This is a genomic window from Streptomyces cadmiisoli, from assembly GCF_003261055.1.
In the GTDB taxonomy this organism is placed as follows: Bacteria; Actinomycetota; Actinomycetes; order Streptomycetales; family Streptomycetaceae; genus Streptomyces; species Streptomyces cadmiisoli.
The window spans coordinates 6874142-6931812 of the sequence record NZ_CP030073.1; the positions used below are offsets into that span (position 1 = coordinate 6874142).

General features: G+C 71.4%; 50 protein-coding genes and 1 tRNA gene (1 of these 51 cut by a window edge). 25 read left to right on the top strand and 26 right to left on the bottom strand.

Annotation, left to right across the window (positions count from 1 at the left end; all coding sequences use genetic code 11):
* Positions 1–90, top strand: partial view of a TetR/AcrR family transcriptional regulator gene (locus DN051_RS30165; protein WP_053758060.1) — the final stretch only. 504 nt of this gene lie to the left of the window's left edge; the window shows 90 of its 594 coding nt (coding positions 505–594); its start codon lies off the left edge, out of view; its stop codon occupies positions 88–90.
* 60 nt (positions 91–150) lie between these two features.
* Here DN051_RS30165 and DN051_RS30170 read toward each other — a convergent pair whose 3' ends face one another.
* From DN051_RS30170 to DN051_RS30200, 7 genes are all read right to left on the bottom strand, one after another.
* Entirely contained in the window at positions 151–1365 is a 1215-nt protein-coding gene (locus DN051_RS30170; RefSeq protein ID WP_053758059.1) for an acyl-CoA dehydrogenase family protein, read from the bottom strand.
* 6 nt (positions 1366–1371) lie between these two features.
* Positions 1372–2394 carry a phosphotransferase family protein gene (locus DN051_RS30175; RefSeq protein WP_112439945.1) on the bottom strand — a complete coding sequence of 341 codons (1023 nt, stop codon included), beginning with the start codon at positions 2392–2394 and terminating at the stop codon, positions 1372–1374.
* Between the two features lie 177 nt (positions 2395–2571).
* The gene (locus DN051_RS30180; RefSeq protein ID WP_053758157.1) at positions 2572–2868 is read right to left on the bottom strand and encodes a hypothetical protein; all 297 of its coding nucleotides are present in this window, start codon (positions 2866–2868) and stop codon (positions 2572–2574) included.
* A gap of 153 nt (positions 2869–3021) precedes the next feature.
* On the bottom strand, positions 3022–3345 hold the full coding sequence (locus DN051_RS30185) for a DUF202 domain-containing protein (protein ID WP_053758057.1): 324 nt from the start codon (positions 3343–3345) through the stop codon (positions 3022–3024).
* The gene (locus DN051_RS30190) at positions 3342–3734 is read right to left on the bottom strand and encodes a YidH family protein (RefSeq protein ID WP_053758056.1); all 393 of its coding nucleotides are present in this window, start codon (positions 3732–3734) and stop codon (positions 3342–3344) included. Before DN051_RS30190 ends, DN051_RS30185 begins: the two co-directional genes overlap by 4 nt.
* 112 nt (positions 3735–3846) lie before the next feature.
* Complete coding sequence (locus tag DN051_RS30195; protein ID WP_053758055.1) at positions 3847–4362, bottom strand: NUDIX hydrolase; 516 nt, start codon at positions 4360–4362, stop codon at positions 3847–3849.
* Between the two features lie 116 nt (positions 4363–4478).
* Positions 4479–5372: a DMT family transporter gene (locus DN051_RS30200; RefSeq protein WP_112439947.1), complete on the bottom strand. Its 894-nt coding sequence runs from the start codon at positions 5370–5372 to the stop codon at positions 4479–4481.
* A 410-nt stretch (positions 5373–5782) separates the two neighbouring features.
* Between DN051_RS30200 and DN051_RS30205 the strand changes: the two genes are divergently transcribed.
* The 3 genes from DN051_RS30205 (at position 5783) to DN051_RS30215 (ending at position 8258) form a co-directional block, all read left to right on the top strand.
* On the top strand, positions 5783–6724 hold the full coding sequence (locus DN051_RS30205) for a hypothetical protein (protein ID WP_112439949.1): 942 nt from the start codon (positions 5783–5785) through the stop codon (positions 6722–6724).
* 204 nt (positions 6725–6928) lie between these two features.
* Entirely contained in the window at positions 6929–7654 is a 726-nt protein-coding gene (locus DN051_RS30210) for a molybdopterin-dependent oxidoreductase (RefSeq protein ID WP_053758052.1), read from the top strand.
* Complete coding sequence (locus DN051_RS30215; protein ID WP_053758051.1) at positions 7638–8258, top strand: cytochrome b/b6 domain-containing protein; 621 nt, start codon at positions 7638–7640, stop codon at positions 8256–8258. Before DN051_RS30210 ends, DN051_RS30215 begins: the two co-directional genes overlap by 17 nt.
* 133 nt (positions 8259–8391) lie before the next feature.
* Here DN051_RS30215 and DN051_RS30220 read toward each other — a convergent pair whose 3' ends face one another.
* A complete protein-coding gene (locus DN051_RS30220) occupies positions 8392–9789 on the bottom strand; it encodes a GntT/GntP/DsdX family permease (RefSeq protein WP_053758050.1) in 1398 nt (465 codons plus the stop codon).
* A gap of 61 nt (positions 9790–9850) precedes the next feature.
* The gene (locus DN051_RS30225) at positions 9851–10378 is read right to left on the bottom strand and encodes a gluconokinase (protein ID WP_112439951.1); all 528 of its coding nucleotides are present in this window, start codon (positions 10376–10378) and stop codon (positions 9851–9853) included.
* A gap of 150 nt (positions 10379–10528) precedes the next feature.
* Between DN051_RS30225 and DN051_RS30230 the strand changes: the two genes are divergently transcribed.
* Positions 10529–11230 carry a FadR/GntR family transcriptional regulator gene (locus DN051_RS30230; protein ID WP_053758048.1) on the top strand — a complete coding sequence of 234 codons (702 nt, stop codon included), beginning with the start codon at positions 10529–10531 and terminating at the stop codon, positions 11228–11230.
* 32 nt (positions 11231–11262) lie between these two features.
* On the opposite strand, the gene DN051_RS30235 is transcribed toward DN051_RS30230, so the two are convergent.
* The 4 genes from DN051_RS30235 to DN051_RS30250 form a co-directional block, all read right to left on the bottom strand.
* The gene (locus DN051_RS30235) at positions 11263–11688 is read right to left on the bottom strand and encodes a YchJ family protein (protein WP_112439953.1); all 426 of its coding nucleotides are present in this window, start codon (positions 11686–11688) and stop codon (positions 11263–11265) included.
* 96 nt (positions 11689–11784) lie between these two features.
* The gene (locus DN051_RS30240; protein ID WP_112439955.1) at positions 11785–13164 is read right to left on the bottom strand and encodes a M1 family metallopeptidase; all 1380 of its coding nucleotides are present in this window, start codon (positions 13162–13164) and stop codon (positions 11785–11787) included.
* A gap of 68 nt (positions 13165–13232) precedes the next feature.
* Positions 13233–17099, bottom strand: coding sequence for a Pls/PosA family non-ribosomal peptide synthetase (locus DN051_RS30245; protein ID WP_112439957.1), 3867 nt, complete (start codon positions 17097–17099; stop codon positions 13233–13235).
* 283 nt (positions 17100–17382) lie between these two features.
* Positions 17383–17467, bottom strand: a tRNA-Leu gene (locus tag DN051_RS30250).
* A 195-nt stretch (positions 17468–17662) separates the two neighbouring features.
* Here DN051_RS30250 and DN051_RS30255 point away from each other — a divergent pair.
* The 3 genes from DN051_RS30255 to DN051_RS30265 all read left to right on the top strand — a co-directional run bounded on the left by DN051_RS30255 (position 17663) and on the right by DN051_RS30265 (position 20369).
* Complete coding sequence (locus tag DN051_RS30255) at positions 17663–18988, top strand: M20/M25/M40 family metallo-hydrolase (protein ID WP_112439959.1); 1326 nt, start codon at positions 17663–17665, stop codon at positions 18986–18988.
* Positions 18989–19144: 156 nt separating this feature from the next.
* Positions 19145–19378, top strand: a complete 234-nt coding sequence (gene chpH, locus DN051_RS30260) for a chaplin ChpH (protein WP_053758044.1) — start codon at positions 19145–19147, stop codon at positions 19376–19378.
* A 112-nt stretch (positions 19379–19490) separates the two neighbouring features.
* Positions 19491–20369: a chaplin family protein gene (locus DN051_RS30265; protein ID WP_162624989.1), complete on the top strand. Its 879-nt coding sequence runs from the start codon at positions 19491–19493 to the stop codon at positions 20367–20369.
* Positions 20370–20437: 68 nt separating this feature from the next.
* Here the strand turns inward: DN051_RS30265 and DN051_RS30270 are convergent, their stop codons facing one another.
* Entirely contained in the window at positions 20438–20626 is a 189-nt protein-coding gene (locus DN051_RS30270; protein WP_053758043.1) for a DUF5703 family protein, read from the bottom strand.
* A gap of 47 nt (positions 20627–20673) precedes the next feature.
* Between DN051_RS30270 and DN051_RS30275 the strand changes: the two genes are divergently transcribed.
* Positions 20674–21387 carry a hypothetical protein gene (locus tag DN051_RS30275; protein WP_112439963.1) on the top strand — a complete coding sequence of 238 codons (714 nt, stop codon included), beginning with the start codon at positions 20674–20676 and terminating at the stop codon, positions 21385–21387.
* A gap of 86 nt (positions 21388–21473) precedes the next feature.
* Here the strand turns inward: DN051_RS30275 and DN051_RS30280 are convergent, their stop codons facing one another.
* Both DN051_RS30280 and DN051_RS30285 read right to left on the bottom strand, forming a co-directional pair.
* A complete protein-coding gene (locus DN051_RS30280; protein ID WP_425471792.1) occupies positions 21474–23597 on the bottom strand; it encodes a helix-hairpin-helix domain-containing protein in 2124 nt (707 codons plus the stop codon).
* Positions 23582–24568: an aldo/keto reductase gene (locus DN051_RS30285; RefSeq protein ID WP_053758156.1), complete on the bottom strand. Its 987-nt coding sequence runs from the start codon at positions 24566–24568 to the stop codon at positions 23582–23584. Before DN051_RS30285 ends, DN051_RS30280 begins: the two co-directional genes overlap by 16 nt.
* 239 nt (positions 24569–24807) lie before the next feature.
* On the opposite strand from DN051_RS30285, the gene DN051_RS30290 reads away from it, so the two are divergent.
* Entirely contained in the window at positions 24808–25863 is a 1056-nt protein-coding gene (locus DN051_RS30290) for an LLM class F420-dependent oxidoreductase (RefSeq protein ID WP_112439967.1), read from the top strand.
* A gap of 479 nt (positions 25864–26342) precedes the next feature.
* Positions 26343–27128 (top strand): ferritin-like domain-containing protein, encoded by a 786-nt coding sequence (locus tag DN051_RS30295; protein WP_112439969.1) that lies wholly within the window; start codon positions 26343–26345, stop codon positions 27126–27128.
* A gap of 54 nt (positions 27129–27182) precedes the next feature.
* Here the strand turns inward: DN051_RS30295 and corA are convergent, their stop codons facing one another.
* Positions 27183–28178: a magnesium/cobalt transporter CorA gene (gene corA, locus DN051_RS30300; RefSeq protein ID WP_053758038.1), complete on the bottom strand. Its 996-nt coding sequence runs from the start codon at positions 28176–28178 to the stop codon at positions 27183–27185.
* A gap of 62 nt (positions 28179–28240) precedes the next feature.
* Here corA and DN051_RS30305 point away from each other — a divergent pair, with 62 nt between their 5' ends.
* The 4 genes from DN051_RS30305 to mshC all read left to right on the top strand — a co-directional run bounded on the left by DN051_RS30305 (position 28241) and on the right by mshC (position 31879).
* Positions 28241–28927, top strand: a complete 687-nt coding sequence (locus DN051_RS30305) for a histidine phosphatase family protein (RefSeq protein WP_112439971.1) — start codon at positions 28241–28243, stop codon at positions 28925–28927.
* A 149-nt stretch (positions 28928–29076) separates the two neighbouring features.
* The gene (locus tag DN051_RS30310) at positions 29077–29667 is read left to right on the top strand and encodes a DUF3090 domain-containing protein (RefSeq protein WP_053758036.1); all 591 of its coding nucleotides are present in this window, start codon (positions 29077–29079) and stop codon (positions 29665–29667) included.
* The gene (locus DN051_RS30315) at positions 29631–30536 is read left to right on the top strand and encodes an SCO1664 family protein (protein WP_199314711.1); all 906 of its coding nucleotides are present in this window, start codon (positions 29631–29633) and stop codon (positions 30534–30536) included. The genes DN051_RS30310 and DN051_RS30315 overlap by 37 nt, the downstream gene beginning before the upstream one ends.
* 113 nt (positions 30537–30649) lie before the next feature.
* Positions 30650–31879 carry a cysteine--1-D-myo-inosityl 2-amino-2-deoxy-alpha-D-glucopyranoside ligase gene (gene mshC, locus DN051_RS30320; protein ID WP_112439974.1) on the top strand — a complete coding sequence of 410 codons (1230 nt, stop codon included), beginning with the start codon at positions 30650–30652 and terminating at the stop codon, positions 31877–31879.
* Between the two features lie 187 nt (positions 31880–32066).
* Here mshC and DN051_RS30325 read toward each other — a convergent pair whose 3' ends face one another.
* From DN051_RS30325 to DN051_RS30350, 6 genes are all read right to left on the bottom strand, one after another.
* The gene (locus DN051_RS30325) at positions 32067–33032 is read right to left on the bottom strand and encodes a PAC2 family protein (RefSeq protein WP_053758034.1); all 966 of its coding nucleotides are present in this window, start codon (positions 33030–33032) and stop codon (positions 32067–32069) included.
* A 167-nt stretch (positions 33033–33199) separates the two neighbouring features.
* Complete coding sequence (locus DN051_RS30330; RefSeq protein ID WP_053758033.1) at positions 33200–33871, bottom strand: FadR/GntR family transcriptional regulator; 672 nt, start codon at positions 33869–33871, stop codon at positions 33200–33202.
* Between the two features lie 179 nt (positions 33872–34050).
* The gene (locus DN051_RS30335; protein WP_112439976.1) at positions 34051–35667 is read right to left on the bottom strand and encodes a glycerol-3-phosphate dehydrogenase/oxidase; all 1617 of its coding nucleotides are present in this window, start codon (positions 35665–35667) and stop codon (positions 34051–34053) included.
* Between the two features lie 58 nt (positions 35668–35725).
* The gene (gene glpK / locus DN051_RS30340; RefSeq protein WP_112439978.1) at positions 35726–37264 is read right to left on the bottom strand and encodes a glycerol kinase GlpK; all 1539 of its coding nucleotides are present in this window, start codon (positions 37262–37264) and stop codon (positions 35726–35728) included.
* A 78-nt stretch (positions 37265–37342) separates the two neighbouring features.
* Positions 37343–38128 (bottom strand): MIP/aquaporin family protein, encoded by a 786-nt coding sequence (locus tag DN051_RS30345; protein ID WP_053758030.1) that lies wholly within the window; start codon positions 38126–38128, stop codon positions 37343–37345.
* 338 nt (positions 38129–38466) lie between these two features.
* On the bottom strand, positions 38467–39231 hold the full coding sequence (locus DN051_RS30350) for an IclR family transcriptional regulator (RefSeq protein ID WP_053758029.1): 765 nt from the start codon (positions 39229–39231) through the stop codon (positions 38467–38469).
* Positions 39232–39526: 295 nt separating this feature from the next.
* On the opposite strand from DN051_RS30350, the gene metH reads away from it, so the two are divergent.
* The 4 genes from metH (at position 39527) to DN051_RS30370 (ending at position 47501) form a co-directional block, all read left to right on the top strand.
* Positions 39527–43042: a methionine synthase gene (gene metH / locus DN051_RS30355; RefSeq protein WP_112439980.1), complete on the top strand. Its 3516-nt coding sequence runs from the start codon at positions 39527–39529 to the stop codon at positions 43040–43042.
* 86 nt (positions 43043–43128) lie between these two features.
* The gene (locus tag DN051_RS30360) at positions 43129–43830 is read left to right on the top strand and encodes an HAD family hydrolase (RefSeq protein ID WP_053758027.1); all 702 of its coding nucleotides are present in this window, start codon (positions 43129–43131) and stop codon (positions 43828–43830) included.
* Between the two features lie 421 nt (positions 43831–44251).
* Entirely contained in the window at positions 44252–45856 is a 1605-nt protein-coding gene (locus DN051_RS30365; protein WP_053758026.1) for an ABC transporter substrate-binding protein, read from the top strand.
* Between the two features lie 64 nt (positions 45857–45920).
* Positions 45921–47501: an ABC transporter substrate-binding protein gene (locus DN051_RS30370; RefSeq protein WP_053758025.1), complete on the top strand. Its 1581-nt coding sequence runs from the start codon at positions 45921–45923 to the stop codon at positions 47499–47501.
* A 75-nt stretch (positions 47502–47576) separates the two neighbouring features.
* Here the strand turns inward: DN051_RS30370 and DN051_RS30375 are convergent, their stop codons facing one another.
* Together DN051_RS30375 and DN051_RS30380 are read right to left on the bottom strand one after the other, a co-directional pair.
* Entirely contained in the window at positions 47577–48248 is a 672-nt protein-coding gene (locus tag DN051_RS30375) for a response regulator (protein WP_053758024.1), read from the bottom strand.
* A 14-nt stretch (positions 48249–48262) separates the two neighbouring features.
* Positions 48263–49258 carry a RecB family exonuclease gene (locus DN051_RS30380; RefSeq protein ID WP_112442511.1) on the bottom strand — a complete coding sequence of 332 codons (996 nt, stop codon included), beginning with the start codon at positions 49256–49258 and terminating at the stop codon, positions 48263–48265.
* 230 nt (positions 49259–49488) lie between these two features.
* Here DN051_RS30380 and DN051_RS30385 point away from each other — a divergent pair, with 230 nt between their 5' ends.
* The 3 genes from DN051_RS30385 (at position 49489) to DN051_RS30395 (ending at position 53017) form a co-directional block, all read left to right on the top strand.
* The gene (locus tag DN051_RS30385; RefSeq protein ID WP_425471681.1) at positions 49489–51267 is read left to right on the top strand and encodes a site-2 protease family protein; all 1779 of its coding nucleotides are present in this window, start codon (positions 49489–49491) and stop codon (positions 51265–51267) included.
* Between the two features lie 52 nt (positions 51268–51319).
* Positions 51320–52222 carry a tRNA (adenine-N1)-methyltransferase gene (locus DN051_RS30390; protein ID WP_053762361.1) on the top strand — a complete coding sequence of 301 codons (903 nt, stop codon included), beginning with the start codon at positions 51320–51322 and terminating at the stop codon, positions 52220–52222.
* Positions 52223–52435: 213 nt separating this feature from the next.
* On the top strand, positions 52436–53017 hold the full coding sequence (locus DN051_RS30395) for a hypothetical protein (RefSeq protein ID WP_053762362.1): 582 nt from the start codon (positions 52436–52438) through the stop codon (positions 53015–53017).
* Between the two features lie 58 nt (positions 53018–53075).
* Here the strand turns inward: DN051_RS30395 and DN051_RS30400 are convergent, their stop codons facing one another.
* Positions 53076–53381 (bottom strand): ferredoxin, encoded by a 306-nt coding sequence (locus DN051_RS30400; RefSeq protein WP_112439984.1) that lies wholly within the window; start codon positions 53379–53381, stop codon positions 53076–53078.
* Between the two features lie 244 nt (positions 53382–53625).
* Between DN051_RS30400 and arc the strand changes: the two genes are divergently transcribed.
* From arc to DN051_RS30420, 3 genes are all read left to right on the top strand, one after another.
* Positions 53626–55392, top strand: a complete 1767-nt coding sequence (arc, locus tag DN051_RS30410) for a proteasome ATPase (protein ID WP_053762364.1) — start codon at positions 53626–53628, stop codon at positions 55390–55392.
* Between the two features lie 236 nt (positions 55393–55628).
* Positions 55629–57140 carry a depupylase/deamidase Dop gene (dop, locus tag DN051_RS30415; RefSeq protein WP_342781481.1) on the top strand — a complete coding sequence of 504 codons (1512 nt, stop codon included), beginning with the start codon at positions 55629–55631 and terminating at the stop codon, positions 57138–57140.
* Between the two features lie 180 nt (positions 57141–57320).
* Positions 57321–57539 (top strand): ubiquitin-like protein Pup, encoded by a 219-nt coding sequence (locus DN051_RS30420; RefSeq protein ID WP_053762366.1) that lies wholly within the window; start codon positions 57321–57323, stop codon positions 57537–57539.
* Positions 57540–57671 lie beyond the last annotated feature (132 nt).

Below are 57671 nucleotides of genomic sequence, written 5' to 3' on the forward strand. Positions count from 1 at the left end.
TCGACCTGGTACCGGCCCGACGGCCCGCTCAGCCCGCAGGAGGTCGCCGACCAGCTGGCCGACCTGCTGCTGCGCGCGCTGCGGCCCTGAACGGCGCGAACGGTGCGGACGCGGTGCGGTCCCGGCCGGGACCGCACCGCGTCCGGCCGCTCACAGGTACTTCTTCAGTTCCCGCCGCGCCAGCGACCGCTGGTGCACCTCGTCCGGGCCGTCGGCGATCATCAGGGTCCGGGCTCCCGCGTACAGCTCCGCCAGCGGGAAGTCCTGGCTGACGCCGCCCGCGCCGTGCAACTGGATCGCCTTGTCGAGGATGCCGACGACGGTGCGGGGCGTGGCGATCTTGATCGCCTGGATCTCCGTGTGGGCGCCCCGGTTGCCGACCGTGTCCATCATCCACGCCGTCTTCAGCACCAGCAGCCGCAGTTGCTCGACGGCCACCCGCGCGTCCGCGATCCAGTTGTGCACCACGCCCTGCTGGGCCAGCGCCTTGCCGAAGGCCGTACGGTCCACGGCCCTGCGGCACATCAGTTCGATCGCCCGCTCGGCCATGCCGATCAGCCGCATGCAGTGGTGGATCCGGCCGGGACCGAGCCGCGCCTGGGCGATGGCGAAGCCGCCGCCCTCCTCGCCGATCAGATGGGACACCGGCACGCGCGCGTGGTCGAAGACCACCTCGGCGTGGCCGCCGTGGTAGTGGTCCTCGTAGCCGAAGACCTGCATCGCGCGCCGGATGGTGACGCCGGGCGTGTCGCGCGGCACCAGGACCATGGACTGCTGCCGGCGCGGGTCCGTCCCGTCCGGGTCGGTCTTGCCCATCACGATGAAGATCGCGCAGTCCGGGTTCATCGCGCCGGAGATGTACCACTTGCGGCCCGTGATGACGTACTCGTCGCCGTCCCGCTCGATGTGCGTCGTGATGTTCGTGGCGTCGGAGGACGCGACGTCCGGCTCCGTCATCGCGAACGCCGACCGGATCTCACCGGCGAGCAGCGGCTGGAGCCACTGCTTCTTCTGCCGCTCGTCGCCGAACTGCGCGAGCACCTCCATGTTCCCGGTGTCCGGCGCGGCGCAGTTCGTCGCGGTCGGCGCGAGCTGCGGGGACCGGCCGGTGATCTCGGCCAGCGGGGCGTACTGGAGGTTGGTGAGCCCCGCGCCGTACTCGGAGTCGGGCAGGAAGAGGTTCCACAGCCCCTGGCGGCGCGCCTCGGCCTTCAGCTCCTCGACGACCGGCGGGGTGTCCCACGGCGAGGCGAGCCGCTCGCGCTGCTCGTGCGCGACCCGTTCGGCCGGGTGGACGTACTCGTCCATGAAGGCGAGCAGCTTGGCGCGCAGCTCCTCGGTGCGTGCGTCGAACGCGAAGTCCATGACGGATCAGCCTTCCTGAAGAGTGGTCAGGCCGTGCTCGATGAAGACGGGGACCAGCTCGCCGATGCGGTCGAAGCCGCCGCCGACGGTCTGCCCGAGCGTGTAGCGGTAGTGGATGCCCTCGAGGATCACGGCGAGCTTGAACCAGGCGAACGCCGTGTACCAGGAGATCGCCGCGGCGTCCCGCCCGGAGCGGGCGGCGTACCGCTCGACGATCTCGGCCGGGGCCGGGTGCCCGGCGGCCTCGGCGGTGGTGGAGACCGGCGAGTGCGACGTGCCCAGCGGGGTGCTGTACATCACCAGCAGGCCGAGATCGGTCAGCGGGTCGCCGAGCGTGGACATCTCCCAGTCGAGGATCGCCGTGATCCGGTCGTCGGCGCCGATCAGGACGTTGTCCAGCCGGTAGTCGCCGTGCACCACGGTCGGCGCGGGGGAGCGGGGCAGCTCCCGGCCGAGCGCCGCGTGCAGCTCGTCGATGCCGGCCAGTTCACGGTTGCGGGAGGCGTCCAGCTGCTTGCCCCAGCGGCGCAGCTGCCGGTCCAGGAAGCCCTCGGGGCGGCCGAAGTCCGCGAGGCCCACCTCGGCGGGGTCCACCGCGTGCAGGTCGACGAGCGTGTCCACCAGCGACAGCACCGCGTCCCTGGTGCGCTCGGGGCCGAGCGGGGTGAGCTGGTCCGCGGTGCGGTACGGGGTGCCGGGCACGAACTCCATGACGTAGAACGGCGCTCCGAGCACCTCCTCGTCCTCGCACAGCAGCACCGGACGCGGCACCGGCACGTTCGTCGGGTGCAGGGCGCTGATCACCCGGTGTTCGCGCCGCATGTCGTGCGCGGTGGCCAGCACGTGACCGAGCGGCGGCCGGCGTACGACCCACTGCGACGCGCCGTCGGTGACGGCGTAGGTGAGGTTCGACCGTCCGCCCTCGATCAGCCGGCCGGTCAGCGGGCCGTGCACCAGGCCCGGCCGTTCGCGGTCGAGCAGACCGCGCAGCCGGTCGGGATCGAGGCCAGGCGGGTGGTCGGCAACCATCGTCGCTCCTACGGACACGGGAAACAGGACTCGACCAATGATGCCGACCGGTCGGTATGTAGTCCAGAGTGTCGCGTGAACGTGACCCGGGCCACGATAGGCCGACAGCTCCCCGCCCGGGTCGGCGGGGAGCTGCGAAGGGGTGGTCGGCGGCCGCCGGCGGCGGGTGCCGGACGCTCAGTGGTCGTCCCAGTGGCCGTTGTGCGCGGCGTGCCGGTGGCCGTCGTGCAGGTAGTCGACGTGGTCGCCGTGCTGGACCCGCAGGTGGCCGCAGTTCTCGTCGTGCTGGTGGTCGTGGTCCGCGTGGGCGGCGTGCCCGCTGGGCTCGCACTCGTCCCAGTGCCCGTCGTGCTCGCGGTGCAGGTGACCGTCGTGCGCGTAGTCGATGTGGTCGCCGTGCGGAACCTCGTCGTGCCCGCAGGCCGGGCCGTGGGCGTGCGGGTGCGCGGAGTGTTCCTGGTGGAGGGTGGTCATGGCGTTCACCTTCGTGGTCCGGGTGATGACGACGGACAGGCTGCCATGCGAAGAGAACATATCCCGACATTCGGGGTGCGTGGCGTGCGACTGCCGACCCGGACCCGACCTGCGGACCCGACCGCGTACCTGCCCCGCGGACCCGGTGGCGTTTCAGAGGACGAGTGCCGACGCGCAGGCCGCCATGGCCACGGTGCACGCCACCGCCGCCACCGCGTGGCGGGCCGAGAGGGCCCGGGGGCGGTCGGTCGCCGTCAGGGCGCCGATCCGGTGGTGGGCCACCAGCAGGAAGACCAGCCAGAGGGCGAAGCACAGGGCGCAGACGACGATCCGGACGGCCGAGGCACCGCCGTGCAGCGCGGTCCGCATCGCGAGCACGGCGGCCACCGTCCCCGACAGCGTGGTGCGCCGCCAGGCGAGCCGGGTGCGCTCCGGCTGGAGCCCCGGATCCCGCTCCCGCGCGGCGGTCCCGGTCACGCCTCCCACCCGACCAGTACGACGATCACCATCGCCACGGCCACCACCGCGACGACGAGGGACAGCAGCGCCGGGAAGCGGGAGACCGGCAGGTCCTCGCCGCGGCGCATGGCGCGTTCGCAGCGCATCCAGTGATCGACCGCCCGCAGGGAGCACAGCACGCCCGCGGCCAGCAGCGCGAGCGCCAGCCCGACCCGCCAGCCCCGGCTCAGATCGGGCAGGAACTGGTCCACCGCGAACCCGCCGCCGATCAGCGCGAGGGCCGTGCGCAGCCAGGCCAGGAACGTACGCTCGTTCGCCAGCGAGAACCGGTAGTCGGGGGTGGCGCCCTCCGTCCGGATCCGCTCGGGTGCGAACCACAGCCGGACGCTCCGTACGATGTCGATCACGTGCGCGACTCTAGCCGGGTCCGCTCGGGGCCACCGTGGCCGTCGCCGGGCGTTCCGGGGGACAGGTGGGCCGTGTCACGGCGGGGCGACGGCAGGGGCCGCGGGCCCGCCGTCAGCTTTCGGACCGGAACGCGTGCAGCCGCCGGTAGGCGGCCAGCCCGTCCGGCACCCACTCCCACTCGTCGAGCCGTCGCCGCACCTCCGCCTCGGTCAGGAAGTCGTGCCAGGCGACCTCCTCGACCTGCGGCCGGACCGGCAGGTCGCAGCGCACCTGGTGGACGGCGCACCACCAGGCGTGCCCGGCGCCGTTGTCGTAGAGGAACTTGAACAGATACTCCGGACGGGGGAGGCCCGTGACGCCGAGCTCCTCCTCGGCCTCACGCAGCGCCGCGTCGTCGTAGGACTCGCCCGCCCCGACGACACCGCCGACGAACATGTCGTGGAGCCCGGGGAACACCAGCTTGGTCGGGGTGCGGCGGTGGACGAAGATCCGGCCCTCCGTGTCCCGGGCCAGGATGAAGACGCACCGGTGGCGGAGCCCGCGCGCGTACGCCTCCCCACGCGGGGACTGCCCGATGACCCGGTCCTGCTCGTCGACGATGTCGAGGATTTCGTCAGCAGCGCTCATACGGCCATCCAAGCAGGCCGGGGCCGGGCGGCGGATCGTGTCCCGCTCCCCGTGACCCCGCGACCGGCCACGACGGCACGGGGCGACGCTCCCGGCGGGGCGGGGCCGCGCCCGCCTCAGGGCGTCTGGAGTGCCGGAACGCGGGCCGGGGTGCGCGCGCCGCGCGGCATCGCCGGGTGCAGGCCGAGCAGGACGATGCCGGCCACCACCGCGATCAGACCCGTCGCTTCCCAGGCCGGCGCGCCGGCGTCGGTGCGCAGCCGGTCGCCGAGGAAGCCCACGCCGCAGGCGATCCCGGCCAGGGGCTGGGCGGCGGTGAGAGCGGGCAGCGACTTGCGCAGGGACGCGCTCTCGAACGCGCTCTGGACCAGGATCAGCCCCGTGACGCCGAGCAGCAGCACGGCGTACGGCTGCCAGGAGGTCAGCAACTGCGCCGGTCCGCCCGCGGCGAACAGTTCGCCGCTGACCCGGGTCAGCGCGTCCTGCACGCCGTACAGCAGCCCGGCGGCCAGGGCCAGCAGCACCGGGCCGGAGGTCAGCCGGACGCGGCGGGCGTACGTCGCCAGCAGCAGCGCCGTGCCCACCGTCCCGCCGATGATCAGCCACAGCCGCAGCGGATCCGCGACGGCGCCGCCCCCGTGCGGTTCGCCGGCCAGGAGGAACGCGGTGACACCGCCCGCGAGCAGCGCGAGGCCCGCCCAGCCCTGGCGGCCCAGCGGGCAGCCGGTCCGCCGGCGGGACAGGGCGAGGGCGAACAGCAGGTTGGTGGCGAGGAGCGGTTCCACCAGGGAGAGCCGGCCCTGGGCGAGGGCCGCGGCGCCGAGCGCCATGCCGGCCACCATCAGAGCTGTCCCGCCGAGCCAGCTCGGCACCTTCATCAGGTCGAGCAGCAGCCGCGGGGAGAGGAAGTCGCCGAGCGGCGCCCGCTGGGCCGCGCTCTGCTGGAGGACGAAGCCGAACCCCAGACAGCACGCGGCGCTCACGGCGAGGGCCAGGACCAGTACCGACAAGCTGCCTACCTCACTGATCATCCACCGGGTGACGGGCACCGGGCGGAGGAAAGGGGGACACGTGCGAGCGACCGTGGCGGCTCGTCGTCCGGGGCGCCCCGCCGAGCGGAGCGGTGGGGCCGACGCGGCCGCACGGCCATGGTCGGGTGCCCGGCACCACCGCGCCATGGCACACGTCACATCCAGGGGCGTCGATGGGGAGCGGGTGCGCCCGCCCGTGCGCGAACCGTACCGGGCCGGGACGCAGGTCCGCGCCCTCGGCAAGTCCCGTTGCCCACAAGGCAGTTGACGGCCGCCGAGAACCGGCCCGGCTTGACGGAAAGCGTTGGCTATGGGTTTGCTGTGCGGTCGTCGGCCCGATCGCGGGCCGGCATCCGGCAACGTCACCTGAGGAAAGTCCAAGTCCCACGGTGTTCTTACCCCCGCCCACCCGTGCCCGAGAGTGCGCGGACCGGGCCTTCGACGCGGCCCTGGACGACACGGAGCTGGGCGCCGCACGCACCGCCCTCGCACAGGGCCGCTGGCAGGTCGCCCGCTCCCTGCTCGCCCGCACCGGCGACGACTGGGACCGGCGCGGACACCGCGTCACCGTCCTCGCGCTGGAACCGTACAGCGCCGCCTGGGCCCACGAGTGGCTCGCCGCGGAGCCCGGCTCGGCCGACGCCGCCGTCCTGCTCGCCCTGGCGCAGGTGCGTCGCGCGCTGCGCCGCAAGGGCACGCCCGACTGCGCCCGTGAGGCGTGCCGCGCCGCCGTCGTGCTCGCCCCGGCCGATCCCACCCCCTGGCTCGGCCTGCTCATGCTGGAGCGAGCCCTGGGCACGCGCGACGCGGTGGTCCGGGCGTTCGAGCAGGTCCGGGCACGCTGCGCCGACCACCACCACGCCCACCACCTGATGGTCGCCCGCCTCGCCGAGGAGGGCGCCGACGGCCCGGACCCGGCGCACGAGGTGTACGACTTCGCCGACCGGGCCGCCCGGCGCGCCCCCGCCGACTCCCCCCTCGCCGTGCTGCCGGTCGTCGCCCGGGCGGAGCGGTACCGCGCCCTGGCCACCTCCGGGTGCGAGCCCTCCGACCCGGCCGCCTCGGACCACTGGTGCACCCGAGGGGCCCGCCGGGTGATGAGCGCGGCCTTCGACTGGTGGCTGGAGTGGGAGCAGGACGGCCACCCGCGCCGCCTGGTCGACCTGAACTACCTCGCCCACGCCAAGTACTGCGAAGGCAGGGACGCCGAGGCCGCCGCCCTGTTCCAGCGCATCGGCGACCATGTCACCGCACGCCCCTGGTCGTATCCGGACCGTGCCGCGCACGCCGCTTTCCGCGCCGCGCGCGACCGGGCTCTCGGCGTGCGCTGAGGCAACATGCGCTCGTGCGCCGAGAGGGCGTGCGCTCCTGTGCCGAGGGGGCGTGCGCCGAGGCGCGGACGCCGGGTCCGTCGTGCGGTGCTCGTGCGACGGGCGGGCCGGCCGGGGCGACCGCGGCACAGGCGGTGGTGACGGAATGCTGACGGTGAGCGCCGTCCCTGGCCGCGCGGGGCGTGCGAGTGCTCGAATGGGTGCGTGAACTCCGGACAACCCGAGGACACCGGCCGGCCGATCGGCCGCCGTGTCCTGCTCGCGACCCTCGGCCTGGGAGCCCTCGGCGTCGCTGCCGCGCCCACCCTCCAGGGCGGACTGGAGTCCTTCCTCGGCAGCGCCGCCGACAAGGACCCCACGGGCCTGACGGGCCTGCTGCCCAACGGCGGCGGCTTCCGCTACTACTCGGTCGCCTCGTCCGTACCGCGCAAGAACGCCACGTCCTACCGCCTGACCGTCGACGGCCTGGTGGACCGGCCGCGCGCCTACACACTGGCCGACCTGCGTGCCCTGCCGCAGACCCGCCTGGTGCGCGACGTGCAGTGCGTCACCGGGTGGCGGGTCCCGGACACGCCGTTCGAGGGGGTGCGCCTGTCCCGGCTCCTGGACGCCGCGGGAGTGCGTCCCGCGGCCGGGGCGGTGCGTTTCACCTGCTTCGACGGCGCCTACTCCGAGTCCCTCACCCTCGACCAGGCCCGCCGCGCCGACGTCCTGGTCGCCCTGCGCATGCAGGACGAGGACCTCGGCCACACCCACGGCGGCCCGGTCCGGCTGTACGTGGCTCCCATGTACTTCTACAAGTCCGCCAAGTGGCTCTCCGGCATCACCGTCACCGAGGACGTACGGCCGGGCTACTGGGAGGAGCGGGGCTACGACGTCGACGCCTGGGTGGGCCGTTCGAACGGACGCGACGATGAACCCACCGGTTGACGCGCCCGCCGCGACCCGGGTCCGCCGGTTCGGCACGGCCGAGCGGTGGGTGCACCGGACCACGGCCGTCCTGATGGGTGTCTGCGTACTCACCGCGGCCTGTCTCTACCTCCCCGAGCCGGCGCAGCTCGTCGGCCGCCGTGCCCTCGTGGTCACGGTCCACGAGTGGGCCGGTCTCGCCCTGCCGGTGCCCCTCCTCGCCGGCCTCGCCTCCCGGGCGCTGCGGTCCGACCTGCGGCTGCTGAACCGCTTCGGCCCGCACGACGGGGTCTGGCTGCGGGCCGCCCTGCGCCGCGACCGGCGGGACGAGGCGCGACCGGCGGGGAAGTTCAACGCCGGGCAGAAGATCTACGCTGCCTGGATCGCCGGCGCGACGCTGGTGATGCTCGGCACCGGGCTGATCATGTGGTTCACGCACCTGACCCCGCTGGTGTGGCGCACCGGTGCGACCTTCGTCCACGACTGGCTGGCCCTGACCATCGGCATCGTCCTCGCGGGGCACATCGGCATGGCGCTGGCGGACCCGGAGGCCCGGCGGGGGATGCGGACGGGGCTGGTGAGCCGGGAGTGGGCAGAGCGCCGGCATGCGCTCTGGCGCCGGTGAGCGTCCGCGCGTCACGCGCGTGAGAAGGGCGTCCGGGCCCGGGGCTGATTCGCCCCGGGCCCGGACGCCTTCCGCGGCTCGGACAGTGCCGGCCGCCGACCGCCGCGCGGCCCCCGCAGGAGCCGCGCGGCGGTCATATGAGCAGCGACAGCAGCAGCACCAGCGCGCCCGCGACCACCGAGATGATCGTCTCCATGATCGACCAGGTCTTGATCGTCTGGCCGACGCTCAGCCCGAAGTACTCCTTCACCAGCCAGAAGCCGGCGTCGTTGACATGGCTGAAGAACAGTGAGCCGGCGCCGATGGCCAGGACCAGCAGCGCGGCGTGCGTGGTGGACATGTCGGCCGCGAGCGGCGCGACCAGACCGGCCGCCGAGATGGTCGCCACGGTCGCCGAACCCGTCGCCAGCCGGATCGCCACGGCGATCAGCCAGGCCAGCAGCAGCGCCGGGATCGACCAGTCCTCGGAGATCTCCAGGACCATCTGACCCACACCGGAGTCGATCAGCGTCTGCTTGAAGCCGCCGCCGGCCCCCACGATCAGCAGGATGCCCGCGATGGGCGCGAGGCCCTTCTCGACGATCCCGGAGACGCGCTCCTTGGAGAAGCCGGCCGGGCGGCCCAGCGTGAAGATGCCGACGAGCACCGAGGTCAGCAGGGCGATCAGCGGGGAACCGGCCACGTCGAAGACACGCTGCACGGTGTTCTCGGGGTCGTCCACGACGATGTCGACCAGTGCCTTGGACAGCATCAGGAAGACCGGCAGCAGGATCGTTGTCAGCGTGGCGGCGAAGCTCGGCCGCTTCTCCAGCTCCTCCGAGGGGCGCTGCGGGATCATCCGCTCCGGAGCCGGGACGTCCACCCACCTGGCGGCGTAGCGCGAGAACAGCGGACCGGCGATGACCACCGTCGGGATGGCGACGAGCACGCCGAGCGCCAGGGTCACTCCGAGGTTGGCCCCCACGGCGTCGATGGCGACCAGCGGCCCGGGGTGCGGCGGGACCAGGCCGTGCATGACCGACAGACCCGCCAGCGCCGGGATGCCGATGCGCATCAGCGAGTGGTTGCCGCGCTTGGCGACCATCAGGACGACCGGGATCAGCAGGACGACGCCGACCTCGAAGAACAGCGGCAGGCCGATCACCGACGCGATGAGCACCATGGTCCAGGGCATGGAGCGCCCGCTCGACCTGGCGAGGATGGTGTCGACGATCTCGTCGGCGCCGCCGGAGTCGGCGAGCATCTTGCCGAGGATCGCGCCGAGCGCGATCAGCACGCCGACGCCTGCCACCGTGGCACCGAGTCCCGCGGTGAAACTGGCGATGACCTTGTCCAGCGGCGCGCCGGCGAAGGCTCCGAGCGCCAGCGACCCGATGGTCAGCGCCAGGAAGGCGTGGAGCTTGTACTTGGTGATGAGCAGGACGATGACGGCGATGCCGGCCAGCACGGCGATGCCCAGCTGGGCGTGGCCGGCCGAGGTGATCGGCTCGACGGTGTCCGCTGCCAGCATCTCGGCGCTGAGTCTGGTCACGGGGGGTTCCCTTGTCAGTGGTGGGGTGAGGGGGAAGGTGTGGGGGGTGGTGGTGCGGGGGTCACGAGGCCGGCGGCGCCGACCCCTCCAGCCCGTCCAGCGCCGCGAGGGCGCGGGCGGTGATCTCCTCGGGGGTGCCCGAGACGTCCACCGCGACACCGGCCTCGTCGGCCTGGAGCGGCTGGAGCGTGGCGAACTGCGAGTCCAGCAGCGTCGTCGGCATGAAGTGGCCCTGCCGGTACGACATCCGGTCCTCGATCAGCTCCCGGTCGCCCGTGAGATGCACGAAGACGATGTCCGGGGCCGCCGACCTGAGCCGGTCGCGGTAGGACCTCTTCAGCGCGGAACTGCTGACCACCCCGCCCAGCCCGGCCCGTCCGTGGGCCCAGGCGCCGATGGCGTCGAGCCAGGGCCACCTGTCGTCGTCGTCGAGCGGGGTGCCGGCCGACATCTTGGCGATGTTCGCCGGCGGGTGGAAGTCGTCGCCCTCGGCGTACGGGACGCCGAGCCCGGCGGCGAGCAGCGGACCGATGGTGGTCTTGCCCGTGCCGGCGACGCCCATCACCACGACGACGTGAGGGGTTCGCATGACTGCCTCGCTGTCTTCCTCGACCTGCGACGTCGGCGTCCTTCGTCCGACGTCGACGACACTGAAACCTATTAGGTACGACGAATTCAAGAGTCTGTGACATATAAGTCTGACTTTTTGTTCCCGTGACCCGGCCCGTACGCTGAGTGCATGAGCACACCGGGCCGGGGGTTGCACGGCCGAGTACTGGACACCCTCGGTCCCGAGATCACCGCAGGCGAATACCCTCCGGGCAGCGTTCTGCGCACCGACGAACTGGCGCAGCGCTTCGACGTCTCGCGCTCGGTGATGCGCGAGGCGGTCCGTGTGCTGGAGTCCATGCACCTGGTCGAGTCCCGGCGCCGAGTCGGCGTGACGGTCCGTCCCAAGGCCGAGTGGAACGTCTACGACCCGCAGGTCATCCGCTGGCGGCTGGCCGGCGCCGACCGGCCCCACCAGCTGCGCTCACTGACCGTGCTGCGGTCCGCGGTCGAACCCGTCGCCGCCGGGCTCGCCGCGCGGAACGCCACCGCCGAGCAGTGCGCCGAACTCACCGAGTGCGCCCTGGGCATGGTCGCCCACTCACGCGGTCACCAGCTGGAGGGCTACCTCTTCCACGACATCGCCTTCCACCGTGTGATCCTCAACGCCTCCGGCAACGAGATGTTCGCCCGCCTCGGCGACGTCGTCGCCGAGGTCCTCACCGGCCGCACGCAGCACGACGTGATGTTCGAGGATCCCGACCCGGCCGCCGTCACCCTGCACGTCCAGCTCGCCGAAGCCGTGCGCGAGCGCGACGCGGACCGCGCGCAGGAACTGACCCGGGAGATCGCGACGGGAGCCCTGCACGAGCTGGACATCCTCGCGCCCTGACGGCCGCCGCCGACGCGTGAGGGGGCGACTCCTCAGTCCGCGAAGTCCCCGTCGACATACACCCACGCCCCGTCGACCCGCTCGAAGCGGCTGCGTTCGTGCAGCGCGCCGCCCTGGAAGGACGCCCGGAACGTCACGGTTCCCGCGGTGTGGAAGGCCGTACCGTCGCCGGTGGCGAGGATCTCGAGCCCGGTCCAGCGCAGGCCCGGATCGAAGTCGACCCGCCCCGGACGCGTCCGCGGATGCCAGGTGCGCAGGAGGTACGCCTCGTCCCGCCGCACGAACGCGCTGTAGCGCGACCGCATCAGCGCCTCGGCGGTCGGTGCCGCCGCCTCACCCCGATGGAATCGGCCACAGCACCCCTCGAAGGCCTCCGGGAGACCGCAGGGGCAGGACGGTTCGCGCGCGACGGCGGCGGAGGGCGGCCGGCGGCGGGACGGAGAGCTACGGCGGGACATGCGCTCCATTCTGCGCCACCGCCCCCGGGCGACCGGACGGAGACCGCCGCACCGAAAGGCAGGAACGGCCTGTGACGACCCGGTTCCCGAATTCGCTCAGGCGGGACCGGCATTGGTCGGCGGATGCGCCGGCCGCGCCGGAATCCGGGTGGCCCCGGTGGGCAGGGCCGGCAGCGCCGGATTCCGCAGCCAGGCCGCCAACAGGTCGTCCAGCGGCTGGTCGGTGAACCGGGCGGCGTGCGCGGCGAAGGTTTCGGTGCCGGCCGCCCCGCCCCGGTGCAGCCCCGCCCACCCGCGCAGCATGCGGAAGAACGCCTCGTCGCCCATCGCGCAGCGCACCGCGTGCAGGGTCAGCCCGCCGCGCTGGTAGAGGCGGTCGTCGAACATCAGCTTCCGGCCCGGGTCGGCGATCCGCAGGTTCTGCGGCTGCCCGGAGAGCAGACGGTGCGCCGCGGCGGCGTGCTGCGCCGCCGTACGGCCGCCCGACCGCTCCGACCACAGCCACTCGGCGTACTTGGCGAACCCCTCGTTCAGCCAGATGTGCCGCCAGTCCGCGATGGACACGCTGTTGCCGAACCACTGGTGCGCCAGCTCGTGCGCGATCAGCCGCTCCCAGCCCCGGGCACCGTCCACGTGATTGGCGCCGAACACCGACATGCCCTGCGCCTCGACGGGGACGTCCAGCTCCTCCTCGGTCACCACGACCGCGTACTCGTCGAAGGGATACGGCCCGAACAGCTCCTGGAACAGGTCCATCATGGCGGGCTGCCGCGCGAAGTCCCGGGAGAACTCCGGCAGCAGATGCGCCGGAATGTGCCCGTGCTGCGGCACCCCGCCCGGCCCCGGGTCCCCGAGCAGCACCGTCTGGTACTTCCCGATGGACAGCCCCACCAGGTAACTGGACGTCGGCGCCGGCTGCTCGTACACCCAGGTCGTGGTGGAGGCCTTCGTCGTCCGGGTCAGCAGCCGCCCGCCCGAGACCACCGAGTACGCGGACGGCGTGGTCACCGAGATCTGGTACGACGCCTTGTCGGCGGGCCGGTCGTTGCACGGGTACCAGGACGGCGCCCCGACCGGCTGGCTCGCCACCAGCGCCCCGTCCGCCAGTTCCTCCCAGCCCAGTCCGCCCCACGGGCTGTTCACCGGCCTGGGATTGCCCGACCAGTGCACCTCGACGGTGAACGCTGCCCCGGCCCGCAGCGGCTTCGCCGGGCGGATCCGCAGCCGCCCGCCCCGGTGCGTGTAGTGCGGCTGCCGTCCGTCCACCCGCACCCGGCCGATCTTGAAGTCGGCCAGGTTGAGCTGGAACTCGCCGAGCGGCGCCCGGCCGGCTATGGCGTTGATCCGGGCCGTCCCCGCGAGCCGGTTCGGACCCGGACGGTAGTCCAGCGCGAGTTCGTAGCGGTGCACCCGGTAGCGGGCGTCGCCGTTGGCCGGGAAGTACGGGTCCGCACCCACGGACTGCTGAACTGCCACTGCTGCGTCTGCTCCCTGCGCTGTGCTCGTACGGCGCCCCTGCCCGCCCGGCGCCGCAGGAGCCTCCTCTAGCGGCGCCATGCCTCGATCGGGTTGCCCAGCCAGCGGGTGTCGTCGGGAACGGACTCCGCCGCCATCACCAGCGACGCGGGACCCAGCGTGGTGCGCTTCCCCACGGTGCTGCCGGGCAGGACGATTCCGCCAGGACCCAGCGTCGCGCCCTCACGGATGACCACAGTATCCGTCCGCAAGATCCGGTCGTGGAAGAGGTGCGTCTGGAGCACACAGCCCCGGTTCACCCCGACCGCGTCCTCCAGGGTCACCAGGTCGGCCTCCGGCAGCCAGTAGCTCTCGATCCACACACCCTTGCCGATCCTTGCCCCGAGCCCGCGCAGCCAGACGTTCGTCACCGGTGTGCCCAGCACCGCGCCGGCCAGCCACGGCACCGCCAGCACCTCCACGAACGTGTCCGCCAGCTCGTTGCGCCACACGAAACCGCTCCACAGCGGATGCTCACCGCTGCGGTGCCGCCCCACGAGCGCCCACTTCGCCAGCACGGACACCAGCCCCGCCGCGGCGCCCGCCGCCAGCAGCACGAACCCGCCCAGCAGCCAGGCCAGGTCACCCAGCGCGCACAGAGCGGCCACGGTCAGCACGGCGAGCCCGGCCGAGCAGAACACCGGCACGATCCGGCACAGCTCCACCAGCCCGCGCGCCCACAGCAGCCGCGCCGGCGGGTCGAACGTCCGGCTCCGGTCGCCGTCGGAGGCGCTGCGCGGCAGCTTCACCGGCGGCAGCCCCAGGTACGAGCTGCCCTTCTTCGCCTTCTTCGGCGTCGCCGACAGCACCCCGACCAGACCGCCGTCCGGCACGCTCCGGCCCGGCGCGGTCATGCCCGAGTTGCCGAGGAAGGCGCGCCGCCCGATCTCCGCCCGCCCGATACGCATCCATCCGCCGCCCAGCTCGTACGGCGCGGTCAGGGTGTCGTCCGCGAGGAACGCGCCGTCGCCGACCGTGGTCAGGCTCGGCAGCGCGAGGACGGTGGAGACCTCGGCGCCCTTGCCGATCCGCATCCCGAGCAGCCGCAGCCACACCGGCGTGACCAGCCCGGCGTACAGCGGGAACAGCGTGTCCCGGGAGCGGTCCATCAGCTGCGTGACGGTCCACACCTGCCAGCCGACCCTGCTGTGCGTGGGATGCGTGCCCTCGCGCAGCCCGAGGCTCAGCAGCCGCACACCGGCCAGGATCAGCAGCGCGTACACCAGCCCGAAGGCGAGCGTCCCCGGCACCAGCGCCGCCGCGGCCCCCCGCAGGGCCTCGCCGAGCCCGGCGCCCGGCGCGACGAACAGCCCCGCCACCAGCAGCGCGGCCCCGCCCGAGACCAGCGGCAGCGCGCCCAGCGCGACACCCGTCACCCCGTACATGAACCGCCAGTACGTGCCGCGCGCCGGCCGCTGCTCGGGCCAGTTGCGCTTGGCCTTGCCCAGCTTGACCGCGGGCGCGCCCGCCCACCGCTGCCCGGTCGGAACCTGTCCGGCGACGGCCGAGCCGGGCGCCACCTCGGCCCGCTTGCCGACCCGGGCGCCCGGGAAGAGCATGCTGCGCGTACCGACGACGGCGTGCGCGCCGACCTTCACCGACCCGATCTCCAGCCGGTCCCCGTCCAGCCAGTACCCCGACAGATCGACCTCGGACTCCACCGCCGCGCCCCGGCCCAGCTTGAGCAGTCCGGTGACCGGCGGCAGCGAGTGCAGATCCACCTCGGGCCCGACCTTGGCACCCAGCGCCCGCGCGTACCGCTCCAGCCAGGACCCGGTCAGCGAGGTCGCCCCGGCGGCCTCCGCCAGCCGCTCCGCGGCCCACAGCCGCAGATGAACGCCGCCGCCCCGCGGATACCGGCCCGGACGGACCCCGCGCAGCAGCAGCCGGGCCCCGCCCGCGCCGATCGCGAGCCGTCCGGGCGGGCTGAAGAACAGCACCGCCCCGGCTCCGACCAGCCACCAGGAGGCCGTCGGCAGCCAGGAGTAGCCGCCCAGCAGATTGCCGAGCGCGGTCAGCACCACCGTCCAGCGCAGCCCGAGCAACGTGAACAGCGGGACGAGCAGCAGCAACTGAAGGGCCTGCGCACGCCGCGGAACCGGTGTCACGAAGCGGGTCGCCCCGTCCTCCTGAACGGACTCCTCCAGCCGGCGGGCCAGCTTGCGCAGCGTGGGCTGCTGGTAGATGTCGAGTACGGCGGCACTCGGATAGCGGGTGCGCAGCCGCGTGGTCAGCTGGGCGGCGGCCAGGCTGCCGCCGCCGATCGCGAAGAAGTCGTCGGAGGCCGCGGAGACCGGAATGCCGAGGACCTCGGTCCACTGCTCGGCCAGCCAGGCCTCGGTGCCGTACAACTGCTCCGCCCTGCCACCGGTCTCCAGCCCCTGAAGGGGCCACGGCAGCGCGTTCCGGTCGACCTTGCCGGACGTGCGCGTCGGCAGGTCGTCCACCGGCGCGAGCAGCGGCACCAGTGCCGCGGGCAGCTCGGCGCGCAGTCTCCGCACGGCCTTGGCCGCGTCCCATCCGTCCTGGGTGACGACATAGCCGACGAGCAGCTGGTTGCCGCTGCGCGCGGTCCGCACGGCCGCCGCGGCGCCCGCGACACCGGGCAGCGACTGGAGGGCCGCGTCCACCTCGCCGAGTTCGATCCGCCGCCCGCCGAGCTTGATCTGCTCGTCGGCCCGCCCGAGGAAGACCAGCCCCTCGGGCTCGGCCCGCACCAGGTCACCGCTGCGGTACGCCCGCTCCCAGCCCAGCGACGGCAGCGGCGCGTACTTCTCCGCGTCCTTCTCGGCATCCAGATACCGCGCGAGCCCGACCCCGCCGATCACCAGCTGCCCGCTGCCGCCCATCGGCACGGGCTCCCCGGCCTCGTCGACGACGGCCAGCTCCCAGCCCCGCAGCGGCAGCCCGATCCGCACCGGCTCCTCGCCGCCCATCAGCGACGCACAGGCCACCACGGTCGCCTCGGTCGGCCCGTAGGTGTTCCAGACCTCGCGCCCCTCGGTCACCAGCCGCTGCGCCAGCTCGGGCGGACAGGCCTCACCGCCGAAGATCAGCAGACGTACGTCGTTGAGGGTCTCCGGCTCCCAGAGCGCGGCCAGCGTCGGCACCGTCGACACGACGGTGATCTCCTGCTCCACCAGCCACGGTCCGAGATCCGCGCCGCTGCGCACCTGCGACCGGGGCACGGGCACCAGACAGGCCCCGTACCGCCACGCCAGCCACATCTCCTCGCACGACGCGTCGAACGCGACGGACAGTCCCGCCATCACCCGGTCCCCGGGCCCGATCGGGTCGTCCACCAGGAACAGGGCGGCCTCGGCGTCCACGAACGCGGCGGCGCTGCGATGGCTCACGGCCACGCCCTTGGGTCTGCCGGTCGAGCCGGAGGTGAAGATGATCCACGCGTCGTGCCCGGCCGTCGGGCGGGCGGCGGGCACGTCACCGCGGGAAAGGACGGTCAGCTGGTGCCCCGCGCCCACCACGGCCCGCACCCCGGCCTCCGCGAACACCAGCTCGGCCCGTTCGTCCGGGTCCTCGGCGTCCACCGGCACATAGGCGGCCCCGGCGGCCAGTACGGCGAGGATCGCCACGTAGAGGTCGTTGGTCCCGGACGGGACCCGCACCCCCACCCGGTCCCCGAGCCCCACCCCGGCACCGGAGAGTCGCCGGCGCAGCCGCTCCACCTCGGCGGCCAGCGCGCGATAGGTCAGACGCGCGGTGCCGTCGTCGAGGGCGAGCTCCTCCGGGTGGGCCCGTACGGACGCGTCGAGGACGTCGACGAGCGTGCGGGGAGAGGCCGCAGATCCTCCGGAGAATCGGGCGGTGTCACCGAACCGCTCGCGGATCTCTTCGTCGAGCAGGCCGAGAGCACTGCTCTCGTGTATGGCTGCCATCGGTCCTCGCGTCTCGAGCCCGGAAGCCTCCGGGGCGCTGGCGGGCCCGCAGGTCTGCCTGGGGTTGTCCGGCTCCAGCTCCGTAACAAGCCGGAAATTTTAGTACGACGCTAGATTCGTCGGCGGATCGCGGCCACTCGGGAGGGCTGTCGGAGGGACCCGTGGCCGGGTGGGCACACCCCGTGACCTCGTGTCCTCGCACCGGGCGAGAGATGCCCCACACGGCGGCCCGAACGTCCCCGGGCAAAGCAAAAGACCCCTGGTGAACAGGGGTCTCAGCCGGTGTCCGAGGGGGGACTTGAACCCCCACGCCCGATAAAGGGCACTAGCACCTCAAGCTAGCGCGTCTGCCATTCCGCCACCCGGACAAGGTGTCTGTCGCGCTGGGTTTCCCCCGCGGCGACGACGTAAACATTACCAGGCTTTCGGGGGTGGCCGATCACACCCCGTGCCGTCGCGCCCCCGTGAACGCCCCGTGACGGACCGGGACCGCCCTTGGGGCAGGACCTGCCTCGGGGGGAGGATGTGAGGGACCACCAGCGGCGACTGCGGGAGGAAACAGCGTGAGCCAGACGGGCACGACCGAAGGCGTCACCGGCCAGGACGAGGTCGTCGACCTCTGCCGCGAGCTGATCCGGATCGACACCAGCAACTACGGCGACCACTCGGGTCCTGGCGAGCGCAAGGCGGCCGAGTACGTCGCCGAGAAGCTCGCCGAGGTGGGCCTCGAACCGCAGATCTTCGAATCCCACCAGGGTCGTGCCTCCACCGTGGCCCGTATCGAGGGCGAGGACCCCACCCGGCCCGCGCTGCTCATCCACGGCCACCTCGACGTCGTACCGGCGAACGCGGCCGACTGGACCCACCACCCCTTCTCCGGCGAGGTCGCCGACGGATGCGTGTGGGGCCGCGGCGCCGTCGACATGAAGGACATGGACGCGATGACGCTCGCGGTCGTCCGCGACCGGCTGCGCACCGGCCGCAAGCCCCCGCGCGACATCGTGCTGGCCTTCCTCGCCGACGAGGAGGCGGGCGGGACCTGGGGCGCGCGCCACCTGGTCGACCGGCACCCCGAGCTGTTCGAGGGCGTGACCGAGGCCATCGGCGAGGTCGGCGGCTTCTCCTTCACCGTCAACGAGAAGCTGCGGCTCTACCTGGTGGAGACCGCCCAGAAGGGCATGCACTGGATGCGGCTCACCGTCGACGGCACCGCCGGCCACGGCTCGATGACCAACGACGACAACGCCATCACCGAACTGTGCGAGGCCGTCGGACGGCTCGGCCGGCACACCTGGCCGGTGCGGGTCACCAAGACCGTGCGGTCCTTCCTCGACGAGCTGTCGGACGCGCTGGGCACCGAGCTCGACCCGGAGAACATGGACGAGACGCTCGCCAAGCTGGGCGGTATCGCCAAGATGGTCGGCGCCACCCTGCGCAACTCGGCCGCGCCCACCATGCTCGGCGCCGGATACAAGGTCAACGTCATCCCGGGCCAGGCGACCGCCCATGTCGACGGACGGTTCCTGCCCGGCTACGAGGAGGAGTTCCTCGCCGACCTCGACCGCATCCTCGGCCCGCGCGTGCGCCGTGAGGACGTGCACGGCGACAAGGCCCTGGAGACCGACTTCGACGGCAAGCTCGTCGACGCCATGCAGAGCGCGCTGAGCGCCGAGGACCCGATCGCGCGGGCCGTGCCGTACATGCTCTCCGGTGGCACCGACGCCAAGTCCTTCGACGACCTGGGCATCCGCTGCTTCGGCTTCGCCCCGCTCCAGCTGCCGCCGGAACTGGACTTCGCCGGCATGTTCCACGGTGTCGACGAGCGAGTGCCGGTCGACGGCCTGAAGTTCGGGGTGCGGGTGCTCGACCGTTTCATCGACGCGTCCTGAATTGGCCTGGTTGAACGACACTTCAGAATTCGCCTGCGCGTGCGGGGTCGACTGAGACGGGTGAATGCGCTCATCAGGTCGTAGCTAAATCGGCTCTCCTCAGTTGTAGGTGATGTGATCCGCTGCTTGGGGTCGCATTGCCAACAAGGAGGAATAATGATCAAGAAGGTCGTCGCTGCTGCGGCTGCTACCGGTGGTCTGGTTCTCGCGGGCGCGGGCCTCGCCGTCGCGGACTCCGGTGCTCAGGGTGCGGCCGTGCACTCCCCGGGTGTCGTTTCCGGCAACGTCGTTCAGGTGCCGGTGCACATCCCGGTGAACGCCTGCGGCAACACCATCTCGGTTATCGGGCTGCTGAACCCCGCCTTCGGCAACTACTGCGTCAACAAGTGACGCTGCCTTTCTGAGGTTCGTCCACGCCGTCGGTCCCGGAGCGCACGCCATGCGCTCCGGGACCGACCGGTCTCTCCACGTAGTTTCCGAGGGTGAAGGCAGAGATTCAGCAATGCGACAGGTCACCCGCAAGGGTCTGATGACCGTGGCGGCCGCGACCGGCGTGATCGCCGCCGCGGGCGCCCAGGCCGCCCACGCCGACTCCGGCGCGTACGGCTCCAGTTCGCGCTCGCCGGGCGTGCTGTCCGGCAACACCGTGCAAGCACCCGTGCACGTTCCGGTCAACATCTGCGGCAACACCGTCAACGTCGTCGGGGTGCTCAACCCCGCGGTCGGCAACTCCTGCGCCAACGACGGAGGCGGGAAGCAGGCGGGCGGCGCGCAGGCGGGCGGGCACGCCACGGGTTCGCCCGGCGTCGGCTCGGGCAACCACGTCCAGGTGCCGGTCCACGTACCGGTCAACGCGTGCGGCAACACCGTCACCGTGATCGGTCTCGGCAACGCGGCCGTGGGCAACGAGTGCGCGAACGACAGCTCCGGCGACGGCACGACGCCGCCTGGGAATCCGGGAAATCCGGGAGAGCCGGGTAATCCGGGGGAGCCCGGTAACCCGGGGGAGCCGGGTAATCCGGGGGAGCCGGGTAATCCGGGGGAGCCCGGTAACCCGGGAGAGCCGGGTAATCCGGGGGAGCCCGGGAATCCGGGAGAGCCGGGTAATCCGGGGGAGCCCGGGAATCCGGGAGAGCCCGGAAATCCCGGAGAGCCGGGTAATCCCGGGGAGCCCGGTAACCCGGGCAACCCGCCCACCTCGGGTGAGAACCCGGACGACGACGGCTCGACCGGGTCCAACCAGCCCGGCGGCCAGTCCGGCGGCAGCGGTGCGCTCGCGGAGACCGGCAGCGAGCTGCCGCTCGGCGCCGCCGCGTCGCTGGGCCTCGGAGCACTCGCGGCCGGCGCGGTCCTGTACCGCAGGGCGCGCGCGTCGGCGTAACGGCGCGCGGAAACGGAGCGGGTCCTGCCGCGGCGGGGCCCGCTCCGCCCTGAGTGCGGTGCCTCAGCTCACCACGTGGCGCGTACCTGGCGGATGATCCGCCTCCGCAGCCGCACTCTGCGGCTGCCGTCACGCAGCAGGCTCAGGCGGTGCAACTCCCAGTGTCCGTACTCGGCGTGGTCGGTCAGCAGGCGTGCGGTGTCCTTGCGGGAGACCCCGCGAGGTACGTACACGTCGACAAATTCGTATTCCGGCATCGCATCTATTGTGCGGGCACGGGCCGGGTACGGATAGCGTCTGCACTATGTCTGATGCTGCGCAGCCCACCGCTGCCGAGGTACGCGCCGCCGCCGAGGCGGTCAAGACCGCGCTCGACCGCCATCTGGCCGCGGTCGAACGCCGGTCGGGGGATGACGACCCGGCTGTCTACGAGGCGTTCAACGAGCTGGCCGCGGCCGCGGAAGCGTACGACGAGCTGCTCTACGACCGTTACGACGAGGTCACCCCCTTCGAGATTCCCGGCGCCGAGGACGCCCTGCCGTACACGGGTCCCGAGGAACCGAACGCGCTCAGTGTGCTGATCCGCCGCGACTACGCGGTCGCGGAGCCCCAGCGGTTGATCGCGCAGGCACAGCGGATCGAGGCGGCGGACGACGACGGCACGGACACCGAGGCCGGCAGCACGGTCCACGGGGCGCTGGGCGTCCTGTTCGGCGAGTTCGAACCGGACGAGATCGCCTCCCGCCACAAGGAGTTCGGGCTGGAGGAGGGCGACTCCACGCTGTGGGTCACGGCCGCGGACGACCCGGCCGACCCCGGAGAGTGGCTCGAGGCGCCGTTCGAGGGTGTCGACCCGCAGCGCGTGGTCTGCCGCTTCGACGTCAGCGCGGTCTTCGACGACGAACCCGACGACGACATCGGGGACGACCTCGCCGACGAGGAGGAGACCGAGGAGCTCGACGACGGGCTGGAGCTCGACGAGGACGAGGACCTGGAACCGCTGGACGCCGAGCGCTGACCGGCGGCACCGGCAAGGACAGCGGCGGCCCCGGACATCCCGGTGGCCGCCGCTTGTCATGACACGACCGCGGACGCGGCCCCGGCTCAGCCGGCCGCGGTCTCCTGCGCGGTCAGCAGCAGGGGCAGCCTGGTCGTCCGGGGCTTCGCCGCGACCTCCGCGACGGCCCGGGGCAGGGCCTGCTCCACACCGTGCACCACGGAAAGATGCCGCTCCGCCCGCCCGAAGGCCGTGTACACCCAGGGCCGGCTCAGGGCCTGGGCGGCATCGCCCGGGAGCACCACGACGACAGCCGGCCAGCGGCCGCCCACCGCCTGGTGCGCGGTCAGTGCCCATCCGTGCCGGACGCACTGCTCGACCTGCTCCTTCGGCACGACGACGGGGGCACCGGCGCAGGTCAGACGCAGCCCCTCGGCGTCGGCTCCGACGACCTGGCCCGGCACCGTACGCCCCGGGGCCGGGGAGTAGGCGATCCGGTCTCCTGGGTCGAATCCGCCGAACCGCCCGGGGCCGGGGTTGAGCCGTTCCTTCAGCGCGGCGTTCAGCGCGCGTGTGCCGGCCGCACCGCCGTGGCCCGGTGTGACGACCACGGTCTGCTCGGCGGGCACTCCGATGGCCCGCGGCACCGAGTCCGCGACGAGCTGCACGGTCCGGTGCACGGCCTCGCCCGCGTCCCGCACCGGGACGATCACGACCTCCTTGTCGGAGGCGTTGACCTGGAGCAGTTCGCCCGCGCCGACGCCGGACACCAGCTCGCCCAGGGGACCCGGGTCCGGCCGCCGCGAGGCGACCTGGGGACATCTGCGGGCCGCGAGCAGGTCCGCGAACACCCGCCCCGGTCCCACGGACCACAGCACCGAAGGATCACCGGCCAGCACCAGCCGGGCGCCGTCCGGCAGCGACTCGGTGAGCAGGGCGGCGGTCTCCACGTCGAGCTGGGGCGCGTCGAGGACGACGAGGAGATCGAGGTCCAGTGCGCCCTCCCGGTCACGGCCGGGCCCCTCGGCGCCGGACAGCAGACCGGTGACGGTGGCGATCCCCGAGTCGTCCCGCACCAGAGCCGAGAGCCGCTGCCGCCCGAGGGGGCCGTGCGTGGCGGCCCAGACGCGCAGCCCCATGCCGCGCGCCGCGTCCACCAGCACCGCGGCCTCGGCCCGGGACGCCTCTCCACCGGTGTGCAGCACCAGCCCGTGACCGGCCACGGCGCGGATCAGCTCGGCGGCCGACCCCCCGGCGGCCGTGGCGGCCCGCTCCCACTCCTCGGCCGGACCGTCCTCCTTGGGCACCGAGTTGATCAACCGGGCCAGACCGTCGGCGAGGCTCTCCTCCGCGAGGGCGTACCGCTCCAGTCCGACGAGCACACGCACCGGGCGCTCTTCGTCTTCCTCGCCCTCCTCGCCGTCCTCCCTCTCGTCCGGCTCCTCCAGGCCGTCCTGGAAAGCCAGCGCGTCGCCCTCCGCGAGGGCGCTCTGCACGGCCGCGTCCGGATCGGGCACCGCCCGCTGGGCCAGGGCGGCGACCAGTGCCGGCATCTCCAGGGCGGTGTGCCCGGCGAGCGCCGCCTGCTCCAGCAGCCAGACCGTCACGGCCCGGCCGCGCCGGTCGTCGTCCGGCCCGGACTCGGCGCCCAGCAGCGCGCGGGCGAACCCGTCCGCTTGCTCGGGCCGCACTCCGGCGACCCGGAGCAACTGCCACGGATCGGAGCGCAGCAGGTCGTCGGCGCCCTCGCCGAGCGCCGCCGCGGCCTGCGCCGCGAGTGTCTCGGGGGCGCCGCCTTCGCCCAGCACCAGTCCGACCGCCGCCACCAGCTGCGCCTCGGGCGCCGCCGGGGAGCTGTCGGCGAGCGGCTGCTGCCGCCGCACCGGCTCCGGCGCGGGCCGCCGGGGCGGCGGCTCCTCGAAGACGGTGGCGGCGGGCTTCGCGCCGCTCTCCACGGCCCGGACGGCGGCCAGCAGGTCGGCGGCCGTCCCGCTGAGCTTGCCCCCGGCCTCCACGGGCCCCGCCCTCTCCGCCTTGCGCCGCTCGATGCGCTCCCGCTCGATCCGCTGAGCCGCCAACTCGGCCGCGGCCTCCGACACATCGGCGCCCTGGGTCTCGGCGCCCCGGGTCTCCGGCTCGCCGCCCCCGGTGCTCTCGGGCTCGCCGGCCCCGGTGGTCTCGGGCTCGCCGCCGTCGGTGGACTCCGGCTCCGTGCTCACAGCGTGCTCCAGTCGTGATCGGGATAGCGGTGCACGGGCACCGACACGTCGTCGAGAGCCCGGCAGATCTCGTCAGGAAGACTAAGGGTCTCCACTGACAACGCCGCCGTGAGCTGCTGCGCGTTGCGCGCGCCGACGATCGGGGAGACCACACCGGGCCGGTCCCTGATCCATGCCAGGGCCACCTGGAGCGGGGTGACGGCCAGTCCGTCCGCGGCGGTCGCCACCGCGTCGACGATGCGGCTCGCGGTGTCGTCCAGGTAGGGCTCCACGAAGGGCGCCATGTGGTCCGAGGCCCCTCTGGAGTCCGGCGGCATGGCGTCGCCGCGGTACTTGCCGGTCAGCACCCCGCGCCCGAGGGGTGAGGACGGCAGCAGCCCGACGCCCAGGTCCAGGGCGGCCGGCAGCACCTCCCGCTCGACACCTCGCTGCAACAGCGAGTACTCCATCTGCGTGCTCGCCAGCCGGGTCCGCGCACCGGGCGCCGCGAGCTGCCACGTGCCGGCCTTCGCGAGCTGCCAGCCGCAGAAGTTGGACACTCCCGCGTACCGGGCGCGCCCGCTGCTCACCGCCAGGTCCAGTGCGTGGAGCGTCTCCTCCAGCGGTGTGTCCGGGTCGAAGGCGTGGATCTGCCACAGGTCCACGTATTCGGTGCCGAGCCGGCTGAGCGAGGCGTCCAGCGCGGCGAGCAGATGCCCGCGCGACCCGTCGAAGCGGCGGTCCGGATCCGGCACGCTCCCCGCCTTGGTGGAGATGACCAGATCCCGTCGCGGGACGAGCCCTTCTATGAGACGTCCCAGCAGATATTCGGCCTCGCCGTCCCCGTAGACGTCCGCGGTGTCCACGAGCGTCCCGCCCGCTTCCCAGAACGTCTTCAACAGGTCCGCGGCATCGTGCTCGTCGGTGTCCCTCCCCCAGGTCAGGGTGCCGAGTCCGATCCGGGACACACGCAGGCCGGTACGGCCGAGATGCCTCTGCTCCATGTGCGCCGACACTACTGGCCGGACCGGTGACGTGGGTTCCCTGTGGACAACCGATTTCCTCCGGCCCGGGCGGCCCGTCGGACCCACCTGACCCACGCCCGGGGGGTTTCCCGGTCCCGTGGCGCGGTGGCCGGGACACGACGGGGCCGGACGGCTCGCGTCGGCGGGTTGCCGCCACGCCCCGGCCCCGCGCTAATCTCACCCCACAAGGGACGTTACTGATCAGTAAGGGGAAGGCCATGCAGCTCGGGATCAACCTCGGCTACTGGGGCGCCGGAATGGACGCGGACAACCTCGCCGTCGCCCAGGAAGCCGACCGCCTCGGGTACGCCGTCTGCTGGGCCGCGGAGGCCTACGGCTCGGACGCCGCCACCGTGCTCTCCTGGGTCGCCGCCCAGACCGAGCGGATCGACGTCGGCTCGGCCATCTTCCAGATCCCGGCCCGCCAGCCGGCCATGACCGCGATGACCGCCGCCACCCTGGACTCCCTCTCCGGCGGCCGCTTCCGCCTCGGCCTCGGCGTCTCCGGCCCCCAGGTCTCGGAGGGCTGGTACGGCGTCAGGTTCGACAAGCCCCTCGCCCGCACCCGCGAGTACGTCGAGATCGTCCGCAGGGCGATGACCCGTGAGCGCCTCACGTACGACGGCGCGCACTGGACGCTGCCCCTGCCCGACGGCCCCGGCAAGCCGATCAAGCTCACCGTCCACCCGCAGCGGGAGCACATCCCGCTCTACATCGCCGCGATCGGCCCGAAGAACCTCGAACAGACCGGTGAGATCGCCGACGGCGCCCTTCTGATCTTCCCGTCCGCCGCCCATCTGGAGGACACCGCGATCAGGCACCTGCGCGCCGGGCGCGAGAAGGCCGGCCTGACGATGGACGGCTTCGACGTCTGCCCGACCCTCCCGCTCGCCGCCGGCGACGACAAGGACGTGGCGGCCCTCGCCGACACCTTCCGCCCGTACACCGCGCTCTACGTGGGCGGCATGGGCAGCCGCAAGCAGAACTTCTACAACCAGCTCGCCCGGCGCATGGGCTACGAGAAGGAAGCCGCCGAGATCCAGGACAAGTACCTCTCCGGCGACAAGCAGGGCGCCGCGGCGGCCGTACCGCACGAGCTGATCGACCGGACCACGCTGCTCGGCTCGGTGGACCGCATCGCCGACCGGATGAAGGCCTACGCGGAGGTCGGCGTCACCACGCTCACCCTCGCCCCCGCGGGTTTCACTCTGGAGGAGCGGCTCACGGCGCTGCGCACGGGCTCCGAGGCCCTGGAGCGGGCCGAACTCGCCTAGGGCCTGTCGTCGAATTCCCGCCTGCCCCGCGACGCCCGGCGCGCTTTCCCACTGCCTGAAAGGCGGGGGAGGTGCCCCCACTCGCCGCACCGGGGGAAAGCCCGAGTACGTCCGGTACGAGGGCTTCCGCCCGGGGGGACCCCCAGAGCACGCACCGGACGCCGCGGGGCCGCCCTTCGGGCAACGACAGCAATGTGACGACCGGCCCTGGCCACCACTCCACCGGCCCATCGGCTCGGCGGGACCGCCGAGCCGGAAGGCCGCCGTGGAAGTCACCACGGCCGTGGTGGGGGCTCGGGGGTCTTCCCCGCCACGGCCGTCATCGGAAACAACGCTCCGGCGCACGCGGGGTTACGCCCTGACGCGCCCCCGCCGGTCCTTCTTTTGGCGGAGTTGTCCGACACAACTGTTGCAGCAGCTGTGCGCGCCCATTTGACTCATCCTTTGCGGAATCCTGCTGCGCAGAGAGGTGCCCACAGATGCTTTCGGCCAAGAGTCTGTTCCAGGAGATCCTCGACGACGACGAGTCCTTCCGGCTGTTCTGCTCCATCGCAGCCAGCGGCGAGGCACAGGGCGGCTGGGAGAACGCCCGGATCGCCGCGCTGGTCCCGGCCGGCGAGCGCGCCCTCGCCCCCAAGATCACCCGCCACGGCGCGGACGAGGACAAGCACGGGCGGATCTTCAACGCCCTGATGAAGAAGCGCGGCCTGGAACCCGTCCCCGTACCGCCCGAGACCGACTACACCATGCTGCTGGAGCGCGACGGCATCGGCCTCGCGCACGACAAGCTCAGGCGCGACGAGCCCCTCACGGTCCAGGACATCGTCACCTACCTCTCGCACAGCCGGGTCACCGAACAGCGGGCCTCGGAGCAGATGGAGATGCTGCGCAAGTACTTCGCCGATCACCCCGACCTCGGCCGCGCGGTCAAGATGATCTCCAACGACGAGGACAACCACCTCGCCTACTGCCACGAGGAACTCCTGCGCTTCGCGTACGCCGGCCACGGCCGCGCCATCCAGCGGACACTGCGCGAGTGCGCGCTCGCGGAGATCCGGGTCTACCGGGACGTCAGCCTCGCGGTGATGGCCCACATGGGCCGCATCCTCGGCTGGTCGAGGCCGAAGGCCGGGCTGCTCGCGTTCGGCATCCACGCCGTGTACGGCTACGAGCGCCTCGTCGGCTGGCGCCGCATGGTGTCACTGAGGATGCCCGAGCGCCGTGACGCCCTGGGCGGCCCGGCCACGGCGGCCGAGTTCGCCTGATCCCGGCCGGCACCGCGGACCGGGTCCCCGCCACCCGGTGTCCGTCCCTCTCCCTCACATCCATCCGCGCCGTTTGAACAACCGGTAGAGCAGGACCACCAGGGCGACCATCACCCCGATCACCGCCGGATACGACCACAGCCAGTGCAGCTCCGGCATGTGGGCGAAGTTCATGCCGTAGATCCCCGCGATCAGCGTGGGGACCGCGACCATGGCCGCCCACGCGGAGATCTTCCGTACGTCGTCGTTCTGCCGGACGGTCATCTGTGCCAGATGGGCCGACAGCACGTCGGACACCAGCCGGTCGAGGGCCTCCACGGACTCGTTCACCCGCGCCAGGTGATCGCTGACGTCGCGGAAGAAAGGCTGAGCCTTCTCGTTGACGAAGGGCACGGTGGTGCCGAACGCCGCCGTGCCCGCGAGCCGGGTCAGGGGTCCGGCCAGGGGCACGGTCGCCCTGCGGAACTCCAGGATCTGCCGTTTGAAGGTGTAGATCCGCGACGCCGAGTAGCGGGAGCCGCCGCCGTCCGGTGAGAAGACCTCCGCCTCCAGCTCCTCCAGGTCGGTCTGCAACTCGCCCGCGACGTCCAGATAGTGGTCGACGACCGCGTCCGCGACGGCGTACAGCACCGACGTGGGCCCCTTCACGAGCAGCTTCGGTTCCTGTTCGAGCCGTCGCCGCACGGCGGCCAGCGGCGAGCCCTCGCCGTGCCGGACGGTCACCACGAACGCGTCGCCGAGGAAGACCATGACCTCGCCGGTGGAGACCGAGTCGCTGCGCGGCTCGTACATGACCGGTTTCAGCACCAGGAACAGCGAGTCGTCGTACACCTCCAGCTTGGGCCGCTGGTGGGCCTCCAGGGCGTCCTCGACCGCCAGGGGATGCAGCGCGAACTCCTCGGTGACCAGGTCGAACTCCCGCTCGCTGGGTTCGTACAGCCCGATCCAGACGAATCCGCCCGCGGCGCGCGCCTCGGCCAGGGCGTCCGAGAGGTCCTCGGGGCCCTCCGTCCGCCGCCCTTCGCGGTAGATGGCGAAATCGACGATCACCCGGCGTATTCTCCGCCTCCGGTCCCGCCGCCGCACCCGGGCCTGCGCCTACCCTGGGCCGCATGCCCACGCTGATTCTCGTCCGGCACGGACGTTCCACCGCCAACACGGAGGGTGTGCTCGCCGGCTGGACGCCCGGCGTCGCCCTCGACGAGCGCGGCACCGCGCAGGCCGCCGCGCTGCCCGACCGGCTCGCCGGACTGCCGATCGCCGAAGTCGTCACCAGCCCCCTGCAGCGCTGCCAGGAGACGATACGGCCGCTGCTCGACGCCCGCCCCGGCCTCAATGTCCACACCGACGAGCGGATCGGGGAGTGCCAATACGGCGACTGGTCCGGGCGCAAACTGGCCGAGCTGATGGACGAGCCGCTGATGGAGGTCGTGCAGGCGCACCCGTCCGCCGCCGCGTTCCCCGGCGGCGAGTCGATGCGGGCGATGCAGACCCGGGCCGCGGAGGCGGTGCGGGAGTGGAACGCGCGCGTGGAGCGTGAGCACGGCGCCGACGCCGTGTACCTGATGTGCTCGCACGGCGACATCATCAAGTCCCTGGTCGCCGACGCACTCGGACTTCATCTCGATCTCTTCCAGCGGATCTCCGTCGAACCCTGTTCCATCACCGCGATCCGCTACACCCGTCTCAGGCCCTTCCTCGTGCGCCTCGGGGACACGGGGGACTTCGCCTCGCTGGTGCCGCGCGAGGAACCCCCGGCCGGGGACGCACCGGTGGGGGGCGGTGCGGGCGCACCGTGATCGTCGGCCGCAGTAGGGTGAAGCGGTCGCGGTAACGCCGTGCCTGCCCGCGGCCGGTGGTTCCGTACGGCGGTCCTCCGGCCCCGGATCCCCGGCCGGCCCGCGACACGAACCACCACGATCCACCCACGACTCAATGGAGACAGGACGTGTCCCGTCAGGTGTTCCTCTACGACCCCCCGGACCGCTTCGTGGCCGGTACGGTCGGACTGCCCGGGCGCCGTACCTTCTTCCTCCAGGCCGTCGCCGGCTCCCGGGTGACCAGCGTGGCCCTGGAGAAGACCCAGGTCGCAGCGCTCGCCGAGCGCATGGAAGAACTGCTGGACGAGGTGGTGCGCCGCAGCGGCGGCAGCGCGTCGGTACCGGCCGTGGCGCCCACCGAGATCGCCGACACCGCGCCCCTGGACACTCCCATCGAGGAGGAGTTCCGGGTCGGCACGATGGCTCTCGCCTGGGACGGCGAGGAGCAGCGCATGATCGTCGAGGCGCAGGCCCTCGTGGAGCTCGACGCGGACTCCGACGAGGACCTCGCCGAGGCGGAGGAGCGCCTGCTCCAGGACGAGGAGAACGGGCCCCCGATGCTGCGGGTCCGGCTCACCGGGGTGCAGGCCCGCGCCTTCGCCAAACGCGCCCTGGACGTCGTCAACGCAGGTCGGCCGCCGTGCCCCCTGTGCAGCCTGCCGCTCGACCCGGAAGGACATGTATGTCCGCGCCAGAACGGATACCGCCGCGGGGCATGACGGCGGACGCGAAGCCCGGCACGGCGGACGCCGAGCCCCGTCCGGCACACGCCGAACCGGGCGCGGCACACGTGGAGCCCCGTCCGGCACACGCCGCCCTGCTCGCCACCGGTCGGCTGACCGTGCGCGGGCGTATCCGTGGCGCCTCCAACGCGGCCCTGTACTGCACGGTGAGCCTGGACGGCCAGGAGGCGGCGTGCGTCTACAAGCCCGTCGCGGGGGAGCGCCCCTTGTGGGACTTCCCGGACGGCACACTCGCGCAGCGAGAGGTGGCCGCGTATCTGATCTCCGAGGCGACCGGCTGGGGCCTGGTGCCGCCCACCGTGCTGCGCGACGGGCCCCACGGCGAGGGCATGTGCCAGCTGTGGATCGAGGCGCGGCCGGACACCGAGCTGCTCGCCCTCGTCGACGCCGAGGAGCCGGACCCCGGCTGGAAGGCCATCGGCTTCGCGGAGGTCGGGGACGGCGCGACCGCGCTGCTGGTGCACGCCGACGACGAGCGGCTGCGCCGGCTCGCCGTGCTGGACGCGGTGATCAACAACGCCGACCGCAAGGGCGGACACCTGCTGCCGACCGGCGACGGACGGCTCTACGGCATCGACCACGGGGTCACCTTCAACGTCGAGAACAAACTGCGGACGCTGCTGTGGGGGTGGGCGGGAGAGGCGCTCACCGCCGAGGCGGCCGAGGTGCTGCGGCGGCTGAAGGAGGAGCTGAAGGAGGGCGGAGCGCTCGCGGAGCGGCTGGCCCCGTTGATCACCGACGCGGAGATCGACGCCACGCGCGCGCGTGTGGACCTCCTGCTCGCCTCGGGTGTGCACCCGGAACCGAGCGGTCAGTGGCCGGCGATTCCGTGGCCGCCCGTGTAGAACCGGCGGCACCCGCCCGGGGCATACGGCCCAGATCGGCGCAAGAGCGCCTTCCCAGCCATCCGGCCCGGTCCGGTTCGGTTGGGGAACTCCAGTCCGGTTAGGCTCATCTCATGCATGCCTGGCCCGCTTCCGAGGTCCCCGCCCTGCCCGGTCAGGGCCGCGACCTGAGGATCCACGACACCGCGACCGGCGGTCTCGTCACCCTCGATCCCGGTCCGGTCGCCCGCATCTACGTCTGCGGGATCACCCCGTACGACGCGACCCACATGGGTCACGCGGCGACCTACAACGCGTTCGACCTCGTCCAGCGCGTGTGGCTGGACAACCAGCGGCAGGTGCACTACGTCCAGAACGTGACCGACGTCGACGACCCCCTGCTCCAGCGGGCGGACCGCGACGACGTCGACTGGGTCGCCCTGGCCGAGGAGCAGACGGCGCTGTTCCGCGAGGACATGACCGCCCTGCGGATGCTGCCGCCGCGGAACTACATAGGCGCGGTCGAGGCCATACCCGGCATCGTGCCGCTGGTGGAGCGGCTGCGGGACACGGGCGCCGCCTACGAGCTGGAGGGGGACACCTACTTCTCCGTCGAGTCGGACCCCGACTTCGGCAAGGTGTCGAACCTGGACGCCTCCGCCATGCGGCTGCTCTCCGCCGAGCGGGGCGGTGACCCGGAGCGTCCGGGCAAGAAGAACCCGCTCGACCCGATGCTGTGGATGGCGGCCCGGGAGGGCGAGCCCAGCTGGGACGGCGCTTCCCTCGGCCGCGGCCGGCCCGGCTGGCACATCGAGTGCGTCGCCATCGCCCTCGACCACCTGGGGATGGGCTTCGACGTCCAGGGCGGCGGCAGCGACCTCGCCTTCCCGCACCACGAGATGGGCGCCTCGCACGCCCAGGTGCTGACCGGCCGGTTCCCGATGGCCAAGGCGTACGTGCACGCCGGCATGGTCGCCCTGGACGGCGAGAAGATGTCCAAGTCCAAGGGCAACCTCGTCTTCGTCTCCCGGCTGCGCCGGGACGGCGTCGATCCCGCGGCCATCCGGCTCGCGCTGCTCGCCCACCACTACCGGTCCGACTGGGAGTGGACCGACCAGGTGCTGCGGGAGGCCGAGGCCCGGCTCGACCGCTGGCGCTCCGCCGTCTCCCGGCCCGACGGGCCCGGCGCCGACGCGCTGGTCGAGGAGATCCGCGACGCCCTCGCCGACGACCTGGACGCGCCGTCCGCGCTGGCCGCGGTCGACCGCTGGGCCGACGAGCAGCGCGAGCGGGGCGGTACGGACACCGGCGCCCCCGGTGTGGTGAGCCGTGCCGTGGACGCCCTGCTGGGCGTGGCCCTGTAGAAGTCCGCACCGGCGCGGGACGCACCGACCGCCGTACGGACAGGCCGTGCGGTCCCGCGCGGACACGCCGTGCGGCACGGCGGCACCTCTCCGTCCCGTGGGGCGCACGCCCGGCCTCGCCGGAACACCGCATCACGCGAGTGGGCCGCTTCCCCGTCACGGGGAAGCGGCCCACTCGCGTTCGCGGTCACTCGTCGGACGAGTCCTCGTCGTCGTTGGCGGGCTTCGGCGGCCGGGTCCGGCCGCTCGGGTTGTCCCGCAGGTACGGGCCGTCCCCGCCGTCCGCCGTCGCGTGACCGCCCGGCGGACTGCCGCCGTCACGGCGCCGCAGATACCGCTCGAACTCCCGGGCGATCGCCTCGCCCGACGCCTCCGGCAGCTCGGCGGTGTCCCGGGCCTCCTCCAGCGTCTGGACGTACTCCGCGACCTCGCTGTCCTCGGCGGCCAGCTGGTCCACCCCCACCTGCCAGGCGCGCGCGTCCTCGGGCAGTTCGCCGAGCGGGATGCGCACGTCGATCAGGTCCTCCAGGCGGTTCAGGAGGGCCAGCGTCGCCTTCGGGTTCGGCGGCTGCGAGACGTAGTGCGGCACGGCCGCCCACAGCGACACCGCCGGCACGCCCGCGTGCGTGCACGCCTCCTGGAGGACACCGACGATGCCCGTGGGGCCCTCGTACTTGGTCTCCTCCAGGTCCATACGGCGGGCCAGGTCCGGGTCGGACGTGGTCCCGCTGATCGGGACCGGACGGGTGTGCGGGGTGTCGCCGAGGAGAGCCCCGAGGATCACCACCAGTTCCACGCCCAGCTCGTGCGCGAAGCCGAGCAGCTCGTTGCAGAACGAGCGCCAGCGCATGGACGGTTCGATGCCGCGGACCAGCACCAGGTCGCGCGGCTTGTCGCCGCCGACCCGGACCACCGACAACCTTGTCGTCGGCCAAGTGATCTTTCGGACGCCGGCGTCCATCCACACCGTGGGGCGGTTCACCTGGAAGTCGTAGTAGTCCTCGGCGTCCAGCGCCGCGAACACGTCGCCCTTCCACTCCCTGTCGAGATGCGCGACCGCGGTGGAGGCGGCGTCGCCGGCATCGTTCCAGCCCTCGAACGCGGCCACCATGACCGGGTCGATCAGCTCGGGAACCCCCTCGAGCTCGATCACCCAGTGCCTCCTTCCGACGTGCCCTCGCCTGACGAACCAACCTTACGGCGTGCGGCGGGGGCGCCCGCAGCCCCCTTGCACGGGGGAGTGAACGGATCACTGCCCCGTTCGCCATCGCCGGACACCCCGCGATTCATCCGAGCGGTCGCCCGCGGCGGGGGGCGGGGTCACAGTGTGCTGCGCAGCCACTGCTCCACGCTCGCGATGTGCGCGGTGGCCCAGGAGCGGGCCGCCTCCGCGTCCCGGTCGCGCAGCGCGGCCAGGATGGCGCGGTGTTCGTGCAGGGTGCGGCCGACCGCGTCCCGCTGGGTCAGGCCCCGCCAGATCCGGGCCCGCGTGGTCGGCCCGGACAGTCCGTCGAGCAGCGAGCACAGCACCGAATTGCCCGACGCCCGCACGATGGCGCGGTGGAACTCCAGGTCGCCGGCGACGAGCTCCTCCACCCCGGGCGCCTCGCCCAGGGCGTCCAACCGGGCCGTGAGGGCGTCGAGTTCCCGCTCGTCGATCCGGGTGGCCGCCATCGCCGTGGCGGCCGGCTCCAGGATGCGGCGCACGGCGAGGAACTCCAGCACCGTGTCGTCGCGGTGGAAGTCGACGACGAAGCTGAGCGCTTCGAGGAGGAGTTGCGGGTCCAGGCTCGTCACATAGGTGCCGTCGCCCTGGCGCACGTCCAGGATGCGGATGAGCGACAGCGCCCGGACCGCCTCGCGCAGGGAGTTGCGGGACAGGCCCAGTGCGGCGGCCAGTTCGCTCTCCCTGGGGAGTCGGTCGCCGGGCCGCAGCGCACCGGAGACGATCATGGCCTTGATCTTCTCGATCGCCTCGTCAGTCACCGCCATGGCCGGCCTCCCTGCGGAATCCCTGCGGACCAAGACCTCCGATGTATGGGCCACATTATGCGGGGTGCCATGGGTCGCGCGGGATGGAAAAGGGGCGGCTCCGTCGGCGTGGAGCCGCCCCTTTTCCGGCGCGGGGCGCGGTGGCCGGCCGTCCTTGCGGCCTGCTCGGTGTCGCCCGCCTACTTCTTGTCGAGCAGGTCCTGGACCTTGGTGCGGATCTCGTCCGTGGCCAGGCCGCGGATCGTCAGCGTGGTCCTGCGGCGCAGCACGTCGTCCTGCGTCTCGGCCCACTCGTGGTCACGGGCCCAGACGACCTGGGCCCAGATCTCCGGCGCGTCGGGGTGGACCCGCTCGGCGAGCCGCGGGTTCTCGTTGGCGATCCGGGCGACGTCGAAGGCCAGCGAGCCGTAGTGGGTGGCCAGGTGCTTGGCGGTGTCGGGCGCCATGCGCGGGCCGGGGGCCGGGCGGTCCACCAGCAGCCGGTGGGCGACCGCGCGCGGGTTGGCGACACCCGGCAGCGGCACCCGCTTGGGCAGTTCGGAGACCGGCTCGAAATCGTCGCCGAGCGGCCGGCCGGGCAGCGTCTCCAGCTTCCTCACGATGGTCCGGCCGATGTGGCGGAAGGTCGTCCACTTGCCGCCCGCGACCGACAGCATCCCGCCGCGGCCCTCCGTGACGACCGTCTCGCGTTTGGCCTTGGCGGTGTCGCCGGGGCCGCCGGGCAGCACCCGCAGTCCGGCGAAGGCGTAGGTGATCAGGTCGCGGTCGAGCTGCTGGTCCCGGATCGAGAACGCGGCCTCGTCCAGGATCTGGGCTATGTCCCGGTCGTTGACCGCGACATCGGCGGGGTCGCCCTCGTACATCTCGTCGGTCGTACCGAGCAGCAGCATGTCCTCCCACGGGAGGGCGAACGTGATGCGGTACTTGTCGATCGGGGTGGCGAGCGCGGCCTTCCAGGGGGCGGTGCGCTTCAGGACCAGATGCGCGCCCTTCGACAGGCGGATCGACGGTGCGGCATCGGGGTCCTCCAGCCGGCGCAGGTGGTCGACCCAGGGGCCGGTCGCGTTGAGCACCAGGCGCGCGTTGACGCCGAACTCCTCGCCGGACAGCCGGTCCTTGAGGTCGGCGCCCGTGACCCGGCCGCGGGTGAAGCGCAGACCGGTCACCTCGGCGTGGTTCAGGACGACCGCGCCCGACTCGACGGCCGCGCGGACCGTCATCACCGCCATGCGGGCGTCGTTCATCTGGTCGTCGCCGTACACGGCGACGGCCTTGAGGTTCTCGGTGCGCAGCTCAGGCACGTCCGCCTGGGCCCGGGCGGGCGAGAGCAGATGGCCCACACCGTCGCCGAAGGCCGACAGCATCGAGTAGGCGAACACGCCCGCTCCGAGCTTCGCGGCGCCGTGCGGTCCCCCCTTGTACACGGGGAGGTAGAAGGTGAGCGGGTTCGACAGGTGGGGGGCCACCTGCCGGGAGACCGCGCGGCGCTCGAAGTGGTTCTCCGCCACGAGCTTGACCGCACCGGTCTGCAGGTAGCGCAGACCGCCGTGCAGCAGCTTGGACGAGGCGGAGGAGGTGGCGCCGGCGAAGTCGCCGGCGTCGACCAGAGCCACCCTGAGGCCGGACTGCGCGGCGTGCCAGGCGGTGGAGATGCCCAGGATGCCGCCGCCGATCACGAGAAGGTCGTACGACGCCTTGGAGAGCTGCTCCCGGGTCTCGGCGCGGCTCGGATTGGAGCCGGAGGCCGGGTGTGTCCCCAGGGCAGGCACGGACTGCAGGGTGGGCTGGCTGGTCATGATGAGTTGTTGCTCCTCGTCAGCTCTCTGGAGCTCAGTGAGCTCTGGATGGCTCTCGTCAGCTCTCGTCCTCGAGCCAGCCCATGGTCCGTTCGACGGCCTTGAGCCAGTTCTTGTACTCGCGGTCGCGCTCGCCCGCGTCCATACGGGGAGTCCATTCGGCGGCCCGGCGCCAGTTGGCACGCAGGTCGTCGGTGCTGTTCCAGAAGCCGACGGCGAGACCGGCGGCGTAGGCGGCCCCGAGGCAGGTGGTCTCGGCGACCATCGGGCGCACCACGGGGGCGTCCAGGAAGTCGGAGAGGGTCTGCATCAGCAGGTTGTTGGAGGTCATGCCGCCGTCGACCTTGAGGGCGGTCAGCTCGACGCCGGAGTCCTTGGTCATGGCGTCGGCGATCTCCCGCGTCTGCCAGGCGGTGGCCTCCAGGACGGCGCGCGCGAGGTGCGCCTTCGTGACGTACCGGGTCAGACCGGCGATCACACCGCGGGCGTCGGAGCGCCAGTACGGGGCGAACAGACCGGAGAAGGCCGGGACGAAGTAGGCGCCGCCGTTGTCCTCGACGGACAGCGCGAGCGTCTCGATCTCGGCGGCGGTGGAGATCAGGCCCATCTGGTCGCGCATCCACTGCACCAGCGCACCGGTGACGGCGATGGAGCCTTCCAGGGCGTAGACCGGCTGCTGGCCGCCGATCTGGTAGCCGACCGTGGTCAGCAGCCCCGAGTAGGAGTTGATGATCTTGTCACCGGTGTTCATCACCATGAAGGTGCCGGTGCCGTACGTCGACTTGGTCTCGCCCTCGGAGAAGCAGGTCTGGCCGAACAGGGCCGCCTGCTGGTCGCCGAGCGCGGAGGCGACCGGGATGCCGCCGAGCAGGTCGCCCAGCGTGCCGCCGGTGATCTCGCCGTAGACCTCGGCGGAGGAGCGGATCTCGGGGAGGATCTGCTGCGGGACGCCGATGGACTCGCAGATCTTCTCGTCCCACTGCATGGTGTGCAGGTTCATGAGCATGGTGCGCGAGGCGTTGGTGACGTCGGTGACGTGGTGGCCGCCGTCGACACCGCCGGTCAGGTTCCAGATGACCCAGGTGTCCATGGTGCCGAAGAGGATGTCCCCGGCCTCGGCCCGCTCACGCAGACCCTCGACGTTGTCGAGCAGCCAGCGGGCCTTGGGTCCGGCGAAGTACGAGGCCAGCGGCAGGCCGGTCTCGCGGCGGAAGCGGTCCTGGCCGACGTTGCGCCCGAGTTCCCGGCACAGGGCGTCGGTGCGGGTGTCCTGCCAGACGATGGCGTTGTGGACGGGCTCACCGGTGTTCTTGTCCCACAGCACGGTCGTCTCGCGCTGGTTGGTGATGCCGATGGCCTTGATGTCGTCGCGGGTGATGCCGGCCTTCTCGATGGCGCCGACGACGACTTCCTGGACGTTGGTCCAGATCTCGGTGGCGTTGTGTTCCACCCAGCCCGGCTTGGGGAAGATCTGCTCGTGTTCCTTCTGGTCGACGGAGACGATCCGGCCGTCGCGGTCGAAGACGATGCACCGGCTGGAGGTCGTGCCCTGGTCGATCGCGGCGATGAAGGGTCCGGCGGTGTGGGCGTCGGTCACTGTGTGCTCCTGGGAGTCCTTGGGGGTGGGCCGGGGTACGGCGTGATGCTTGCGGCTGCGAGAGCGGGCGAGCCTGCTCTAGGCAAAAGCGACGTTGTACAGGCCTGCCGCGAGGGCACCGCCGGCGAGCGGGCCGACCACGGGGATCCAGGCGTAGCTCCAGTCGGAGCCACCCTTGTTGGGCAGGGGCAGCAGGGCGTGCACGATCCGCGGACCGAGGTCACGGGCCGGGTTGATCGCATAGCCGGTCGGACCACCCAGGGAGAGGCCGATGCTGACCACGACGAGGGCGGTGATCAGGGCGCCCAGGGTGCCGAGGCCCTTGCCGCTGTCGTTCAGACCCTGTGTGAGGACGGCGATGACCAGCACGAAGGTGCCGATGATCTCCGTGGCGAGGTTCTGCGCGATGTTCCGGATCTCGGGGCCGGTGGAGAAGATGCCGAGGACCGGGCCGGCGCCCTTCTCCCGCGCCTCGACGGCCTTCGCCTCCGCGCTCGGCTCGCCGACGATCTCCTTGTCGGTGAGATGGGCGTGGAACTGTCCGTAGTAGGCGATCCAGACCAGGGTCGCGCCGATCATGGCGCCGAGCACCTGTCCGCCCCAGTACACCGGGACGTCGCTCCAGTCGCCGCTCGTGATCGCGATACCGAGCGTGACCGCCGGGTTGAGGTGGGCGCCGGACAGGGGCGCCGTCGTGTAGACCGCCGTGAGCACGGCGAACCCCCACCCGAAGGCGATGGCGAGCCAGCCGGCGTTGCGGGCCTTGGAGGCCTTGAGAACAACGGCGGCGACCACGCCGCCGCCGAGGAGGATGAGCAGGGCGGTACCTATGGTCTCGCCGATGAAGATGTCGGAGCTGGACACCCGCGACTCCTTTGTCCTTCGTCCAGGGGAAGCCGAGACCCCGTATCCCTTCCGGGGTTCGCGAGCCCTCCAGGTGAGGGCGGTATCAGACCTGGCACTGTCACACTCTAGCGCGTATTGCCGGTAGCTGTTCGACAATGCCGACCGATGGACGGGAGTCTTGCCTCGGCGTCACGCGCACGTCAAGAGTTCTGTTGTCGAATGCGCGATCGTTATTGATCGCCCCATGACACGGGGGTTCGGGACGGATCTGGTGCGATCTGCCCGATGTGTCCATTTCAGGGTATGCCGCAAACCGGGTCGCCGTACGGCGACCCGGTGATGATCGAATGGGTGTTCTAGAAGCGGCCGGCGCCCAGATCCCGGGAGACGGCGCGGGCGCAGTCGCGCACCGCCGCGATCAGCTCGGGCCGCAGCTCGCCGTCCCGGCGCAGCCGCTCCACCGCGCCCGCGATGCCGACCGCCCCGACCGGCATGCGCCGCCGGTCGTGGATGGGCGCGGCGACGGAGGCGACGCCCTCCCAGGTCTCCTCGACGTCCGCCGCGTACCCACGCGCGCGCGTGATGTCGAGGATCTGCTCGAACCCCTCGAGGTCGCACACGGTCCGGTCGGTGAAGGGCTTGCGGTCGCTCTCCAGCACCTCGCTGTGCGCGACGGGGTCGTAGGCCGACAGGACCTTGCCCAGGGCCGTGGAGTGCAGCGGCTGCATGGCGCCGATCTCCAGCACCTGACGGCTGTCGTCGGGCCGGAAGACGTGGTGCACGATCAGCACGCCCTGCTGGTGCAGCACGCCCAGGTAGACGCTCTCCCCGCTGGAGCGGGCCAGGTCGTCGGTCCACACCAGGGCGCGCGCCCGCAGCTCGTGGACGTCCAGATAGGTGGTGCCCAGGCGCAGCAGCTCGGCGCCGAGCTGGTAGCGGCCGGAGGCGTCGTCCTGCTCGACGAAGCCCTCCTGCTGGAGGGTGCGCAGTATGCCGTGGGCCGTGCCCTTGGCGAGGCCCAGCGCCGAGGCGATGTCGGACAGACCCAGCCGTCGCTCGCCGCCCCCGAGCAGGCGCAGCATCGCGGCCGCCCGTTCGAGCGACTGGATGTTCCGTGCCATCGCTGTAGTGCCTCCGTCCCTTCGAGCGTCGAGCTGCGACGTCGCTGCCACTGTTCGGCAATGCCGAACACTACCGGTCGTTGCCGACCTGCCGCCAATGACCGGCCGACAGGTGTCGTGTCTCTCGTCCGCCGCGGGTGACCGGGCCGCCGGCGCGGTCCGCCTCGTGGACGACCCTGACCCTAGGCCCCGGTCCCGGCTACCCTGGCGGCGTGCGCCCTCCGCGGGAAGCCCGTCCCAGGGCATTCACGCGGAGCGCAAAGCCGACAGCCGTCGCACTCCAGGGAGCCCTTACATGGCCTCGTTGCCGCAGACCCCTTCCACCGACAGCCGGACCCGTGTGTCCGCCTTGCGCGACGCGCTCGCCACCCGAGTGGTGGTGGCCGACGGAGCGATGGGCACCATGCTCCAGGCGCAGGAACCCACCCTCGACGATTTCCAGAACCTCGAGGGCTGCAACGAGGTCCTGAACGTCACCCGCCCCGACATCGTCCGCTCGGTCCACGCCGAGTACTTCGAAGCGGGCGTGGACTGCGTCGAGACCAACACCTTCGGCGCCAACCTCAGCGCCCTGGGCGAGTACGACATCGCCGACCGCGTCCACGAGCTGTCCGAGGCCGGTGCCCGGATCGCCCGCGAGACCGCCGACGACTTCACCCGGCGCACCGGACAGCAGCGCTGGGTGCTCGGCTCGATGGGGCCCGGCACCAAGCTGCCCACCCTCGGCCACACCACCTTCCCGGCGATCCGCGACGCCTATCAGCGCAACGCCGAGGGCCTGCTCGCGGGCGGCGCGGACGCGCTGCTCGTGGAGACCACCCAGGACCTGCTCCAGACCAAGGCCTCGGTGGTCGCCGCCCGGCGCGCGATGCGCGCGGCCGGCCACGACGTGCCGCTGATCGTCTCCGTCACCGTCGAGACGACCGGCACCATGCTCCTCGGTTCCGAGATCGGTGCCGCCCTGACGGCGCTGGAGCCGCTCGGCATCGACATGATCGGCCTGAACTGCGCCACCGGCCCGGCCGAGATGAGCGAGCACCTGCGCTTCCTCGCCCGCCACTCCCGCATCCCGCTGTCCTGCATGCCGAACGCCGGCCTGCCCGTCCTGACGTCCGCCGGCGCCCACTACCCGCTGACCGCGCCGGAGCTGGCCGACGCGCAGGAGAACTTCGTCCGCGACTACGGACTGTCCCTGGTGGGCGGCTGCTGCGGTACGACGCCGGAGCACCTGCGGCAGGTCGTCGAGCGGGTGCGCGAGCTGACCCCGCCGCAGCGCAGTCCGCGTCCGGAGCCGGGTGCGGCGTCGCTGTACCAGTCGGTGCCCTTCCGCCAGGACACGTCGTACCTGGCGATCGGCGAGCGGACCAACGCCAACGGCTCGAAGAAGTTCCGCGAGGCCATGCTGGAGGGCCGCTGGGACGACTGTGTGGAGATGGCCCGCGAGCAGATCCGCGAAGGCGCGCACATGCTCGACCTGTGCGTCGACTACGTCGGCCGCGACGGCGTCACCGACATGGACGAGCTGGCGGGACGCTTCGCGACGGCCTCCACGCTGCCGATCGTGCTCGACTCCACCGAGGTCGACGTGATCCGGGCCGGCCTGGAGAAGCTGGGCGGCCGGGCGGTCATCAACTCCGTGAACTACGAGGACGGCGACGGTCCGGAGTCCCGCTTCGCCAAGGTCACGGCACTGGCCCAGGAGCACGGCGCCGCGCTGATCGCGCTGACGATCGACGAGGAGGGCCAGGCCCGTACGGTGGAGAAGAAGGTCGAGATCGCCGAGCGGCTGATCGCCGATCTGACCGGCAACTGGGGCATCCACGAGTCGGACATCCTCATCGACTGCCTGACCTTCACGATCTGTACCGGCCAGGAGGAGTCCCGCGGGGACGGCGTCGCCACGATCGAGGCGATCCGGGAGCTCAAGCGCCGCCATCCCGACGTGCAGACCACGCTGGGACTGTCGAACATCTCCTTCGGCCTGAACCCGGCCGCCCGCATCCTGCTCAACTCCGTCTTCCTCGACGAGTGCGTCAAGGCGGGCCTGGACTCGGCGATCGTGCACGCGTCGAAGATCCTGCCGATCGCCCGCTTCGACGAGGAGCAGGTGGGCACGGCCCTGGACCTCATCCACGACCGCCGCAGCGAGGGCTACGACCCCCTGCAGAAGCTGATGGCCCTCTTCGAGGGCGCGACCGCGAAGTCGCTCAAGGCGGGCAAGGCGGAGGAACTGGCCGCGCTGCCGCTGGAGGAGCGGCTCAAGCGGCGCATCATCGACGGCGAGCGCAACGGCCTGGAGCCGGACCTGGACGAGGCACTGGAGTCGCGTCCGGCCCTGGACATCGTCAACGACACCCTGCTCGACGGCATGAAGGTGGTCGGCGAGCTGTTCGGCTCCGGGCAGATGCAGCTGCCGTTCGTGCTGCAGTCCGCCGAGGTGATGAAGGCCGCGGTCGCCCACCTCGAACCCCACATGGAGAAGTCGGACGCCGACGGCAAGGGAACGATCGTGCTGGCCACCGTGCGCGGCGACGTGCACGACATCGGCAAGAACCTGGTCGACATCATCCTGTCGAACAACGGCTACAACGTGGTCAACCTCGGCATCAAGCAGCCGGTCTCGGCGATCCTGGACGCCGCCCAGGAGCACCGCGCCGACGTGATCGGCATGTCCGGGCTGCTGGTGAAGTCGACGGTGATCATGAAGGAGAACCTGGAGGAGCTCAATGCCCGCGGTCTGGCCGCGGACTTCCCGGTGATCCTCGGCGGCGCCGCCCTCACCCGCGCCTACGTCGAGCAGGACCTGCACGAGATCTACGGGGGCGAGGTCCGCTACGCCCGGGACGCCTTCGAGGGCCTGCGGCTGATGGACGCCCTGATCGGTGTGAAGCGGGGTGTGCCGGGCGCGAAGCTGCCGGAGCTGAAGCAGCGCCGGGTGCGGCCGGCCGCGGCCGTACAGGCGGACGAGCGGCCCGAGGAGGGGCACGTCCGCTCGGACGTGGCGACCGACAATCCGGTGCCGAAGCCGCCGTTCTGGGGCACCCGGATCGTCAAGGGCATCCAGCTCAAGGAGTACGCGTCCTGGCTGGACGAGGGCGCGCTGTTCAAGGGCCAGTGGGGCCTGAAGCAGGCGCGCACCGGTGAGGGCCCGTCCTACGAGGAACTGGTCGAGAGCGAGGGCCGGCCCCGGCTGCGCGGCCTGCTGGACCGGCTGCAGACCGAGAACCTGCTGGAGGCTGCCGTCGTGCACGGCTACTTCCCCTGCGTCTCGAAGGACGACGACCTGATCATCCTGGACGAGGCGGGCAACGAGCGCACCCGCTTCACCTTCCCGCGCCAGCGCCGCGGCCGGCGGCTGTGCCTGGCCGACTTCTTCCGGCCGGAGGAGTCCGGCGAGACGGATGTCGTCGGCCTCCAGGTCGTCACCGTCGGATCGCGGATCGGCGAGGAGACCGCCCGTCTGTTCGAATCCGACTCCTACCGTGACTATCTGGAACTGCACGGACTGTCCGTGCAGTTGGCGGAGGCCCTCGCCGAGTACTGGCACGCGCGGGTCCGTGCCGAGCTCGGCTTCGCCGGCGAGGACCCGGCCGACGTCGAGGACATGTTCGCGCTGAAGTACCGCGGTGCCCGCTTCTCGCTGGGCTACGGCGCGTGCCCCGACCTGGAGGACCGGGCCAAGATCGCCGCCCTGCTGGAGCCGGAGCGGATCGGCGTCCACCTGTCGGAGGAGTTCCAGCTGCACCCCGAGCAGTCCACGGACGCGATCGTCATCCACCATCCCGAGGCGAAGTACTTCAACGCACGCTGATCGGATAAGTCGTACACTGGTCGGTCCACAGCAGGCCGGTTCCCTCGCGGGAACCGGCCTGCTAGTCCCTCAGGAGGTACCACCGGATGACGACTACGGTTCCCGCACTCGGCACCCGTCCGGCCGACGGCTCAGCCCTGCAAGCCGTGCTCCTGGACATGGACGGCACCCTGGTGGACACCGAGGGATTCTGGTGGGACGTGGAGGTGGAGACCTTCGCCGGTCTCGGCCACGCCCTCGACGAATCCTGGCGCCATGTGGTGGTCGGCGGCCCGATGAGCCGCAGCGCCGGGTTCCTGATCGAGGCGACCGGCGCCGACATCACCGTCGCCGAGCTGACCGTCCTGCTCAACCAGGGGTTCGAGGACCGTATCGACCGGGCCCTGCCCCTGATGCCGGGCGCGTCGCGGCTGCTGGCCGAGCTGGCCGCCCACGAGGTCCCGACCGCCCTGGTCTCGGCCTCGCACCGGCGCATCATCGACCGGGTGCTCGGGACGCTGGGCTCCGAGTACTTCGCCCTGACCGTGGCCGGGGACGAGGTGGCGCGCACCAAGCCGCACCCCGACCCGTACCTGCTGGCCGCCGCGGGGCTCGGCGCGGAGCCGTCCAGATGCGCGGTCGTCGAGGACACCGCGACCGGTGTGGCGGCCGCCGAGGCCGCGGGCTGCCGGGTGGTGGCCGTCCCGTCGGTGGCCCCGATCGCGGCCGGCGACCGGCGCACGGTCGTCGACTCCCTGGAACAGGTGGACCTGGCATTTCTGCGCGGTCTGATGACAGAAATGCCCTAGCCGTTCACCGACCGTGCAACTCGAGGGGAACGGCATTTCACCGTTCGGCGCGTCGAAGCAATTCGACGCGCCTGGACGGCCGAATTCCGGTGCCGTCGGGCTCAGTTGGGAATGTGATATTCGCCACGCCGAGGGGGGTCGACAGGCGGCCCCCGGTGTGCTGTCAGGGCTGAATACGGGTCGGTCGCCCCGCCCTTGTGTCCCGATTGGTGGAACGCTGCACTAATCCTTCCTCACTCGGGTTTTCGGTGCGTCCACGCCCGGTTTCGCAGCGTGATGGGTGCTCAACTCGCATGGCTGTGAACCCTGGAGCGAGGGCGCATTAATCTCATCGCGAGAACCCCGCCCCCGCCCCCGTGATCCGCTGCTTCACCCCTGCATGCCGGGTACACGGACTCGACAGCTCTGGAGAAACTCGAGCATGAACCGCAAGACTTTGGTGCTGCCGGCTGTGGTCGGTCTGCTTGCGCCCGCGCTTGCCGCCTGTGGCGGTTCGGACAGCGGGAGCGACGGCGGCGATTCGATCGTCGTCGGCACCACTGACCGGTTCATCGCGACCAAGGACGCGCCCGCACCGCTCGACCCGGCCTACGCCTACGACGTCGGCACCTGGAACGTGCTGCGGCAGACCGTGCAGACGCTGATGACCCAGCCGCGTGGCGACGGCGAGCCCGTGCCCGAGGCCGCCGAGAGCTGTGGCTTCACCGACACCGGCAACGAGCGCTACGCCTGCAAGCTCCGCTCGGACCTGAAGTTCTCCAACGGTGACCGCATCACCGCCGACGATGTGAAGTTCTCCATCGAGCGGGCCCTGGCCATCAAGGCCGACAGTGGTGTGTTCGCCCTGATGTCCACCGTCGACACCGTCGAGGCCAAGGACGACGACGAGGTGATCTTCCACCTCAAGACCTCCGACGCCACGTTCCCCTACAAGCTGTCGACCCCCGTCGCGGGCATCGTGAACCCCGACAACTACGACAAGGGCAAGCTGCGTGACGGCTTCGGTGTGGACGGCTCCGGCCCGTACACCCTCGAGCCCGAGGAGAAGAACGGCGAGCTGGTCAAGGCCGTCTTCGTCAAGAACCCCCACTACAAGGGGACGCTGAAGGTCAACAACGAGCGGGTCGACCTGGTCTCCTACGCGGACGCGGACGCCATGGGCGGCGCGCTCGACAAGGGTGACATCGACGTCATGACCCGCAGCATGACGCCGGACCAGATCAACAAGCTCTCCGGCAACTCTGACAGCGATGTCGAGCTCGTCGAGATGCCCGGTCTGGAGATCCGCTACCTCGCCTTCAACACCGACGCCGAGACGGTGAAGGACAAGGCCGTACGGCAGGCGATGGCCCAGATCGTGAACCGCAACGACCTGGTCTCCAAGGTCTACGGCTCCCAGGCCGAGCCGCTCTACTCGCTCGTCCCGGCCTCCATCACCGGCCACAACAACGCCTTCTTCAACAAGTACGGCGACCCGAGCATCGCCAAGGCGGAGGCGCTGCTGACCGCCGCGGACGTCACCGCCCCGGTGAAGCTGACGCTGCACTACACGACCGACCACTACGGCGCGGCCACCAAGAAGGAGTTCGAGCAGCTCCGCAAGCAGCTCAACGACAGCGGGCTGTTCGACGTGCAGATCGAGGGCGCGCCCTGGGAGACCTTCGTCCCGGCCGAACGCAACGGTGAGTACGACGTCTTCGGCATGGGCTGGTTCCCCGACTTCCCCGACGCAGACAGCTACGTCGCGCCGTTCCTCGACAAGGACAACTTCCTCAAGTCGCCGTACAACAACAGCGAGATCCGCAACACCCTGATCCCGGAATCCCGTCGTGAGGCCGACCGGCTGGGCGCCGCCGAGAGCCTGAACCGGATCCAGGACATCGTGGCCGAGGACGTGCCCCTGCTTCCCCTGTGGCAGGGCAAGCAGTACGTGGCGGCGCGGGACGGCATCACGGGTGTGGCGTACGCGCTCAACTCCTCCGCGACGCTCCAGCTCTGGGAGCTCGGCCACGGAGTGAGCGGCTGACGAACTCCCCCCGGGGCCTTGGAAGGTGCCCCGGGGGTGCAAGAAAACGAGTTAGGCACAGCAAGTGAAGATACGCAACCAGTGGCCGGTTCTGCCCATCGTGGCGGGACTGGCCTCCGGGCTCGTGACCGGATGTGGTTCCGAGACCGGCAAATCCGCGGACAACGGCTCCGATGTGGTCATGGGCATGTCGGACGAGGTCCTGGCGACGGACCCGGCGTCCGGCTACGACCCAGGTTCCTGGTTGCTGTTCAACAACGTCTTCCAGTCCCTGCTCAGCTTCCCCAAGGGCGGCACCGAGCCGGAGCCGGAGGTGGCCAGGGAGTGCGCGTTCACGGACTCCGCCATCAGGGTCTACAAGTGCACCCTGAAGGACGGGCTGAAGTTCAGCAACGGTGATCCGCTCACCTCGGAGGACGTCAAGTTCTCCTTCGACCGCCTGCTGAAGATCGACGACGCCGACGGTCCGGCGGTCATGTTCTCCACGCTCGAATCCGTCGAGGCGCCGAACGAGAAGACCGTCGTGTTCAAGATGAAGGTGGCCGACGCCACCTTCCCCAGCAAGATCGCCTCCGGTGCCGGATCCATCGTCAACCACCGGGAGTACGACGCGAACGCGCTGCGCGAGGACGGCGGGGCCGTCGGCTCCGGCCCGTACAAGCTCGACTCGTTCACCGACGACCAGGCGGTCTTCTCGGTCAACGAGAACTACACGGGCAACGCCGAGGTCCAGAACAGCGGCGTCACCCTGAAGTTCTTCCACGGCGACCGGGCCGGCCTGAAGCAGGCGCTGCTCGACAAAGACCTCGACATCGCCTACCGAGGCCTGAGCGCGGGCGACATCGCCGACATCGAGGAGGCGGACGCCGACGCGGGCGTCAAGGTCGTCGAGGGCAGCAGCGCCGAGGTCCAGCACCTGGTCTTCAACGTGGACGACCCGGTCGTCGGACGGCTCGGGGTCCGCAAGGCCATCGCCCACCTGATCGACCGCGACGCCCTGATGGAGAACGTGCACCAGGGCACCGCGACCCCGCTGTACTCGATCGTCCCGGCCGGTATCGCGGGCCACAACACCGCGTTCTTCGACACCTACGGGGCCCGCCCCTCCAAGGCGAAGGCCGAAGAGGCGCTGCGCGCCGACGGCATCACCGACAAGGTCGAGCTGACCCTCTGGTCGACCCCCTCCCGCTACGGCCCCGCCACCGACCAGGAGTTCGAGGCGATCGCCGCACAGCTCAACGCCAGCGGCCTGTTCTCCGCCGAGGTGAAGTCGGTCCCCTTCGACCAGTACGAGAAGGACATCGCCGACGGCAAGTACGGCGTGTACGTCAAGGGCTGGGTGCCCGACTACCCGGACGCCGACAACTTCACCGCCCCGTTCTTCGGCAAGGGCAACGTGCTGGAGAACAACTACTCCAACGACACGATCACCGACGAGCTGATCCCGACGACCGCCGCGGAGAGCGACCGGGCCGGGACGGACGCGGAGTTCGGACAGCTGCAGGACATCGTCGCCGAGGAACTCCCGCTGCTGCCGGTCTGGCAGGCCAAGCAGTACGCCGTGGTCGGTGAGACCGTCTACGGCCTGGAGTACTGCCTCGACGCCTCGACCGTGTTCCGGTTCTGGGAGATCAGCAAGGGCTGATCCGCGGACCGCCGAACGCCCGAGGGCGCCCCTTCCGGTGGAAGGGGCGCCCTCGGTGTCGTACGGCCGCGGCCGTCACTGCGCGCCGGGGCGCACCAGACCGCTCTCGTACGCGTACACCGCGGCCTGCACCCGGTCCCGCAGGCCCAGCTTGGTGAGCACATGCCCGACGTGGGTCTTGACGGTGGTCTCGCTGACGAACAGGTCGGCGGCGATCTCCGCGTTCGACAGTCCGCGCGCGACCAGCTTCAGCACCTCGACCTCGCGCTCGGTCAGGGTGTTCAGCGTGTCGGGCACGGGCTCGTCGCCGGACGGCAGATGCGTGGCGTACTTGTCGAGGAGGCGCCGGGTGATGCTCGGCGCGAGCATCGCCTCGCCGGCCGCCACCACCCGGATCGCCTGGACCAGTTCGTTGGCGGGCGCGTCCTTCAGGAGGAAGCCGCTGGCCCCCGCCTTCAGCGCCTCCACCACGTACTCGTCGAGGTCGAAGGTGGTCAGCACCAGCACCTTCGCCGGGCCGTCCCGCTCCGGGCCGGTGATCTGCCGGGTCGCCTCCACGCCGTCCATCCGCGGCATGCGGATGTCCATCAGAACCACATCGGGCTGAAGGGCCCGCACCTGGTCGAGTGCCTGAAGGCCGTCTCCGGCCTCACCGACGACCGCGATGTCCTGTTCGGCTTCCAGAATCATCCGGAAGCCCGTACGCAGCAGCGGCTGGTCGTCGACCAGTAGGACGCGGATGGCCACGTAAGTCTCCTTCGCTAGTCCGGCCCCATTCTGCCCTGCTCGGCCTGCCCCGCCCCGACCGGCCTCACGGGCAGCGGATACGGCGGGGGAGTGCCGCCGAACTCCGGGCACACGGCCTGGTGGTCGCACCAGCCGCACAGCTTGGTCGGCCGGGGCCGCCAGTCGCCGGTCTCGGTGGCCAGCCGGATCGCCTCCCACAGCGCAAGCAGCTTGCGCTCGACCCGCTCCAGGTCGGCGAGGACCGGGTCGTACGTCAGGACGTCGCCGCTGCCGAGATAGACCAGCTGGAGCCGGCGCGGGACGACCCCTTTCAGCCGCCAGACCACCAGGGCGTAGAACTTCATCTGGAACAGCGCGCTCTCGGCGTACTCCGGCCGGGGCGCCTTGCCGGTCTTGTAGTCGACGATCCGCACCTCGCCGGTCGGCGCCACGTCCACCCGGTCGATGATGCCGCGCAGCCTCAGCCCCGACGCCAGCTCCGCCTCGACGAACAGCTCGCGCTCGGCCGGCTCCAGCCTGCTCGGGTCCTCCAGCGTGAACCAGCGCTCGACCAGCTGCTCGGCCTGCGCCAGCCACTGCGTGTGGCGCTCGCCGTCCGGATCGTCCGCGAACAGCTCGTCCAGCTCGGGCCTCGTCTCCCGCAGACGCTGCCACTGGCCGGGGATCAGCGACTTGGCGCGGGGCGCGGTGCGCTCCGGGGCGGGGGCGTCGAAGAGCCGCTCCAGGACCGAGTGCACCAGGGTGCCCCTGGTCGCCGCCTCACTCGGCTTCTCGGGCAGCCGGTCGATCACCCGGAACCGGTACAGCAAAGGGCACTGCATGAAGTCGCCGGCACGCGAGGGGGACAGCGACGCCGGCGCTTTGGCGACGGTCTCGGCGGCGACAGGGGCGGCCGCCTCGGCCGTCGGCGCCGGCTCCGCCGCGGGCTCGGCCGGGACCGGCACGACCGTCTCCGCCTCGGCCGTCGCGTCGCTGGGAGCCCGTGCCGGGCCCTCGGTGCTGGTGTCCATGCCCACAGACCATACGGCCCACCACTGACAGTGACGTACTCCGCGGCCGCGACCCGGGCAACGACCGGGAAAACAGAGGGGGTGCCGGGGCGGAACGTGTCCCCACGGCCGCATACCATCGACCCGAGACCCTTCCGTCCGGCAGGTGCGGAAGACGCTTCGAACGAGGGGACATCGTGGACGAGAGCGGCGGGAGCGGGCAGCCGCGGTCGGGCACCGAGGAGCCGGCCGTGCGGCAACCAGACCGTACGGCACCGGCCACCGGCCCCACACGCCCCGAGAACCGGCCGATCCCCACCGATCAGGCCGTGTCCCCGTCGCCCTCGACGTCCGCGCCGTTCCCGGCGTCCCCCGCCACCCCGCGACCCGACGCCGGAGCGGCCCGCCCGCAGGCGTCGGACCGCCCCGCGGACGGACCGTCCGGCACGACGCCGCCGGGCCCGGCCGACGGCGAACGGTCGAACGGCGCCGTCGCCCGCCACGGCGACGGTGGACGTCCCGACGACACCCCCGCAGGCTCCGGGGACCCCGGGACGGGCGGCGGCAAGCCCGAACCCTCGCCCGGTCCCGAGCCGAACAGCGGCACCGACCGGCCGACGCCCCCCTCGGCGCCCGCCGAGGGCCCGGCGCCCGAACAGCCCCCCGGCGACCAAGAGGGCTCCAAGCCCCCCGCCACCGGCGACCACCACCCCCCGCGCACACCCGCCACCGGGGACGCACACACCCCCGCGCATCCCCCCACCCCCGTATCCGGCGACAAGCGGTCCCCCTCCGGTGCCCCCGACCACGGCCACACCCCGGCCCACCGCACGCTCGCCCACTCCACCGGTGAGAAGGGACCGGCCCCGCAGCGTCCGGAGCCCGGCGGCGGACTGCTGATGGGGCGGCTGTTCGGCGTGCCCGTGTACGTCGCGCCGAGCTGGTTCCTCGTCGCCGCGCTGATCACCTGGGTGTTCGGCGGGCAGCTCGACCGGGTCCTGCCCGAACTCGGCGCGGCCCGCTACCTGGTCTCCCTGTTCTTCGCGGTCGCGTTCTACGCGTCGGTCCTGGTGCACGAACTGGCCCACACCGTCGCAGCCCTGCGCTTCAAGCTCCCGGTGCGCCGCATCCAGCTGCAGTTCTTCGGCGGCGTCTCCGAGATCGAGAAGGAGGCCGAGACACCCGGCCGGGAGTTCGTGCTCGCCTTCGTCGGACCGCTGCTCTCCCTCGTCCTCGCCGGCGTCTTCTACGTGGCGCTGCAGCCCGTCGAACCGGGTACGGTCCCCGGTGTCCTGCTGGCCGGCCTGATGATCTCCAACCTCATCGTCGCCGCCTTCAACCTGCTGCCCGGTCTGCCCCTCGACGGCGGCCGCATGCTCCGCGCCGTCGTCTGGAAGATCACCGGCAAGCCCATGACCGGCACGGTCGCCGCCGCCTGGGTGGGCCGCGCGCTGGCCGTCTCCGTGCTGATCGGGCTCCCGCTGCTCACCCAGTCCGGCGCCCTGGGCAGCGACGCCGTGGACAACGTCGGCATGGACACCGTGATGGACGCGCTGCTCGCCGCGATCCTCGCCGCCATCATCTGGACCGGCGCCGGCAACAGCCTGCGCGTCGCCCGGCTGCGCGAGCACTTGCCCGAACTGCGCGCCCGCGCCCTCACCCGGCGCGCGGTGCCCGTCGAGGGCGACACCCCGCTCTCGGAGGCGCTGCGCCGGGCCAACGCGGCCGGGGCCCGCGCCCTGGTCGTCGTCGACGCCGACGGGAACCCGGTCTCACTGGTGCGCGAGGCCGCCATCGTCGGCGTACCGGAGCACCGGCGCCCCTGGGTCGCCGTCAGCAGCCTGGCGCAGGAGCTGACGGGCGGCATGCGGGTCTCCGCGGAGCTGGCCGGCGAGGACCTCCTGGAGGCGCTGCGGGCCACCCCCGCGACCGAGTACCTGGTGGTCGAGGAGACCGGCGAGATCTACGGCGTGCTGTCCGCCGCGGACGTCGAGCGGGCCTTCGTCAAGGCCATGGCCAGGCCCTCGTAGCGGGCCGCGGCGGGTGGTCGGCGGCCTCCCCAAAGGCCGGTAGGCTGTTCACATGTCCGAACCGACCGGTGCCGCCCGCAGGCGCGGGCCCTTCAAGGTCGGGGACCAGGTACAGCTGACCGACCCCAAGGGCCGCCACTACACGTTCACGCTCGAGGCCGGGAAGAACTTCCACACCCACAAGGGTTCCTTCCCGCACGACGAGCTGATCGGCGCTCCCGAGGGCAGCGTTGTCCGCACCACCGGGAACGTCGCCTATCTCGCGCTGCGCCCCCTGCTCCCCGACTACGTCCTGTCCATGCCCCGCGGGGCAGCCGTCGTCTACCCCAAGGACGCGGGGCAGATCCTGTCCTTCGCCGACATCTTCCCCGGCGCGCGCGTCGTGGAGGCCGGCGTCGGCTCCGGCTCGCTCAGCAGCTTCCTGCTGCGGGCCATCGGCGATCAGGGCATGCTGCACAGCTACGAGCGCCGTGCGGACTTCGCCGAGATCGCCCAGCAGAACGTGGAGCGCTACTTCGGCGGCCCGCACCCGGCCTGGCAGCTCACCGTGGGCGACCTCCAGGACAACCTGAGCGACACCGACGTCGACCGCGTCATCCTGGACATGCTCGCCCCGTGGGAGTGCCTGGAGGCCGTCTCCAAGGCGCTCGTGCCCGGCGGCATCCTGTGCTGCTACGTGGCGACCACCACGCAGCTCGCCCGGACCGTGGAGTCCATCCGTGAGATCGGCTGCTTCAACGAGCCGACCTCCTGGGAGACGATGATCCGCAACTGGCACGTCGAGGGCCTGGCCGTCCGCCCGGACCACCGGATGATCGGCCACACCGGCTTCCTGCTCACCGCCCGCCGTCTCGCCGACGGCGTCGAGCCGCCCATGCGCCGCCGCCGCCCCGCGAAGGGCGCCTACGGCGAGGACTACAGCGGCCCCAACGCCGACGGAGGCATCGGCCGCTGACCCCGGCCCCGTGCCGCGCGCAACGTCACCGCCCCGTGGCCGAGTTCCCGCAGACCGCCGGGAACTCGGCCACGGGGCTTTCCGGTTGACGGGCCGGACCCGACGGTCCGGCCCGCAGGTCACAAGGACCGCCCCCGCCGTTCCCCCGGACTGTGACGTGTGGCACCATGCAGGCCACCCCCACCGGCACAGCCCTCACGGGAGACACTCCTAGTGCAGCAATCCGCCGTCCCGGAACTGGCACACGCCCACACCCGGCCGATCCACTGGCTGGCCACCGCCACGGCCGTCGCCGGTGTCGTGGCCCTGTCCTCGATCCTCCAGCCGCACTCGGCGACCGCCGCGCAGACGCCGGCCGAGGAGACCCGGTCCGCCCCCGACCCCGCCGCCGCGCCGCCCGCCGCCGACGGAGTCGACTTCCCCCTCGAATGCGGCCCCGTCGAGGCCGTGGTGGAACAGAAGGCGTCCGGGGACCTCGACGGCGACGGCCGGCCCGAGACGGTGGCCGTCGTGCACTGCGACGCCGGTATGAGCACCCCGCCGGACGGTGTGTACGTGCTCACCCAGGGAGCGGGCGGTAAGGGGGCCCGCATCGTGGCCACCCTCGTCGACCCCAAGGACCGGTACACGGTCAGTGACTTCGCCGTCCGGGAGGGCGAGGTCCTCGCCACCCTGCTCGGCTACTCCTCCGCCGAGGTGCCGACGTGCTGTCCGGACACCGAGGAGAGCGCGAAGTGGCAGTGGCACAACGGTGCGTTCGTCCGCTCGTCACCCGCCGACGCCCGGAGCGTCTGACGGCGGCCACCGGCGCGTGTGAGAAATCAGACAGTCGTAACGCGACGTACGGATTCAGTCACTCTGCGTTCGGTCCGTAGACCTCGACGCTGTCCGAAACGCGACGTACATGAATGCACTCGCCGGGACACTCCCTCGCCGAGTCGATCACGTCCGTGAGGAGCGGCAGCGGTACGGGTGTTGTGGCCCCCTTGGCCTGCAACAGCTCCTCGTCCCCGCCTTTCACATAGGCCAGGCCGTCGATGTCCAGCTCGAAGACCTCGGGCGCGTACTGGGCGCAGATACCGTCGCCGGTACAGAGATCCTGGTCGATCCAGACCTCCAGCGCCTCGCCCTGGACCACGGCCTCCTGCTGCACGGTCACCTCTCCTGCCGACTCTGCACCCAGCCGTACGGGAATCCGGCCAGCTCTGACGGGTGTTGAACGGTTCGACCCTACCTTCGCTCGCTTTCTCCGCGCGTTCCCTGGGTATTCCCCTGGCGTGAGGGAGAGCGCAAGGGTGAAGATCGGACACACCCCGACCGTCTTTGTGATCTAGGGGTTTCAATCGACACCCACCCAGGTAGGGTCTGGAAGCGTCCAGCTCCCCTTGGAGGAGGTGAGGACCGTGGCAGCCCACGACGACGACATGAACCGCGGCATCCGCCCGGGACGCGGGTCCGACGACCCGGCCGGGCAGATTGCCTACCTTGAGCAGGAGATCGCCGTCCTGCGACGCAAGCTCGCCGACTCTCCGCGACACACGAGGATTCTCGAAGAGCGGATCGTCGAGCTGCAGACCAACCTGGCCGGCGTGTCCGCACAGAACGAGCGACTTGCCAACACGCTCCGTGAGGCCCGGGACCAGATCGTGGCCCTCAAGGAAGAGGTCGACCGGCTGGCACAGCCACCGGCCGGCTTCGGAGTCTTCCTGCAGGCGAACGAGGACGGCACCGCCGACATCTTCACCGGCGGCCGCAAGCTCCGGGTGAACGTGAGCCCCAGCGTCGAGCTCGACGAGTTGCGGCGCGGCCAGGAACTGATGCTCAACGAGGCCCTCAACGTGGTCGAGGCCATGGAGTACGAGCGCGTCGGGGACATCGTCACCCTCAAGGAGATCCTTGAGGACGGCGAGCGCGCCCTGGTGCTCGGGCACACCGACGAGGAACGGGTGGTGCGGCTCGCCGAGCCGCTGCTGGACGTCACCATCCGCGCCGGCGACGCCCTGCTGCTCGAACCCCGCTCCGGCTACGTCTACGAGGTCGTGCCCAAGAGCGAGGTCGAGGAACTCGTCCTCGAAGAGGTCCCGGACATCGGCTACGAGCAGATCGGCGGTCTCGGCAACCAGATCGAGGCCATCCGGGACGCGGTCGAGCTGCCGTACCTCTACCCGGACCTGTTCAAGGAGCACGAACTGCGCCCGCCCAAGGGTGTGCTGCTCTACGGACCGCCCGGATGCGGCAAGACGCTGATCGCCAAGGCCGTCGCCAACTCGCTGGCCAAGAAGGTCGCCGAGGTCACCGGTCAGGCCGCCGGCAAGAGCTTCTTCCTCAACATCAAGGGCCCCGAGCTCCTGAACAAGTACGTCGGCGAGACCGAGCGGCAGATCCGCCTCGTCTTCCAGCGTGCCCGGGAGAAGGCCAGCGAGGGCACGCCCGTCATCGTCTTCTTCGACGAGATGGAGTCCCTCTTCCGCACCCGTGGCTCCGGTGTCAGCTCGGACGTGGAGAACACCATCGTCCCGCAGCTGCTCGCCGAGATCGACGGCGTGGAAGGCCTGCAGAACGTGGTCGTGATCGGTGCCTCGAACCGTGAGGACATGATCGACCCGGCCATTCTGCGTCCCGGCCGGCTGGACGTGAAGATCAAGATCGAGCGCCCGGACGCCGAGGCGGCCAAGGACATCTTCGGCAAGTACCTCACCCAGCGCCTGCCGCTGCACTCCGAGGACCTCGGGGAGCACGGCGGCGACAAGGACGCATGCGTCCAGGCCATGATCCAGACCGCCGTCGAACACATGTACGCGGAAACCGAGGAGAACCGCTTCCTGGAGGTCACCTACGCCAACGGTGACAAGGAAGTCCTGTACTTCAAGGACTTCAATTCCGGCGCCATGATCGAGAACATCGTGGGCCGGGCCAAGAAGATGGCGATCAAGGATTTCCTGGAGCACACCCAGAAGGGTCTGCGCGTCTCCCACCTGCTCCAGGCCTGCGTGGACGAGTTCAAGGAGAACGAGGACCTGCCCAACACCACGAACCCGGACGACTGGGCTCGGATCTCCGGAAAGAAGGGCGAGCGGATCGTGTACATCCGTACCCTTATCACCGGAAAGCAGGGTGCGGACACCGGACGCTCCATCGACACGGTGGCCAACACCGGACAGTACCTGTAAAAGCCAGGGCGGCTGCGGGTGCCCTCTCCGGGGTATCCGCAGCCGATTGCTTTTCGGGCCACGGCTGGAGCAAGTCTAATGACGCAAATGATCTCCCCACCAGCTCAAAGGCGTTCTAGGCTCGTCGGTACCGCCGAGTCGCGCAGTGCGGGGACGGGCACCGCATACGCAACCCAGCGCCAGCGGTACTTGAGCGGCGCCCACGACCGAGGGAGCCGCCGGGCAAGGAGGGCCGCATGACCGTACGGCGAGTAATGGGCATCGAGACGGAGTACGGGATCTCCGTCCCCGGCCATCCCAATGCCAATGCCATGCTCACCTCGTCCCAGATCGTGAACGCCTACGCGGCGGCGATGCACCGGGCCCGCCGGGCCCGCTGGGACTTCGAGGAGGAGAACCCCCTGCGGGACGCCCGAGGCTTCGACCTCGCCCGCGAGGCCGCCGACGCCAGCCAGCTCACCGACGAGGACATCGGCCTGGCCAACGTCATTCTCACCAATGGCGCACGGCTCTACGTCGACCACGCCCACCCCGAGTACAGCGCACCCGAGGTCACCAACCCCCGTGACGCCGTCCTCTGGGACAAGGCCGGCGAGCGGATCATGGCCGAGGCGGCCGAGCGCGCCGCCCAGCTGCCCGGTGCCCAGCCGATCCACCTCTACAAGAACAACACCGACAACAAGGGCGCCTCCTACGGCACGCACGAGAACTACCTGATGAAGCGGGAGACCGCCTTCTCGGACATCGTGCGCCACCTCACCCCGTTCTTCGTCTCCCGCCAGGTCTTCGCCGGAGCGGGCCGCGTCGGCATCGGCCAGGACGGCCACGAGCACGGCTTCCAGCTGAGCCAGCGCGCGGACTACTTCGAGGTCGAGGTGGGTCTGGAGACGACCCTCAAGCGCCCCATCATCAACACGCGCGACGAGCCGCACGCCGACGCCGAGAAGTACCGGCGCCTGCATGTGATCATCGGCGACGCGAACCTGTCGGAGATCTCCACCTACCTCAAGCTCGGCACCACGGCCCTGGTGCTGTCGATGATCGAGGACGGGTTCATCGCCGTGGACCTCGCCGTCGACCAGCCCGTTCGCACTCTGCACCAGGTCTCGCACGACCCGACGCTCCAGCGGCTGGTCACCCTGCGCAGCGGCCGGACACTCACCGCGGTCCAGTTGCAGATGGAGTACTACGAGCTGTCCCGCAAGTACGTCGAGGAACGCTTCGGCGCGGACGCGGACGAGCAGACCAAGGACGTCCTGAGCCGCTGGGAGGACACTCTCAACCGGCTGGAGCGCGATCCGATGAGTCTGGCCGGCGAGCTGGACTGGGTCGCCAAGCGGGAGCTCATGGAGGGCTACCGGCGCCGGGACGGCCTCGACTGGGACGCGGCGCGGCTGCACCTGGTCGACCTCCAGTACGCCGACGTACGCCCCGAGAAGGGCCTGTACAACCGGCTGGTCGCCCGTGGCCGCATCAAGCGACTGCTGGACGAGGCGGACGTGGAGCGGGCCAAGGCGAAGCCGCCGGAGGACACCCGGGCGTACTTCCGCGGGCGCTGCCTGGAGCAGTACGCGGACGACGTCGCGGCGGCCTCGTGGGACTCGGTGATCTTCGATCTGCCGGGCCGGGATTCGCTCCAGAGGGTTCCAACCCTGGAACCGCTTCGCGGAACGCGTAATCACGTCAAGGAGCTGCTGGACCGCTGCCGCACCGCCGAGGACCTGGTCAAGGTCCTGTCCGGCGGCTGACGGGGCGGGGGCGCGGGGCCGGGCGCGCGGGTGGAAATCCCGGCGTCAGGGAATCATCGAGGTGGCCCTCGTACGTTGTAGGAACTGCGGGGCCATTGTCAGACCCGGCTTGTAGGGTCTGATCATGACCGATCGGCAGCGATGCCGAACATGTCGGGCGAACCGAGCGGGGTGAGGGTTATGGCGACCAAGGACACCGGCGGCGGACAGCAGAAGGCGACGCGCTCCACCGAGGAGGTCGAGGAGCAGGCGCAGGACGCGCAGGCTTCGGAGGACCTCAAGGAGCGGCACGACAAGCTCAGCGACGACGTGGACTCCGTCCTGGACGAGATCGACGACGTGCTCGAGGAGAACGCCGAGGACTTCGTTCGGTCATTCGTTCAAAAGGGTGGCCAGTAGGGCATCCCAACCTTCGATCCGAAGGTTGACGGCGGGGGTGTAAGTGCAGGAACGGCATCTCGTGAAGTGCCGCTCGTGGCGCGGGGAGTCCCGGCCGCGAGCGGCCTTCGCCGATCCGGGCCGTTCCGCAAG

Bases quoted from the DNA above. Each gene is read 5' to 3' on its own strand.
- DN051_RS30170 (WP_053758059.1), bottom strand. From the start codon at position 1,365: ATGGACTTCGCGTTCGACGCACGCACCGAGGAGCTGCGCGCCAAGCTG.
- DN051_RS30175 (WP_112439945.1), bottom strand. From the start codon at position 2,394: ATGGTTGCCGACCACCCGCCTGGCCTCGATCCCGACCGGCTGCGCGGT.
- DN051_RS30180 (WP_053758157.1), bottom strand. From the start codon at position 2,868: ATGACCACCCTCCACCAGGAACACTCCGCGCACCCGCACGCCCACGGC.
- DN051_RS30195 (WP_053758055.1), bottom strand. From the start codon at position 4,362: ATGAGCGCTGCTGACGAAATCCTCGACATCGTCGACGAGCAGGACCGG.
- DN051_RS30215 (WP_053758051.1), top strand. From the start codon at position 7,638: ATGAACCCACCGGTTGACGCGCCCGCCGCGACCCGGGTCCGCCGGTTC.
- DN051_RS30225 (WP_112439951.1), bottom strand. From the start codon at position 10,378: ATGCGAACCCCTCACGTCGTCGTGGTGATGGGCGTCGCCGGCACGGGC.
- DN051_RS30230 (WP_053758048.1), top strand. From the start codon at position 10,529: ATGAGCACACCGGGCCGGGGGTTGCACGGCCGAGTACTGGACACCCTC.
- DN051_RS30235 (WP_112439953.1), bottom strand. From the start codon at position 11,688: ATGTCCCGCCGTAGCTCTCCGTCCCGCCGCCGGCCGCCCTCCGCCGCC.
- DN051_RS30245 (WP_112439957.1), bottom strand. From the start codon at position 17,099: ATGGCAGCCATACACGAGAGCAGTGCTCTCGGCCTGCTCGACGAAGAG.
- chpH (WP_053758044.1), top strand. From the start codon at position 19,145: ATGATCAAGAAGGTCGTCGCTGCTGCGGCTGCTACCGGTGGTCTGGTT.
- DN051_RS30265 (WP_162624989.1), top strand. From the start codon at position 19,491: ATGCGACAGGTCACCCGCAAGGGTCTGATGACCGTGGCGGCCGCGACC.
- DN051_RS30270 (WP_053758043.1), bottom strand. From the start codon at position 20,626: ATGCCGGAATACGAATTTGTCGACGTGTACGTACCTCGCGGGGTCTCC.
- DN051_RS30275 (WP_112439963.1), top strand. From the start codon at position 20,674: ATGTCTGATGCTGCGCAGCCCACCGCTGCCGAGGTACGCGCCGCCGCC.
- DN051_RS30285 (WP_053758156.1), bottom strand. From the start codon at position 24,568: ATGGAGCAGAGGCATCTCGGCCGTACCGGCCTGCGTGTGTCCCGGATC.
- DN051_RS30290 (WP_112439967.1), top strand. From the start codon at position 24,808: ATGCAGCTCGGGATCAACCTCGGCTACTGGGGCGCCGGAATGGACGCG.
- DN051_RS30295 (WP_112439969.1), top strand. From the start codon at position 26,343: ATGCTTTCGGCCAAGAGTCTGTTCCAGGAGATCCTCGACGACGACGAG.
- DN051_RS30305 (WP_112439971.1), top strand. From the start codon at position 28,241: ATGCCCACGCTGATTCTCGTCCGGCACGGACGTTCCACCGCCAACACG.
- DN051_RS30315 (WP_199314711.1), top strand. From the start codon at position 29,631: ATGTCCGCGCCAGAACGGATACCGCCGCGGGGCATGACGGCGGACGCG.
- mshC (WP_112439974.1), top strand. From the start codon at position 30,650: ATGCATGCCTGGCCCGCTTCCGAGGTCCCCGCCCTGCCCGGTCAGGGC.
- DN051_RS30330 (WP_053758033.1), bottom strand. From the start codon at position 33,871: ATGGCGGTGACTGACGAGGCGATCGAGAAGATCAAGGCCATGATCGTC.
- DN051_RS30335 (WP_112439976.1), bottom strand. From the start codon at position 35,667: ATGACCAGCCAGCCCACCCTGCAGTCCGTGCCTGCCCTGGGGACACAC.
- DN051_RS30350 (WP_053758029.1), bottom strand. From the start codon at position 39,231: ATGGCACGGAACATCCAGTCGCTCGAACGGGCGGCCGCGATGCTGCGC.
- metH (WP_112439980.1), top strand. From the start codon at position 39,527: ATGGCCTCGTTGCCGCAGACCCCTTCCACCGACAGCCGGACCCGTGTG.
- DN051_RS30360 (WP_053758027.1), top strand. From the start codon at position 43,129: ATGACGACTACGGTTCCCGCACTCGGCACCCGTCCGGCCGACGGCTCA.
- DN051_RS30365 (WP_053758026.1), top strand. From the start codon at position 44,252: ATGAACCGCAAGACTTTGGTGCTGCCGGCTGTGGTCGGTCTGCTTGCG.
- DN051_RS30380 (WP_112442511.1), bottom strand. From the start codon at position 49,258: ATGGACACCAGCACCGAGGGCCCGGCACGGGCTCCCAGCGACGCGACG.
- DN051_RS30390 (WP_053762361.1), top strand. From the start codon at position 51,320: ATGTCCGAACCGACCGGTGCCGCCCGCAGGCGCGGGCCCTTCAAGGTC.
- dop (WP_342781481.1), top strand. From the start codon at position 55,629: ATGACCGTACGGCGAGTAATGGGCATCGAGACGGAGTACGGGATCTCC.
- DN051_RS30420 (WP_053762366.1), top strand. From the start codon at position 57,321: ATGGCGACCAAGGACACCGGCGGCGGACAGCAGAAGGCGACGCGCTCC.